This window comes from Clostridium sp. OF09-36, assembly GCF_003481985.1.
GTDB lineage: Bacteria > Bacillota > Clostridia > Lachnospirales > Lachnospiraceae > Brotaphodocola.
In genome coordinates, this window is the sequence record NZ_QUMD01000020.1 from 1 (window position 1) to 57,671 (window position 57,671).

Consider the following 57,671-nt stretch of genomic DNA (forward strand, 5'->3'; position numbering starts at 1 on the left):
ATCGGATGCTATTTTCTGAACCAGTTCTTTTAGATAAGTCTCAATCTCTGCCGATAAAATCTTCCTGCGATATTTCACAGACCACACCACATGGTAGTTGATATTGTATACACAAGTTCTTGAATATATTAATTTTTCTTTCATACACATAGTATACTATCATACAGAAGGAAACGCAAGCAAAATCGAACAAGCTTTCGATTTTGTTTGCGTTTCAGACGCTTTCATCTCGGCAATTGAATAACCGAGGATTCCCGCTTGTTATCCTAAAGTCAAATCCATCTCATCCATATCAACAGTTACATTCACATGATGCTTTGCTTCATGGAGTTTGGACAATAAGCACACCGTCTCAACATGCCCGCTCCACGGGAACATATCCACAGTCCGCACCCGCTCTACCTGGTATCCTCTCTCGCCCAGATATTTCACATCTCTTGCAAGGGTCGCGGAGTCGCAGCTGACATAAACCACTTTTTTCGGTGCCATTTTCACGATGGTATCCAGACACACGCTGTCACAGCCCTTGCGCGGCGGATCCACCACGATCGTATCGGCATAAACCTGGTTCTTTTCATACTGCTCCGGCAGCACCTCCTCTGCCTTTCCTACAAAGAATTCCACATTTTCGAAATGATTTAATTCTGCATTGGCTCTCGCATCATCGATGGCCTGGGGAACGATCTCGACTCCATACACCTTTTTCGCTTTCTGGGCAAGGAACAGGGAGATGGTTCCGATGCCGCAGTACAGATCCCATACGGTTTCTTCCCCGGTTAAACCGGCATATTCCAGTGCCGTTCCGTAAAGCTTCTGGGTCTGGACCGGATTGACCTGATAGAAGGATAATGGAGAAATCCGATAGCAGACATTGCCGATATAATCGGTAATATAACCAGGTCCATACAGATTTACGATTTCTTTTCCCATGATGACGTTGGTCTTTTCGCGGTTGATACTGCAGGAGATGCTGACCATATGCGGCGCCGGAATCTCTGTGTTTGCCCTGGTTCCTGCTGCCTGTGCTCCCATTCCTGCGTCATCTGTCTCTGCGCCCTCAGCTGTTTCCACATGTTTTTCCGGGAACAGCTTCACCAGACGCTCCACCAGCACCTCCGCCGCTTTCAGCTTCTTCACCCCTCCATTCAGTACCAGACATACCATCAGTTCACCCGTGGTAAAGCCTTTTCGGATCAGTACATGGCGCACCAGACCGCGGTGTGTTTCCTCCTCATACGGCGCAATATGGAATTCTTCCATAAAGGCGCGGATGCAGTCCAGGATCGGCTGGTTTTCTTCCACGCCAAGCAGACAGTCCTCCTGTTCAATGATGGCATGGGTGCGGCCTGCATAAAAGCCGGTGATGATACGGCCATCCTTGTCTTTTCCAAACGGGAACTGTGCCTTGTTGCGGTAACGCCACGGCTCTTCCATGCCGATGATCGGCTCCATGGGAATCTCCGTGAGTCCGCCGATGCGGCTTAAGTTGTTGCGCACCTTATTTTCTTTAAATTTCAGCTGCTCCTCGTAGCTCATGGCCTGAAGCTGGCATCCGCCGCACTGGCGGGCGGACGGGCAGCGTGGGGTGACACGGCAGTCCGATGGCTTTACCACCTGCATCAGACGGGCAAAGCCATATGATTTTTTTGTTTTCATAACCTTGGCTTCCACCACATCCCCAATTACGGCATCTTTCACAAACCAGGTGAAGCCGTCGGTTTTGCCGATTCCTTCCCCGGTATCGCTCATATCTTCTATCTGAACCTGAAATACATCATTCTTTTTCCAATCCATGTTTCGCTCTATCCTTTCATCCAGTTCCAACCTGATTCTTTCCTATCATTTTACGGGTTTTCTTACCACTGCGCAAGTCTTCCCTTTTTGTTTATCACGATTTCTGTCAAACCGGCCTTGCTGCCATCTTTTTTCCGTAAGGACTTTCCTTTTATTTCCATCCTTTTCCGTAAGATTTTGTTTAGAAACTTTCCGCTTTCTTCACAATCTCCTCAAACTTTAGACACATTTTTCCAGTATCATATAACCATGATGTGAGGGAGAGAAAACAAAACGAACCCATCATCATAATGAACAGCAACTAACAAACATGTTCGTTATGCACCTGTTATAAAAGAGCCCGGCGGCACCAAGCGCGCAACCGCTGCCGGGGTCGTCAATCAACAACCCGTTTTCCGGATGACACACCGGATGAACGGTTCCTATATATTGGTACACAATACATTACCTCTTTCCCCTTTTTAATCAGAAAACGCGCCGGTTTTGGCGCGTTTTCTGATTTTTCTATTCTTTTAACACTCTGTTGTCTTCCGGATATTCGTCTCCAGCAGCCGGTTATATCCAAGCCATCCCTGGTTGTCCCCCGCACCGCGCAGCACTTCGATCATCGTCTCCATCTTTGCGTCTGCGTTGTCCGCGAAGTTTAAAGCCATCGCTTCTAAGAGAGCCGGTTTTTTCGGGGAACCGTACTCCAGTTCTCCGTGATGCGCGAGAATGCAGTGCTTTAACTCGCTTGCCAGCTTTGGCGGAAAGCCTTCGATGGTGCGCATGCGCTCGCCAACCATCTCCGTTCCGATGATGATATGGCCTAACAGCTGACCGTCATCGGTATAGTCATTTGCCGGGAATGTTGACAGCTCTTTGGTCTTACCGATGTCGTGGAACATGGCTGCAGTTAAGAGCAGGTCGCGGTTTAACATCGGGTAGGCAGACGCAAAGTAATCGCACATCTTGGTAACGCTTAACGTATGCTCTAAAAGGCCGCCTACAAATCCGTGATGCACGCTCTTGGCTGCGCTGTGGAACTGGAATGCCTTCGCAAATTCCGGATCCTGGAAGTAGCTGTCCAAAAGCTGTTTCAGATATGGGTTTTTTACAGATGCAATAAACGCAAGCAGCTCGGAATACATCTGTTTTACATCTTTTAAGGAGACCGGAAGGTAATCTGCCGGAATGTATTCACCCTCATCGGCTTTACGGATCCGCTTTACGTTCAGCTGCTTTGCACCCATGAACATGGTCACGTCTGCATCGACGTAAACATAATCCAGCGTCTCAAAATTTCCAACGCCCGGTGATCCCAGATCCCATATTTTTGCGTCTACTGTGCCTGTTTTGTCCTGAAGGACCAGGTTTCCGTATTCCTTTCCGTTCTTGGTCAGCGCGATCTGCTTATTTTTGCACAGATACACGTCAGAAACATGCATGCCTTCTCTGAAACTGTCAATATACTTCATATCTCTTCCTTTTCTTTCTATCTTGCTTGTGATTCTTATTTCCAGTGCAGATCAAATCTGCACTGACCACTACCTGCTTCCCACCGTTACGTCAAACTCCAGCTGCGTGTAGCTGTCGCGCCCGTTCCGCTGCACAGTAATGTGCACCGTCTGGCCGCAGGTCATCTTTTCTACCGCTGCCTGGTATTCCTTCATCGATGTAATTGGCGTTTTATCGATCTGTGTGAGGATGTCTCCGTTCTGGATTCCCGCATTGTACGCCGGTTTCTCGGTAACAGCATTCATGACATAGATGCCCGCCGGCATTCCGCCATCCATCTGCACTTCGGTTACCTCCTGGCCGACAATGCCGACGCAGGGAACGCCCTGGCCATTGCTCAGCTTTTCCAGAATTCCCTTGTAATCGGAAATACCAAAGATCTCCGCCATATTGCTGCCTGCCGCCGAACTGTCAGAAGCGGAAACAGCCCAGCCGATCAGCTCTCCATCTGTATTCATCAAAAATGTGCCGCGGTCCGCATCCGTTAAAATATGGGAATACAGCATCCGGCAATGCTGGTCAACCATCGGATTGCTGCGCACCACATAGGAAACAAATCCGTAATCAAGCGAATGAACGACTCCGGCCGGACTGCCGATGGATGCGATCATATCGCCCTGACGCACCTGATAGGAGTTTCCGAGCGGAACCGGCTCTAAATCTTTTAACAAAGACGTGCTGATGTCGCCCGCGCTGACACTGACGATCGCCATGCCGGATGTGGTATCCTTCTGTTTCATATGACCGCTCACATCGTTTCCATTCTCAAAGGTTACCTTGATGGAATCCGCCTGCTCGACTGCATCCTCTGGTGTCAGGATCAGCAACTCCTGGCTGGTCTTCGCGATGATGACTCCGGCATATAACCCCGTTGTTTCCACCGGATTGTCAAACCAGTCCGTGTTCTGCTGGACAGAATGTACGACCACCACACTTTTATCCACAGCCAATGCTTTGGAACGCAGACTGTTTAACAGGGAATTCAGATCATCTACCGTATAGCGGTAATGCTCCAGTGCACTCTGGACCATCTCCTCCACCGGCTCAGTTTCTGTCTCAGACGCACTCTCCGTCTCCTGCGCTTCTACGGATGACTCCAGCTCATCCTTCGGGATAGATACCGCCGATGCCGTCGGCTTGTTTCCGTCGGATAACTGCTCCATGATCGGACGGGTCAAAACAAAACAGACTGCAGAGACGACACCAAAAATGATTCCGGCACAGGCAGCTGTTGCCATTCTGGTACCAACCTGCTTTTTGCTTGGAGCCGGTCTTACGATCTTTTCGCTGATGAAATCGCGGTCATTCTTTTTTTCATGTTCAGGTTTCTTTTCTGGATCCCGTACCTCAGACATTCACGTCCTCCTTACTTCATAATAAATCCTCCCCTGATGCATGCCTGCGCAGACTTTCCGTTCCTGTACACGCACATGTGTCCAGCAGCGCTTTTCCCATCTTGCAATTCTGCGCAGATGGTATGCATTATCTCCTATTATAAGGTTCTGACCCGATTTACGCAACTAAAAAAGTATGTGCCCCGCCCTTTCGCAGGAATTCATTTCATGTTATAATCGAATTGTTTATTTTCACTATATATAAAGTAAATCGAGGATTTTTATGAACCAGAAAGTATTAAAAACATTAGAATATAACAAGATCATTACCCAGCTGACCGGCTATGCTGCTTCCACCCCCGGAAAGCTGTTATGCCAGAACCTGCTCCCGATGAGCGATTACCACGAGATCGTACAGGCACAGACCGAGACAAGTGATGCGCTCACCCGTGTCCGCATGAAGGGAAGCCTTTCCTTAAGCGGTGTCCGCGATGTGCGGGATTCCTAAAACGCTTGGAGATTGGCAGCTCCCTCAGCATTTTAGAGCTGTTATCCATCAGTTCCCTGCTGACGGTTGCCGCGCGTGCCAAAACTTACGGTCACCACGAGGAATCCGAAGAGTTCCCGGATGACTCCTTAGACTCCATGTTCCGGAGTCTGGAGCCGTTAACCTCCGTCAACAACGAGATCAAGCGCTGCATCCTCTCCGAGGATGAGATCAGCGACAACGCAAGCCCGGGGCTTCACAAGGTCCGCCGCTCCATGCACGGCATCAACGACCGCATCCACACCCAGCTGAACAGCATCTTAAACAGCTGCCGTTCCTACCTGCAGGACGCTGTCATCACCATGCGTGACGGGCGCTACTGCCTTCCGGTCAAAGCGGAATACAAATCCCAGGTCAACGGTATGGTCCACGACCAGTCCTCCACCGGTTCCACCCTGTTCATCGAACCGATGGCTGTGATCCAGTTAAACAACGAACTGCGCACCCTGGAGATTCAAGAGCAGAAAGAGATCGAAGCAGTCCTCGCTGATCTAAGCGGCCAGCTGATGCCTTACACCGAGGAGCTTGCCATCGACCTGCAGATTCTGACCAGACTGGACTTCATTTTCGCCAAAGCAGCGCTGTCCCGCCATTTCAAGTGCAGCGAGCCGAAGTTCAACACCGAAGGCCGCATCCACATCAAGGATGGCCGTCATCCGCTCTTAGACCCGCAGAAGGTTGTTCCGATCACCGTCTGGCTGGGCACCGATTTTGATCTTCTTATGGTCACCGGTCCAAACACCGGCGGTAAGACGGTTTCCTTAAAGACCGTCGGACTCTTCACGCTGATGGGCCAGGCCGGTCTGCACATCCCGGCTTTTGAGGGCTCAGAACTGGCTGTATTTGAGGAAGTCTTTGCCGACATCGGAGATGAGCAGAGCATTGAGCAGAGCCTCAGTACCTTCTCTGCCCACATGACCAACATCGTGCACATTTTAAATCAGGCAGACAGCCATTCCCTCTGCCTGTTCGATGAGCTCTGCTCCGGAACCGACCCGACCGAGGGCGCGGCTCTGGCCATTGCCATCTTAAACTTCTTGCACAACATGAAGTGCCGCACCATGGCCACCACCCATTACAGTGAGTTAAAGATCTATGCGCTCAGTACCCCAGGCGTGGAAAATGCCTGCTGCGAGTTCGATGTGGCAACCCTGCGCCCAACCTACCGCCTGCTCATTGGCATTCCTGGAAAGAGTAATGCATTCGCCATTTCCAAAAAGCTGGGACTGCCGGACTACATCATTGACGATGCAAAGACCCATCTGGAATCCGAGGATGAGACGTTTGAGGATGTCATCAGCCGCCTGGAGGAAAACCGTGTCACCATCGAGAAAGAACGTGCTGAGATCGAATCCTACAAGGCTGAGATTTCACGGCTGAAATCTGGTCTGGAAAAGAAGGAAGAACGCTTCGACGAGCGCAAGGACCAGATGATCCGCAAAGCCAATGAAGAAGCGCAGCGCATCCTGCGCGAGGCAAAGGAGACCGCTGACCGCACGATCAAAAACATCAACAAGCTGGCGGCTTCCTCCGGCATCGATACCAGAGCCCTGGAGGCAGAGCGCACAAAGCTGCGCGAAAACTTAAAGAAAGTCGACGGCAATCTGTCCTTAAAACAGGAGACCAAGAAGCCGCACAAGGCCATCAATCCGAAATCCTTAAAGCTCGGAGACGGCGTGCGCGTTCTCTCCATGAACTTAAAGGGCACCGTCAGCAGCCTTCCGGATGCACAAGGCAACTTATTTGTCCAGATGGGCATCCTGCGCTCCAAGGTCAACCTAAACGACCTGGAACTTCTGCAGGAAAATTCCGTCAGCGGACCGGGCATGGAATCCCGCCGCAAAGGAAGCGGAAGCAGCAACATCAAGATGTCCAAGTCCTTCGGCATCTCCCCGGAGATCAACGTTCTGGGCATGACCGTGGACGAGGCCGTTGCACAGCTTGACAAATACCTCGACGATGCCTACATTGCCCATCTGCCGCAGGTACGCATCGTGCACGGCAAAGGCACCGGAGCCCTGCGCGCCGGTATCCACAAGCACTTAAAGCGCTTAAAATACATCAAAGAATTCCACCTGGGCGGCTTCGGCGAAGGCGACGCAGGCGTAACCATTGTAGTATTCAAATAAGAAAAATCCGGGCAGCCGGATTTTTGCACAAGACGCAGCAGCTGCTGCAGACAAACACAGCACAGGAAATATCAGGAGGAAACGACATGGCTGAGAAACAGCGGATTTTAATCGTAGACGATGACGAGAACATTGCAGAGCTGATTTCGCTCTATCTGATGAAAGAATGCTACGAAACTTATATTGTAAATGACGGCGAGGAAGCCTTAAAAATTTTCCCGGAGTTCAAGCCAAACCTGATCCTTCTGGACTTGATGCTTCCGGGCATCGACGGCTACCAGGTGTGCCGCGAGCTGCGTGCCACCTCCCAGGTGCCGATCATCATGCTGTCCGCCAAGGGCGAAATCTTCGATAAAGTCCTGGGACTGGAGCTTGGCGCCGATGACTATATGATCAAGCCGTTCGATTCCAAGGAACTGGTAGCCCGGGTCAAAGCTGTGCTGCGCCGCTACCAGGCTGCTCCGGCTCCAACGATACCGGAACCGGCCCAGCAGGGCGAGTACGTCGAATACCCGGACCTGACCGTAAACCTCACAAACTACGCGGTCACCTACTGCGGCCACTCCGTGGAGATGCCGCCGAAGGAACTGGAGCTTTTGTACTTCCTTGCCTCCTCACCAAACCAGGTATTCACCCGTGAGCAGCTTCTGGACCACATCTGGGGGTACGAATACATCGGAGACACCCGGACCGTCGACGTACATATCAAACGCCTGCGCGAGAAGATCAAGGATCACGCCAACTGGGCGCTGACCACGGTGTGGGGCATCGGATATAAATTTGAGGTGCGGAAGTAACTTTATAACAATATCACACAGTAACGAACGAGGGCCGAAAGGTTTCGTCCCCGCCATTCGGCGGGGACGGAACCTTCCGGCCCATTTGTGTTTACTGTGAGATATTGTTTACTGAATCCACGCTCCGTCTCCTCCGACGTAGCAGCCGTCCGGTGTCCGGGTGTTGACCAGCATGGCGCCGGTGCTGTCCGTGTAGTACCACTTTCCATTTTCATTGATCCAGCCGCAGCGCAGATATCCGTTCTGCCCGAAGCAATACCAGATTCCGTCAATCAGCACCCAGCGGCCTGCCGGGTAGCTTCCATCCTTAAACTGGAACCATTTACCGCCTTGGTCAATGCACCAGTGGTTGCCCTGTGCGGTGGAAACATTCTGCCCGTTTGCACCTGCTGCCCCCGGGCCGCCGGTGCTGGCACTGCTTCTGCCATTGTCCCCAGGACCGCCGGAAATGTATTTTCCATTTCCCGGCCCACCACTGGATGACGGAGAGCTATGGTAACCAGAGCTGATATCATCTGCCTCCGAGGATGTCAGATAGATCGTATCAGAGCTTTCCCAGTCACCCTTTTCTGAGCCGCTTCCCACTGCACGGACTACAAAATAATAATCCCCTTTCCGGGTCATGCGGCTTGCAAAATCGTAGGAGGTATCGTATACCGATGTGGTACTCATGACGGTAGAATCATCCCGGTACAGCTTCACCTGATAATACCGTGCCGCCGTATTTTCATTCCAGGACCCGGTTCCGGAGGAGCCATCCCAGCTGGCACCACTGACACTCAGATCACCGTTGTCCAGCTTATCCAGCTTCATGACCAGCACCAGTGTTTCTTTGTCATCTTCCCGTCTGCAGGTCACATAAGAAGCATCATCCCCATGGAAAGAAAAATCACTCTTGCTGGTACAGTTGAAATAATAACCACTGTCCGCATACAAGGTCACTTCTACTCTTGGGGTCATACCGCCTTTCCAGTCATCGTCCTCGTTCGTGATCTCTGTTCCGCCAACCCGGTAATTTCCACCATCCGCAGTCACTGAAACATTCCCGCTGCTGCTTCCTGCCTGAATGGTAGAATGCACGGTCAGGCTGACACTGTTAATCTTTGTGCGGGATTCGGCGGCAAAAGCAGCTCCGGCATTCGCCCAGACAAGAACTGCTGTTAGTATAACTGCTGCGATTCGACACATACCCGTTTTCCTGTTCTGGTAAGCTCTTTTTGCTTCCCCATGATTTTCTGCACTATAGTTCTTCATGCTGTTTTTTCCCATGTTTTTGCTCCCTTCTTACAACTATGCTCTGCAATCTTCACATTCTGCCAATGGTTCACTTATGACCTCAAGCTATATTACTGTTCCTGTATGCGTATCCTGCAGTCCCAATCTATTTTATATTATTACAGATTCGTAGCCAGCGGCAATGAAAAGATAAATTCCGATCCCACGCCTTCCGTACTGACGACATCGATATTTTCCCCATGTGCCTGAATGATTTCTTTTACAATGGCAAGTCCGAGACCGGTTCCTTTTTTATCTTTTCCGCGGGACAGGTCCGATTTATAGAAACGGTCGAATACCTTCTTCACACTGTCCTTCGGAATTCCGATGCCCGTATCCTTTACCGAAACAAAGATCTTTTCGTTTTTTATGCGGGTCTGGATGTAAATCGTGGAATCCTGATGGCTAAACTTAATGGCATTATCGATTAGGTTGTAAAGCACCTGCTGGATCTTTCCAAGGTCCGCATAGACCATCTGGATGTTATCGGAAAAGGTCAGCTCAAAGTTGATATTTTTCTTGCCGCAGGTTCCCTCAAAGGATGCCGCCGTGTCCTTGATCACGCGGTTGATATCAAAGCTGGAGCGGGAAAGATAGCCCTTGCTGTCTAAAGAGTTTAAGGTCAGCATTCCCTGGGTCAGTGTTGTTAAACGTTCCGTTTCAGAAATAACGCGCGTTAAATATTTTTCATACATTTCCGGCGGGATGGTTCCGTCGATAATGGCCTCCAGATACCCTTTGATGGAGGTCAGCGGCGAACGGAAATCGTGGGAAACATTGGCGATAAAGTTTCGCTGGTATTCCTCCAGCTTATTGAGTTCCCCAGACATATAGTTTAATGTACCAGCGAGATACCCCATCTCGTCACGGGTATTCAACTCGATCTGGTAGTCCAGATTTCCCTGGGCGTATTCGTTGGCCCCTTCCGTAATCTTCTTTAACGGAAAATATACGGTCTTGGTAAACACAAGAAGAATGATCAGCGACAAGATAAACAGGATTCCAGCCGTGATGTAAACCACATTCAGGTTCGAATTGCTCATTTCCCAGATCACACTCATGGGCAGATGCACCAGCACATAGCCGTATGTATTATAATTTCCGGTAATCGGTGCCGAAACACTCAGCACATCATACGGAAACAAATCATAATAAGATCCGGTCGAGTACGATTTGTTTCCCGTTGCAGTCGGATCAAACCCGTCTATGGTCGTCCCCGCCCGCTTGTTCTGCTCACTGTCCACCACAATGATTCCCTGCCGGTTGACCACCCAGATCTCCGCCCGCACAAACTTTGCCACCGCCTGAAGCTGCGGATAAACGGAATCCAGATCCTGCTTTTTCCCCTGGTATACACTGCTGTAGGCAGATGCGATCAGGTTTGCTTCATCGTACATGGCTTCTGCCTGATTCTTTATCTGGTTTTTGTTCATCAGCTGTGCGGAAAATGTCGCGATCGACGCAAACCCCAGCAGTCCAAAGACCAGATAACCCAATATAAATTTGTAATAGAGTGAATGTTTCATATCTGCACCTAAACCCCTTATGTTGTCATCGGCCTCTTGTAGCTGTGCGGATGCAAAAGCCGATGCGATGTCTGACTCCTTTTGCATTATATTTATTCTATCATAATCCCAGCCCGAAATAAATCCACAGACGACAAAAAGCACGCTCGCGCGTGCTTTCTGTTTAGGAGTTGAGTTTCTGATTTCACGGGTCAGATGAAACCAGACGAAATGTATAGAATATTCACATGTAGTTAGTTGCGGCTAACTGTCATTATATTAGCATAGGCTAACTTATTTTGCAACCCCTTTTTTCAATTTTTTTAAATTTTTTTACCGGCTCCGGTCCTGATACTCCGACGGGGAGATCCCCGTCACCTTTTTGAACTGGGCGCTGAAATATGCCGTATCGGAATATCCCACCTGCTCCGCCACCTCGTAAACCTTCACCCGGCAGTCTTTTAACAGGGTCATGGCTTTCTTCATCCGGTACCAGGTAAGATAGTTGGTGAACGTGTAGTCCGTCTCTTTTTTGAATACGCGGCTTAAATATCCTTCGCTGATTTCCAGCTTTCCTGCTACCGTGCTGATATTGATATCTTCCCGGTAATGCTCCCGGATCAGCTGCACAGCCTGCTCTACATATTTATTTTTTGTATTTTTGACCGGACTTAAGCGAAGGACCGGCGCATCGGCACTGGCATCTGTCTGGGTTTCCCGCGCATCCCGAAGTCCCTGGATATGGCGGACCGCTGCCTCAAGCTCTCCATCTTTTAGCGGCTTTAAAAGGTAATCACTGACACCAAGACGCAGTGCACTCTGGCATATTTAAAATCACTGTATGCCGTCAGGATAATGAAGCGCGCCTGACAGCCTTCCGCCCGCAGCTTTGTGATCATCTCCACACCGTCCATCCTGGGCATCTTGACATCGGTTACCACAAGATCCGGTGACAGCCGCTTCACAAGCTCTGCCCCTTCTTCCCCATTGGCAGCTTCCCCCACGATCACACAGTCTAACGCAGACCAGTCGATCGTCAGGATAATTCCCTTTCTTGCCATGGTTTCGTCTTCCACGACTACGACTCTATCCATTGTTTTCATCCTTTCGAAACGGCAGACGCAGCGTCACGGTAGTCCCGTCCTCCTCTACCTGCGCATGCATCCCGTATGTTTCCCCATAATAGATTTTCAAGATCTGAATGACATTGTAAAGTCCCAGATGTCCGTCCCGCTTTGCCGGTGCCGGGCTGTTGATCCAGTCCACCATATCCGCACTCATTCCACATCCGTCATCGGTCACGGAGATACTTAATACTCCGTCTTTCTGCGCTGCATAGATACAGATATAACCATTGTCACAGCCATCCAGCCCGTGAATGATGGCATTTTCCACCAGCGGCTGCAGGATCATCTTCGGAATCATACATTCTTCCAGCTGGTCCGGAATTTCTGTCTCATAAAGGAATCGTCCGCTGAACCGGATCTTCTGGATTCGGATGTAACTGTCTATGGTGTCCAGTTCTTCCTTTAATGGAATAAAGGGCTTGCTGGATATGCTCTTTCGCAAAATGACTGCCAGGTTTTCCGCCAGCACTGCAATTTCCGGAATCTGCCTGATCCTGGCATTCCATTTGATGGTATCCAGCGTATTGTACAGAAAATGCGGGTTCAGCTGTGTCTGGTAGAGACGCAGCGTTGTCTCATTTAAATCCTTCTGTTTCTGCACTCTTTCTTCCAGGTAACTGTTTAAATCGATTACCATTCTGTTGAAGCTTTCGGTCAGCCGCCCGAGTTCATCGTTTCGCGTGCTGCGGACCCGGATACTCAGATCTCCTGCTTTCACCTTTTCCATAGCTTTATCCAGCTGGCTGACTGGTTTTGCAATGCTCCGCGTCAGGATGCCGGAAATGCTTAAGCACAGGCACAGACTTAACAGGGACATGGCAAGGATCACCGTGCCCATGGTCTGCATGGCCGGTGCGCTGATCGGCGCCTGCCTGCATAGGATCACGGAAAAGCCGCGTTCCGGCTCGTTCACCCGCAGATACTGTGTATCATCCTCCGTGTTCGTCTGCTTCTCCATTCCGGCTGCGATCTCTTCCATTTTTTCAGCATCGTAATCTGGTCTGGAGCAGTAAATGGGACGCTGGTGCGCGTCCAGAAGTAAAATGGTATCGGTCAGGGAATAAAAACCGCTGAAAATGCTGTCGAAATTCTCCCTTGTGAAGTCCAGTACCAGGTATCCGGTTCTAGCTCCTCCTGAATTTTCGATTGGATAAGCGCCCTGCATCAGCACACGGCTGTCCGTCAGGTTCAGATACGGGTCTGTCCGGTACCAGGTCATCTGTTTTTTCCCGGAAGCTTTTTTCAAAAGTCCCCAGTAAACCGGAAGACGATCCCCGCGCGTCATCGTATCCGTCGTAAAGCGCAGCCTTCCTCCGACATCGTAAACGCTGATCTGCGCATGTCCGTATATTTCCTTGGATGCCTGATACAGCGACACATACATGCCGCGCTGCATTTCCACCGTAGTCGTATCGATCATATAGCGGGCCACGGAACCATCCTTTGTCTGTTCCCGGCAGACATTCTCGCAGTCCTCCAAAAGTGCTGTAAACCGGCTGCTGATCTCTGAGATCTGCCGCTGTGCTTCCTGTTCGCTCTGCCGGTTTAAGGATGCGGTAAACAGCCGGACCATCACAATACTGGAAAGAAAGAGCGGCACCAGGCGACCGCCAGGCACGCCAGGAACACCCGTCCCCGGAATGAAAGGTGGATTTTTTTCATGATGCACCTCCCATTCCTGCTTCCGCATCCGATATGGATTTCCACAATTCCAGGATTTTTCTTTTTTCCATAGAAATGGTTTCAAAATCAGCATCCGGAAGCGGCAGCCTTTCGAGAGCATCCATCCCCTTTGGTGTCTCCACATCCTGCCGTACCGACCTTCGGCTCTGACTGTCCATAAGAATTTTCTGCACATCTTTGCTGAGGGTAAACTCCAGAAACTGTTTTGCAGTTTCTTCATGCACAGTTCCCCGGCGGATGGCTGTTCCTTCCAGGACCAGAAGTGTGCCTTCTTCCGGGTAAATATAATCTACATCAGCTCCGCTGCTGCGAAGTGCCTGCGCAGTTTCCTCCGTCGTCACGCCTACACTGCAGCGGCCATCCAGAATTTCTTCCTTTACCTGGGCGATGTTTTCCAGCAGATTATGATCCAGCTTGCCGGCAAGTTCCTGCACGTACTGTTCTTTTTCCGGGCTGACCAGGGCTGCGGCTGCAGGGCAGTCAGAGAAATATCCGATTTTTCCGGGTCCGCAAATGCTACCCTGCCTTTCCACCTCGGCTCCAGCAGACTTGCCCACCCAACCGGAAGTTCCCGGTAAGTCACGACATTCGTGTTGTACATAATGACCAGCGGAAGGACTGAGAATGCGCTCCAGCTGTGGTCCACCGAACGGAATGTCTCTGCAACCGCTGCCTCCTGGGCGCTTTCGTAAGGCATCCAAAGCGCCGCATACTCATCCAGAAGTTCGGTACTCACCCCAAATGCAAGATCCCAGTCTTTCGCCTGTTCAAACATCTGCCGCACGTTTTCCGATGTTCCTGCCTTCACTTCCACGCTCAGACCGGTGCGCTCCTCAAACTCTTTTACCACCGGCTCGTAAACCAATGGCTCCTGGTCCGTACAGATCACCAGATCAGCTGGTACCTGTGTCTGCGCAAACATCGATCCTGCCGTTTTCTTCCCGCAGGCAGAAAGCAGCATCGGTATTGCCGCCAGAATCCATATCCTTCTCCTGATCTTCACTCGTGTTCTCCCCATTTCCGTTGCTTTAAAAAAATCCCCTTTTTCCCATGTTTCTGCTTTTCATTATAGCAGAAAACACTGGAAAACGGGGATTTTCTATTTTACATCTTCCTTAGCGAAACCGTCTCGTTCCGCTACCATTTTCGCATCTGGACAGTCCAGAAAGAGGCAGGACAATTCCGGTTTCCGTTACAGTCCCAGGAATTTTTCAAAGATCTCGCAGATCATCACGGCTTCATGCTCGGTCTCCATCTCACAAAAGATCCGAAGAAGCGGCTCTGTTCCCGAGAAACGCGTGCTGACCCAGCCACCATTTTTTAAGTAAACCTTGCAGCCGTCCATGTAGGAAATATGATCCACCTCAAACGGGATCTCCGGCAATGCCTGGTCGATCATCAGCGTCTTATGGATCCGCTCTTTCTCCTCTGCGGTAAAGCGGTATGCCCGCTCCTCCATATGGATCTCGCCGTATTCTTTGCGGATATCTTCCGCGATCTCCGACAGTTTTTTGCCGCTGACTGCCATCATTTCGACCAGCAAGGACGCCGCGTAGATGCCATCCTTTCCGTGAATGTGTCCCTTCACGGTCAAACCTCCGGAAGACTCGCCGCCGATGATCGCATCGGTCTCCTGCATCTTTGCGGAAATGTACTTAAAGCCGACCGGCACCTCATAACACTTCTGTCCGAAGCTTTCTGCCACCTTGTCCAGCACATGCGTGGTAGAAAGATTTCTCACCACCGGACCGCGCCAGCCGCGGTATTTCAGCAGATAGTAATACAGCATGACCAGAATGGTGTTTGCATGGAGATAATGTCCTTTATCGTCGATGACGCCAAGCCGGTCTGCATCTCCGTCCGTCGCAATGCCGATGTCGCAGTAACGGTCCAGCACGTAGTTCTGCAGATTGCGCAGGGTATTCTCGGTCGGAGCCGGCATCTTTCCGCCAAACAGGGTATCATGCTGGGCATTGATGGTCTCTACCGTACAGCGCGCAATGGAAAGGATGGTGCAGAGTGCCGTCAGGCTGACCCCGTACATCGGATCGATCGCAATGCGCAGATCGCGTTCCCGGATCGCATCCAGATTGATCAGGGAGATGATGTTGTCCAGATATTCGTTCATGGGGTTCATCTCCACCACCTGGCCGCTCTTCACCAGTTCCTGGTAAGCGTGCGGCGGCATCTGCCCGTATTCCTCCGGATCCGGGACATAAAGCTCATCTGCCTGTTTTAAATAGCGTTCAATATCTGCGGTCTGATGCTCATCCGCATCTCTTCCACCCTTCGTAAAGACCTTGATCCCATTGTAGATGGCCGGATTGTGGCTCGCTGTCACCATCATGCCATAATCCAGGTCATGTTTCATCACATAGAACATTACAAGCGGTGTCGGAGAACTCCGGTCCACAAACAGCACTTTGATTCCCTGCTGCCCAAAGATCTCGCAGGACCAGATGACTGCTTCCTTGGAAAGGAACCGGCGGTCATAGCCGATCACCACCGGCTTGTCCTCCACATGTTCTGCTTTCATTTTTAAAGCCATCGCAAGCGCGAGCTTCTGGATATTTTCTTTTGTAAATTCTTCCCCAATGATGGCTCTCCAGCCACCAGTGCCAAATTTTATCATAGCCACACCTCATTTTTTGCACTTGTTCCAGTATGCGTTCACCACTCAGACGACGGATACCCTGCCCTTGCTGACTTTCAAAAAGATAAGCAGGGAGATGACTGTGCTGACGGTCAGGATCGATGCCAGCGCTGCCGCGGTACCGAAACTGTTTCTTACAACCTCCGTATAAATAGCCACGGAGATGGTGCTGGTCTTGCCGCCGTACAGCATCACGCTGGAAGACAGCTCGTTGATACAGGTGATCCAGCTTAAGATCGCGCCGGAAAGAACACCCGGTGCCATCAGTCTTGCAGTCACATTTACAAAGGTTTTCATCGGGGAAACACCCAGGCTGATGGAAGCCTCCTCCACACTTACATCCATCTGCTGCAGGAATGCACTGCCGGAACGGACTGTGTAAGGCAGTTTCCGGACGATAAAAGCAATGATCATGATCATGGCCGTACCGGTTAAGATCATCGGCTGCTTGTTAAATGCAACGATCAAGCTGATACCAAGAACAGCACCCGGGATCACAAACGGGAACATGATCAGCAGATCCATCAGCTGTCCTGCCAGACCTTTCTGACGCACGACGATGTAAGAGATCAGCATGCCCAGAATGATGATGAACACGATCGCAATCGAAGAGAATACGAAGGTATTGCGGATGTTGGTCCACAGGCGGTTGAAGATCGTCACATAACTCTCCAGACTGAAGCCTTTCTGGAAGCCGGTGAAATCGCACTTGATAAAGCTGCTGACAATGACTACGATCTGCGGCATAATGCCGATGAGGGTCACCAGCATAACCGGCAGGGTCACCAGTGCACGTTTGCCTCCGTGAAGAACCTCTTCCTTCGGCGGACGCATGGCAGTCATGACATAGTTTTTCCGGCTCACAAAGTATTTCTGAACCAGAAGCACTGTGGTGGAGCAAAGTACAACAACCACGGACAAAGCGCTCGCCAGATGTGCATTTCCGCCGATCTCACTCATGTACTCATTGTATACAAGAACTGGCAGGACCATGTAGCCTCGCCGATCAGCATCGGGGTACCGAAATCTGCCAGGCTGGTCATAAATACCATAATGGCGCCTGCCGCAATGGACGGAGCCACAACCGGCAGAGTGACTGTCAGAAGGCGGCGCAGCTTATTGCTTCCCAGATTTTCCGCTGCCTCCTCAATACTGGAATCGATGCTTCCCATGGCACCCGACGTATACAGGTACACATAAGGGAACAGTTTAAACGTAAATACCAGGATGATCCCCAGTTTCCCATATATACTCGGAAGATGGATCCCGATCTTCGCAAACATACTGGTGATAAATCCCGCGCGGCCAAACAGCATGATCCAGCTGTAAGCACCGATGAACGGCGGGCTCATCAGACTCATGATAATGAAGATATGAATAAAGTTCTTACCGAATACATTGTAGCGGGACATGATGTAAGCGATCGGCACGCCCACAAGAAGTGTGGTACAGGTCGTCACGATCGACACAAACAGGCTTCGTCCCAGTGCCGAATAGTAATACTTTTTCGTAAAGAACCGGATGTAGTTCTCAAAAGTAAACCCGGCTGTCTTATTTGAGAAAAAGCTTCGGGTGATCAGGGTACAGAACGGGTAGATCAGAAAGATCAGCATAAAACCGATCACTACCACCTTAACCCAGAACCAGAAGTCCAGTTTTTTGCGGGATGTTACCATGAAATCACCTCCTGGGTTGCCGCATCGTAAACGCCTACCGCATTGATGTCAAAGTTTACTTTCACGTTTTCTCCATCCGGGCGGACGGTCTGCACATCCTTGGTGTATTCGTTGAGCTGCAGGGTCTGACCGTTATTTAACTCGATCTCGTACTCAATGAAATCGCCCAGGAAGGTCGACATCACGATCTTGCCCGGAAGTCCATTTGTCTCATCGAAGAACAGCTGCTCCGGTCTTGCAGAGATGATGCCCTTGCCCGCGTACGGTTTCTTTAATTTGCAGGTAATGCTGCATTCGTCCTTAATATTCAAAACGGCTGCCTCCGGATTTTTGCCGTCCACTTCGCATTCCACAAAATTGGAAACGCCGATAAAGCCTGCAACGAACGTATTCTCCGGTTTCTTATAGATTGCTTCCGGCGTTCCCACCTGCATGATGTTGCCCTCTTTCATGACCGCGATCCGGTCTGAGATTGCCAGGGCCTCCTCCTGATCGTGGGTAACGTAAATGGTGGTAATGCCCAGTCTCCGCTGCAGCTTCTTGATCGCAGTTCTCATCTGTACGCGAAGCTTTGCATCCAGGTTGGAAAGCGGCTCATCCATCAAAAGCACGCCAGGCTCAATGACAAACGCACGCGCCAGCGCCACACGCTGCTGCTGACCACCGGAAAGTTCATTTGGTTTTCTGTCTTTTAATTTTCCGATCTGAACCAGCTCCAGTGCCTCTTCCACCTTGCCCGGGATCTGCTCCTTCGGACACTTCTTGGCTTTCAGACCGTATGCCACGTTTTCCGCTACCGTCAGGTGCGGGAAGATCGCATAGTTCTGGAACACCATACCAATATCACGCTTGTGCGCTTCCAGGTTGTTGATCACCTTGTCATCAAAACAGATCTCACCGCCGTCCACGCTGTTGAATCCTGCGATCATACGAAGCAGTGTTGTCTTGCCGCAGCCGGACGGTCCCAGCAGCGTAAAAAATTCCCCCGGTTTAATTTCCAGATCCACTCCATTTAATGCGGTAAAATTTCCGTATTTCTTTACGGCCTTTTTTATGATCACTGCATGACTCATATTCATTCCTCCATTCCTGTCCACCTGTGGCCGTTTGAATCCGACCGGTGTTTTACAAGCCTCTCCGGCGCTCCGCCCTTGCAGGGCATTTTCATACGATAGAATGTTCCTGTGAAGCGGGTAGGAAAAGACTGCCCGCCCGCTTGGGGCAAGGCAGTCTTTTTGATGTTCACGTTCTATTGATTTCCATATTGCCTTTTAATCGTGCACAAAGCTGCGTTTTTCTGCTGCAGCTGACATATGGCTAACGCACGCCGGCAAAATTAATCGTTACTGTTCTCGCGTTGCGCAAACAGCAACGGATTTTGCCGATGCTTCGCATTCCAAATCGGCAAAATCTGCTACCACAACGGTATCGTACGGAATTTTCAGTTCAGAAAATTCCTACCCGTGTACAGTAACAATTAATCTACCATGATATCGTTGAACTTTTCGATATTGGCTTCCTTCTCATTTGCTGCCCAGTCAAAGTCGTAATCTACTAATACCAGATCATCCAGTTTTGCCATACCTTCGCCAACTTCCATATCGCTTCGTACCGGACGGCGTCCCCAGTTCTGGCTCTGCTCGGTCTGGCATTCTTTGGAAGTAACGAAATCGATGAAGAGTTTTGCATTTTCTTCGTTCGGGCATCCCTTAACCAGTGCTACACCATCCGGAACTGCGCTGGTACCATCTTTCGGATATACAAATCCTACAGAAGGATCGTCTGCGTATTTGATCGCAGATTTCTCAATGGTAATACCTACATAGAACTCACCGTCTGCAACCATCTTGTGGCACTTACCGGAAGAGTCAACGATCTTGCCATCCAGGTTATCGTACAGCTGTTTGATGAAATCCCAGCCTTTTTCCTTACCGCCGTGACCCAGGATCATGGTACATAACTGGGTGTATGCGGAACCGGATTTGGACGGCAGGCAGTATGCAATTTTGCCTTTCCATTCTGGCTTGGTTAAGTCTTCCCAGGACTCCGGAATGGTCAGTCCGTCTTTCTCGATCAGGTCCTTATTATAGAAGATAACCATCGGAAGCGGGCTCTCACCGATCCAGTAACCATCCGGATCCTTGTAAGCGTCGCCGATGAATTCGTCGTTTGCACATACATACGGCTCGAAATATTCCTTGAATGCTGCCAGAGAGTCAGCACCACCGCCCCAGAGTACATCTGCGATCGGGTTTGCAGACTCTGCTGCGATTCGGTTGCACAGCTCGCCAGTTCCGGCTGCTACTACCTCAACCTTGACATTCGGATATTTCTCCATGAACAGGTTTACGCCTGCATTCAGCGGATCTGCATCGTGCGGGGAGTAAACAACAACGCTTCCGGTATAATCTTCCGGCGCTTTCTCTGCCTTTTCTTCCTTGGAAGCATCCTTTTCCTCTGCTTTGCTTTCCTCTGCCTTTGTCTCCTCCGCTTTGGTCTCTGCCGGTGCTGCCGTTGTCTCTGCTGCCTTTCCTCCGCCACAGGCGGTTACGCTCAGTGCCATCAGTGCTGCCAATGATGCTGCTAACCAACGTTTTTTCATAATACCCTCTCCTTTTCTTTGTTTTTGTTCCTGGGTTATCACGTTCCATGGGAAAGGTCCGCTCCTGCTTACGCTGTGCGTCCGGTCATAATCGTCCGCACCGGTCAGCAGTGTGCATTTTCCTGTTCCAGATGTCTTTATTATATGCTGTCTTTGTGCGTTTTTCCATTTGTATTTCTGACTTTTCTTTTGTTATTCTGAACTTTGTATATTATTTTTGTTGTTTCTTTTTCTCTTTTGTGCATTTTTACACATGCTTTTCCATTCATTTTCTGTATCTCTGCCATACAAAATAAAACACTTCCAGGCACAACTTCCTATGAAAAAAAAGACCCGCCACCAGGCAGATCTCCTTTTTCTCTTTCGATATGCAGTTTTCTTATCATTTTCCGCTTCCGTCCACGCATGCGTATCCGGCAACGTTCTTACACTTCATCTTTCCAGTGCAGGCGGTGCAGATGTCCTTCCATGTTCATCTTCTCAAATCCATTCTGACGCAGTGCCTCATACAGCACGATCGCCACGGAATTGGAAAGATTTAAGGAGCGGATGTCTCCCCACATCGGGATCCGCACACAGTTTTCCTTGTGCTCTACCAGAATCTCTTCCGGTATCCCGGCGCTTTCCTTGCCAAACATGATATAGCAGTCCGGTTCGTACTCCACATCCGTGTAGGTTTTCGGTGCCTTGGTCGTTGCCATGTAGATTTTCGCGCCCGGATTGCGGTCCAGAAAATCCTGGAAATCGGAATACACGGTAACATCCAGCTTATCCCAGTAGTCCAGTCCGGCACGCTTTACTGCCTTTTCATTCAGCTTAAAACCCAGCGGCTCGATCAAATGTAAGCGGGTATTCGTTGCGACACAGGTACGCCCGATATTTCCGGTGTTCATCGGCATTTCCGGCTCAAATAATACAATGTTCATTTCGTTTTACTCCGTTTTTCCGTCCAGGCGGTCCACAAACCGTTTGATGCGGCTAAGGGCCTCCTTTAAACTCTTTAAGGAATACGCATAGGACACACGGAGGAAGCCTTCTCCGCAGTCTCCAAATGCAGTTCCCGGGACCACTGCTACTTTTTCTTCGCGCAAAAGCCGGGTCGCAAACTCTTCGGAAGTCATGCCGAAGCGTTTGATGCTCGGGAACATATAGAATGCACCCTGCGGCTCAAAGCAATCCAGCCCCATCTCCGCAAAGGCGTTCATCAGATAACGGCGTCTCTGGTCGTAGGATTCCCGCATGTGCTGTACGTCTTCATCGCCATTGCGCAGCGCTTCCACTGCCGCGTACTGACTCGTCGTCGGTGCACACATGATCGCATACTGGTGGATCTTTAACATCTGTTTTAAGATCAGCTCCGATGCGCAGGCATAGCCCAGACGCCATCCGGTCATGGCAAATGCCTTGGAAAAGCCGTTGATCAGAACGGTGCGCTCTTTCATGCCAGGCAGGGAAGCGATCGTCACATGGTCTTCCTTTGCGTAGGTCAGCTCCGAATAGATCTCATCGGAAATGACGTAAAGATCTTTCTCAATGACAATCTCTGCGATCTTCTCCAGATCCTCCCGCTCCATGATCGCACCGGTCGGGTTATTCGGGAACGGCAGTACCAGGATCTTGGTCTTCGGCGTAATCTTCTCTAACAGTTTTTCCGGAGTCAGACGGAAGTTGTCCTTTTCTTCCAGTTCAATGATGACCGGAACACCGTCTGCCAGAACACAGCACGGAGTATAGGAAACATAGCTTGGCTGCGGGATCAGTACTTCATCGCCCGGATCGATCATGGCACGCATAGCCGCATCGATCGCTTCACTGCCACCCACAGTTACCATGATCTCATGGTCCGGATCATAGCAGACATTGCAGCGGCGCTCCAGATAATTGTGGATCTCAATCTTTAAATCCTTTAAACCTGCATTGGAGGTATAAAAGGTACGGCCCTTTTCCAGGGAATAAATGCCTTCCTCGCGGATGTGCCACGGCGTGTCGAAGTCCGGCTCGCCCACACCAAGGGAGATAGCATCCTTCATCTCACTGACGATATCAAAAAATTTACGGATCCCGGACGGCGGGATGGAAACGATTTTTTCATTTAATGGGTTTCTCACGGTGTAATCAGCATCCTTTCATCCTGGACCTCGTCGCAGAGAATGGTTCCGTGGTCCTTATATTTTTTCAGTACAAAATGGGTTGCAGTGCTTAAGACCGAATCAAGCGGTGCCAGCTTGTCGGATACAAACTGTGCAACCTGGCGCATGGTCTTGCCCTCAATAAACACGGTAAAATCAAATGCTCCAGACATTAAGTATACGGCATTGACCTCGCTGTACTGGTAGATGCGCTCTGCAATCTTGTCGAATCCCATGCCGCGCTGGGGAGTTACTTTTACCTCGATCAGCGCAACGACCTTCTCCTCACTGGTGTTGTCCCAGTTGATCAGGGTGTGGTAACCACAGATAATATGTTCTTTCTCCATCTCGGCAATCTCATTGGCGACCGCGACTTCGCTCTCCCCTAAAAGAATCGCCAGGTCATGGATATCGATTCTGCTGTTTTTTTCGATTACCGCCAAAATTTTCTCTCTCATTTTTGATTGCCTCCTTGTATAATTGTGTAAATCCTGCAGTTGCAACATGATTCCTGTTCACATGGAAAATCCTGTGCAGCTGCGATATATAGGGAATCCCGATCTTTTCAGGCGAAAAAACCGGGAATCACTTTCGTTATTTCATCAGGCTGGGGACGCTCTAAAAATCCCCGTCCTTCCTGCACGACCATTTCCCGTGCAATGCCTTTGTTCACCCGGCCAATAACCTGTGCCGGAATGTTTTTTTCTGCCAGTGCACGCACCAGCTGACCGCCGTTTTCGGCAGTCAAAAGGATGCAGCCCTGGCTGTAAAGCCGGTACGGATTTAACTCCAGGCGCTCACAGACCTCCACCGTCTCCTGGCGGATGGGGATCTGGCGCAGATAAAACTCCACGCCGGTCTCATAGGCGCCGGTCAGATTCCAGATGGCAGTTAAGATGCCGCCTTCCCCGGCCGGTTCCCACTCTGTGGCACCAAGACTTTTCCAGAAAGTTCCATCATATGCGGTTTCTGGTTCCAGATCCTGTTTCTGCACCGCAGACGTGCCAGCCAACTGTGCTGCCACTTCAGCCAGACCTGCTGTTTCCTGCGCACTTTCTGCTGTCACTGGCACAAGGTACTGACTGCATTCCGCGATCTCATCCATATATTCACCGGAAAACCAATGGGAAAGCTCTTCTTTCTTTGTTTCCACCAGCTTCAAAGTTCCCGCGAGACCCGCATAACCTGCAACCACCAGATCCTGTCCGGGGTGCAAAAGTCCCGTGTTCTCGCGCTCAATTCTTCGCATCATAATATTTCAATCCTTTTTCTGTTCGGAAGCATGCCATTGTTGCTGTGCACGCACGCGTGCCTGGCAACGGGATTTTGCCGATGCTTCGCATTCCAATCCTCATTCCGGTTCACGCGTGCGTGCCCAGCAACAAAAGCCTTACAAGACTCCGGATTATTCCGGCTGCGATGCATTTTCAACTGGTGCTGCCGCCTCACCGGGTCCTCCGGCTGAAGCTTCGCCCGCAGACGCATTTGCTGTTCCCGGTCCCACCACCTGGCTTTGCTCAGGCTGGGTTGCCGGTGCTGCAGTTTCCGCCGATGCGGCGGTCTCAGGTGTATGTTCTGCCGAAGTTTCCGCCGACGTGTTTTCTGCAGGAGTTTCCACAGGCTGAGCCGGTGTCTCTGCCGGCGCTGCCGGTCCTACCAGAACAATGGCCTTAGACGGATTGTAGGTGTCGGTATGCAGGATGGTGCGCTCTTTCTCCACACCATCTACCGTTACCACCTTCCACAGTCTGGATTTGTAACCGATATGTGCTGACTGAACCTGCTTCGTCTGTCCCGGGCGAAGCGAATTGTCTACCTTTCGCTGCGGCTCACCAGGATCGGTCTTGCTTATCGTCTCGGAAATGTACTCTACCTTCCGATTTGTCGGACGTGTTTCCTTTCCGTAGATCGTAAAGGTCAGCGTTTTCCCCGCTGTCGTTCCCTCGATATAGATCGGGGTACTGTAGTTATTCGTGATCTTAATATCCTTATAGGTTCCGGCAATCGCCGCATCCATGGATGGTTTCACATAGGTGACGATCATGGAATGGTTCTGCCGCTGGGTGATTTCCAGTTCTGCTTCCAGTGATGCGTCATAAAGCGTGGTTGCGATCTGGCAGACACCGCCGCCAACGCTGTCCACAACCTGGCCATTCTCATACGCCGCTGCCGTAAAATAACCGTTTTCGATGGTAAACGGATGCATGCACTCGTAACCCGATAAGGTTTCCCCCGGCATCAGCACATGGCCGTTGATCTTGGAAACACCATTTGCAATGTTTCCGGAGCGTGATGCACCGCTGCTTGCATAAGCCGTCGTGCAGGTACCAAGCACATCGGAAATGGAAGCAAGGTCTTCTTTTTTGATTTTCGGTTCTCCTACAATGATCACCGCATCGGCTGTCACTTCTGCCAAATCTTCTGCCAGCGCCTCATTCAGCTTCTCGATGGTTGCTTTGGTGTCGACAGTCTTTCCTGTCTGTTCTTCTGTAATCTCAAATTTTCCGTTTTTCCGCGTAATGACTGCATCCTTCGGTTCATCGACCAGCCCTGCACACTTCGCATCGATCAGCATCTGGACTGACGCTTCGTCGACCTGTGCATCCAGCGGAATATGAACCGGCTCCTTTTCCAGATCCTTGCGCTCCATATACTGCCGGATCAGACAGCCACCGGCCGCATAATCTTCTGCTTCTTCCAGTGCATCTTCGTTTCCGCAGGCATACCCCAGCTCTTTTGCCGTTGTCTTAACCTCGGTTCCATCGACACGCAGTGTCACGGTGCGCGCCTCCAGCTCAGACAGATACTGGGAAAATCCTTTCTCCGCCTGTTCTTTTGTCAATCCACCAAGGGAAAAATCCCCTACATAAATACCATCCGGATATGCTGCTTCTTTTGCGTAAGCAGGGAATGCCACTGCACTCCCCAGGGCTGCCACCAACGTCAGTCCCCCAAGCAGATTCCATATTTTCATAAACTTCTCCCTTTGCTGCTCACATACTATAGCTTAAACTCACGGATCCCGCACTTCGTGCTCTACTACCTGCTGACGCAGGAATCCATTACATCATGACAGACAGTGCCATCGGCGCAACCATAGCCACGATCAGGATTACGATCACAATACCCATGATAATGCGGGCTTTCTTATTGTTATGCATATTCATCATAATGAATCACCTCTTCTAAAAAATAGGACCAGCCCTGTCTAAGGGGCCGGTTTTTTAAGTTTGCTTCATGGAGATCCGCCCATATTTCGATATGATCTTATCGGTGATACGGGAAATCTCATTCCTGCTCAGATAGTCAATCTGCACAGGTAAATCTATTTTATGATATTTTAGTAAATACCGCAAGTCCTCTTTTTGCTTTTTGGATGCGGGCTGTTCCCGCTTTACCTTGTAAATCAGAGGCTCAGCCGCAAATGCTTCCGGCGCCTGCCCTGCATGCTTCTCCACCAGCTTCTGATACAGCCTGTGGGCATCCAATGCATCGCCCAGTGCGCGGTGGGCGCTCTCCTGTGTAAGACCATAAAAGGCACAGGCTGCTCCCAGCCGTTTGCTCTCCTCTGCCGGCATAAAACGGCGGCACATCGTCAGCGTGTCGATCCCGTCCTTTTCAAAGGTAAGGCCCTGGTTGACCGCCGCCCGCTTTAAAAAGCTGTAATCGAAGATGATCCGATGGCCAAGAAGCGGAAGTTCTCCACAGAAATCCAGAAATCCCGGCAGGATGTCCACAAGATCCGGGGCGTTTTCCAACATATCCCCGGTGATACCTGTCAGTTCCGTGATCCGCGTCTCCAATTCCCGGTGCGGATCGAGCATCGTGTGAAAGCGCCCGGTCTCCTGACCAGCCTCAACCCGCACAGCCCCGATCTCAATGATCTTATCCTGTTTGGGATTCAGGCCGGTAGTTTCCAGATCCAGCGCGATGTAACTGTTCGGAATCTGAATCTGTCTCCCAACCGCCTGCCCCGACTGCAGCCGTATTCCTGCTCCCAGATCGTGCTTCATCTGATCTACTGCGGCATCCTTCTTATTTTCTGCATCCAGCGTCACATTTTCTCCGCTCATACTCAGATCCTCCCCAACACCGTCAGCTTCGCATTATGGTTTAACCGGTCCTTCTCCCGGTAATCAAACAGCAAAATTTCGCCCGAACGCAGCACCTCCACATGAATCTGTGTTCCAAGCGTCCTGAGTTCCGGAACTAACCGTCGGATTTCTTCCTTATAAGGTGCCTGCGCCAGTGCAAACGCCGGACGGCTCTTGGCATTTTCTCGAAGATACAGATCACACATGAGCGCATCCTCGAATGCACCAGGCTTTTCCTCCCCCACCCTCTGACGGATCAGATCATGGAAGATTTCATAGCGGGCCAGACGGCTGTGGTTTAACCCGGTCAGATGATTTTCATCATAATACTGCGCCATGTATTCGTACATGGAAAATGCGTTTCCAAACTCCTGCTCGAACAGCTTTAATGTCTTCAGGAACTGGCGGCTGTTATAGTAAACCTCCACCATATCCTCTACACCTTTTAAGCGCAGCACATCGCTGTAAGGCAGCCATTTGGTAGAAAGCACCTCATACGGTGCCTTTCCCCGGTATTTCAGATCGTACTCCTCTACCTTTTCGTGCATATAAGAGCCTTTTAACACCTTCAAAAAACCAAGCTGGAACTGCTCCGGTTCCATGGCGTACACATCGTTGAACGAACGCCCGAAGGAATCGTAATCCTCAAAAGGAAGTCCGGCGATCAGATCCAGATGCTGGTGTACATTTTTCCCTGCATTGATCCGTTCCACCACATAGCGCAGGCGGTCCAGATCCATCTTGCGGCGGATTGCCCGGATCGTATCCGGTTGGTGCTCTGCACGCCGATCTCCAACTGGATCAGCCCCGGGCGCATCCGGCTGATAAGTTCCAGTTCTTCTTCATCCAGAAGGTCTGCCGTAATCTCAAAGTGGAAGTTTGTCACACCATTATCATGCTCCAGAATATGCTTCCAGATTGCCATGGCATGACTCTTTTTTGCATTAAAGGTCCGGTCCACAAACTTTACCTGCGGTACCTTCCGCTCCAAAAAGAAATCCAGCTCCTGAAGCACCAGCTTCACATTGCGGAAGCGGACGGACTTGTCGATGGAGGACAGGCAATAACTGCAGGAAAACGGGCAGCCACGGCTGCTCTCGTAATAAACGATCCGGTTTTCAAAGCCATCCAGACTCGGATATAAAAATGGGATCCGGCTCATATCCATGACTGGACGGATCGGCTGGTCGCAGACGGTTCCGTCTTCGCGTCGATAGGTAAGGCCTGCAACCTTTTGCATCTGTTGCCAGAAATCACCCGCTTTGTTTTCCCGTTCCATAGCCGGTATCCCATAAGCCTGTATATCAGAGTCTTTATTCTGCCACAGACTCCGCACCGTGCACCCCAGTGTCCGGTAACAGTTTAAGAGCCCGGCAAACATCTCTTCGCCTTCGCCCTTCATGACACCAAACACCTCCGGCTCCCTGGTAAGAAGCTCCGGCGCGTCATAGGAAACCTCCGGACCGCCAAGCCAGATATCGGCATCGGGAAGCACCTTATGAATATCCCGCACCAGATCCAGCGCATAGGAAATATTCCAGATATAGCAGGAAATCCCGATCAGATCCGGTTTTCTCCGGTAAATATCCTCCAGGATCAGTTCCATCTGGTTGTTGATGGTGTACTCCGCAATTTCCACCTGCATACTGCATCCGGCTCCCTGTTTTTCTTTTGCAACCTCCGTCAGACCTGCTACAGCAGGAGCAGTCAGCGCTGCCTTCTCAGGCACACAAGGGAGACCATCATCAAACAGATTCTGGTCTCCCTGTGCTGCTGCCGCGCCCTGGGACTCGGCAAATATTTTTAAGCTGTACACTCCGGGATTGGAGTGGATATATTTGGCATTGATCGCCGTCAATAAAAACTTCATACTTTATACGTCAATCTCAATCTTTCTTCCGGTCTGGTCGTACTGGTAATACCGCACGCCTGCCGCATTCAGCATGCGTTTGGATGCCCGTACCGACGGAGAATCCGGATATTTGTCTTCCTTATAGATAATGGTTTTGATTCCTGCCTGGATGATTGCTTTTGCGCACTCATTGCAAGGGAAAAGGGTTACATAAATCTTGCTGCCTTCCAGGCTGCCTCCGCGATAATTCAAAATCGCATTCAGTTCACTGTGTGTCACATACAGATATTTGGTACTGTACGGATCATCGCCCTCCTGCTCACGTCCCCACGGGAACTCATCGTCTGAGCAGCCCTTCGGGAAACCATTGTAGCCCATGGACATGATCTTATTATCTTCGCTGACAATGCAGGCACCAACCTGCGTGTTCGGGTCCTTCGAACGGCGGCCGGATAGATCCGCCACACCCATAAAATATTCATCCCAGGAAATGTAATCTGCACGTTTCTTTGAATTGCTCATCTTATGCCGCCTCCTGTCTTCTATCCTGCTGCATCACAATGCGTCTGCGTCATCCTGACATCAGCAGATCCTACTCTGTTTTTGTTCTGGCTTCTGTTTTTTCACACCTTCAGCACATGATACCCTGCGGCCTTTGTAAGCCGGTTCATGATTGCCTGCCCCAGATGATCCTTCGAAAAGCTCTCCGAATAAATGCAATCCACATCCAGATCATCAAATTCACGCAATACCGCAAACAGGTTGTGGGCGATCGTCTCTTCCTTCGCACGAAGTCCTACACTTCGAACCTCTCCCTGCGGATAACGCGCCTTTGTCTCATCGGTACAGATCACACCGACTTTTTTGCCTCCACAAGCTTCTCTTTCACCAGTTCGTTGATGGTTTCCACCACCTTACCAGTCTCACCCTCTACCAGCTGCAAATCTGCATGCGGTGCATAATGCCGGTATTTCATTCCCGGTGCCTTCGGCCGCAGATCCGCACTTGGCGGTGCCTGGATCGCCGGATCAATCTCTACCTGTCCTACGGTCTCGCGCAGCATCTCCATGGTAATTGCACCCGGACGAAGCAATGTCGGCACATCCCCGGATACATCCACAATGGTAGACTCCACACCGATTCCCACCGGGCCGCCGTCTAAGATCATCTCAATCTTGCCTTCCATGTCCTGCCATACATGCTGTGCCGTAGTCGGGCTTGGCCTGCCGGATGTATTCGCACTCGGTGCTGCCACCGGAACACCAGCCAGCTTGATCAGGCGGTTTGCCACCGGGTCACTCGGCATACGGACTGCCACCGTATCCAGCCCGCCGGTCGTTCCGTAAGGCACAATGTCACTTTTCGGAAATACCATGGTCAGCGGTCCCGGCCAGAATGCCTCCGCCAGCTTTCTTCCCGCCTCCGGAATGTATGCCACAAGCGGCTCCAGCTCTTCCAGACAGGAAATATGCGCAATCAGCGGGTTGTCGGACGGGCGACCCTTGGCTGCGTAAATCTTCTTTGCCGCAGTCTCATCCAGTGCATTCGCACCAAGACCATAAACCGTCTCGGTCGGAAATGCCACCAGCCCGCCGTCACGCAAAATCTGCGCCGCCTCAGCCAGTTCCTCATCTTTGATCTGTTTTGTATCTTCTATTTTTACCAGTTTTGTATTCATAGCTTTACCTTCTTTGCAATCCTGCACGCAACATGAGGCCAGCGTGCTGTCAACGCTGTGTCCACATCATTATTCCCGGCACAAAACCTTATCTTTTTACCGGTCTGTTTCTGCCTTATCATAACACAAGACACCCTGCGGTGCAAGACAGACCGCAGGGTGTCAGAATATAAGTTTTCTATATTATTTATGCATTCACACGTTTCTCGTTTTTCACGGTCTTGTGCGTTCCGATACTGTGGATCAGCACACTGACACGTTTATAAACCAGAGCAGTCACAACCGATACTACAATGCCTTTGACCACATTGAACGGTCCAACACAGAACAACGCAAAGGTCCATACACTTCCGACTGCCGGGTTGATGGCTGCACCTGCTGCCAGGATCGTCTCAAGCGGCATAAAGTTGGAGTAGAACGGGAGCATAACCAGGGCGTTGGCTACCACGCCAACCACTGCCATGCAGATGGTTCCCACCACAAGTCCTGTCATGGCACCTTTTCTGGTATGGGAAATTTTATAGATCAGACCTGCCGGAATGACCAGGGCACAGGAGATCACAAGGTTTGCAAACTCTCCTACAAAGCCGGTGCTGGTCGGCTTTAATACCAGCTTTACCAGAATTTTTACAACTTCCATAACTGCGCCTGCCGCCGGTCCCATGGCAAAGGTTCCGATCAGTACCGGCACCTCGCTGACATCCAATCCGTAAAAACTCGGTGCAAGAAACGGAAGCGGGAACTCAAACAGCATCAGCACACCTGCAAGGGCACCAAACATTCCCATTAATACAACATTTTTGGTCGTAAGTAATTTTTCTTTCATGTTTTTTCCTCCTGAAATAGATTGTGTAAGTTCATTATTCAGAGGAATCGTGTGAAGCAAGAAAGAATGTGTCTTAGTACATTCTCACGGAGCATTTTATTTCATATGGTGCAATTTCCTATGAGACCGAAAAAACCCCCGGATATCGCTACCCGGGGGATTCAAGTCATTCATGCTGCCATTACAAGTCTCGCTGTAAAAGCCTTCACACAATTTCTTCTCTCATCCAGACTATACTGTCGGTTTTGGAATTTCACCAAATCAACTGCTTTACACAGGTCGCGGACTGTAACCGCCGGTGGGGAATTACACCCCGCCCCGAAGAACTTATCGTTGCCTTAACTATAGTACATCTCTGTTTAAAAATCAAGAGGCTTTTCTCTCTCGCTTTTCGTTACTGGCCATTCAAGTACTCCATCACCCCCATATGGATCGTCCATGCCAGCCGATCCTGGTATTCTGCAGAATTCAGCGCTGCCGCCTCCTTCCAGTTTGACAAAAAACCGCATTCCACGATCACGATCGGCTGCTTTACATGCAGGAGAAGATAATAATTTCCATTCGGCTTTGCCTGCCTGGTATTCTTTTTTCCCAATACAAAGTCAAAGCGCCTCTGCATAATCTCTGCAAGGCGCTTTCCTCTTTCGGATGTTTTATAATAAAATACCTGGCCGCCGGATACCGGTTCCTGGTGATAGCTGTTCTGATGGATGCTCACCACCAGATCCGGATTCGCTTCTTCAATTTTTTTACAACGGTTTTTCATGTCCGCCATCTTTTTGCTGTCGTCTGACTCTTCGTACAGTCCCCGGTCATCCTCCCTGGTCATGATCACATCTACATCGGATGCCTCCAGATACATTTTCAACCGTTCCGCGATCTGCAGGTTAATGTCTTTTTCCAGACTTCCGTCTATACCGATCTTACCAGGGTCCATGCCGCCGTGTCCACTATCCAGGACTACAACCGGCCGGTGAGTCTTTGCTGTCACACTCTGGCTGGATACCATAAGTCCTGCATGGCGGGACAGCAAAAAAACGGATGTCAGAAGCATGACTGTCATAAGCTGCTCTAATCTTTCCAAACCTTTCCACATACGATCTCTCCGGGTCCGACCTTTTCTTATAGATATATGACTCCCGGACTGCGAAAAGACTTGGGTCTTTCACTCTCATTTGGGCAGAAACCCGTACCGCTTCACAGCGCTACTCTACCTCAAGCCGGTTATAGTCCCGCACACCATCTTTCAGGATATACTGGAAATATTCTCCCTGCTGCGTTGCCATACCGTCCTCCTGCCACAATGCATAGGCCGGATCACTGCGTACCATATCCTGCACCTGGTATGCCGTTCCCTGGTAATAATGGTATTTTAGCAGGGAATATAACTGGGCCATCTGCTCTCGTTCGCTGTCTGTAATCTCCGGTACCTCTTTTAACGCCGCCACTGCCTGATTATAGAATACCCGGCGCAAAAATGGTGTCTGGAACTTGCTGAAATTCAGAAGATCCTCTTCTGTCTGCCCATTCTTCTTCGCCCAGCCTTCTACATCCAGTGACCGGGTCCGGTACAGAAAGCTCCGGTCATCCCGGTATGTAAGGATCGCATATTTACATGATGGTGTTGCCAGCGATGCTGTTACCATCTCCCAGATTCCCCTGTTTTCATCGGAACGTTTGCAATGCTGTACATGAAGGTGCCCACTCAGAAACAGCGGTACATCCCAGTTTTCCAAAAGGTCCACAAATTGTTCACTGTGTTCAATCGTGCATTCGTCTACATAAATCTCACTTTCATCCAGCAGGTTATGATGGGCAATGGGGATGATCTCTACACCAGCATCCCAGGCTGCCTCCAGCTGCTGCCCGATCCATTCATACGTATCTTCTGAAATCGCACCGCCAACCTTGTTGACCGGGCTGTATTGGCAGCTGTCGATCATGAGCAGCCAGGTATTCTCATCCAGCTCATACAGATAACTCAGACTGTTCGGATCTTCACTGGACGCCTCGTCGTAGCCAAACGCGCGATATATCTGGCGGAACTCCTCCGGTGTTATATATTCAGCCGGAAGGCGCTCTTCGCCTTCATACCGCGCTGCCTGCCGGTTATTGATGTCATGGTTTCCCGGAATCACAAGAACCGGAATTCCATTATTTTCTACCCGGTGCAGCTTTTCCGCAAGATCCTTATGGCTTGCTTTTTCGCCGTTTAAGGTGAGATCGCCACTTAAAACCAGCACGTTTGGACGCAGCTTTACCACTTCATCCAGAAACGCATCCGTGATCTGGTCAATATAAGTGACCACCTTACCGTCTCCATATTCCACCATTTCCTGAAAACGTGGTCCTCCATCAGTGAGGGAATCGGAAAAATAATGGATATCGGTTCCCAGCATGATATTTTCTACCCAGCCGCCATCTTCTGCTTTCGGAAGCGGCCCAGAGTCTTCCTTCACCTCATCTGACCGGATTTCTTTTTTCGTTTTTTCAGTTCCGGTTTTATCTGCGCCGGATTCCCTGTCCGCTTCTGTTTTCCCCGAAGCTGTTTCGTCTGCTGCTTGCGATGTTTCGCTCCCTGCTGTTTTTTCCGTATCCTTTTCTTGCTCAGCTCCTGCCTGTTCTGTCTGCTGCTCTCCTGACACTGCCGTGGCATCTGCCGGACGGTTGTTTGCACATCCACTCACAATAGCCACTGCCGCAAGAACAGGCAGAAAGGCAGAAAGCACCTGCCTTCTGCCATCTGTTTTCTTTCTCATATTCCCATCATCCTTTCCAAACCATCTGCCGTTCACCCACAGAACCCTATGGCAGCTTTACCGTGTCCCAGATATCCGCAGGTTCCAGGCCAAGCCGCCAGCAGGCTACACCCGCCAGACCATTGTCCCGGATCAGCTGCATTTTCAATGCCAGAGAGCGTTCTTCTTCCATCCAGATCTCGTAATTTACGCCATCCTTCTGCGTCTCTCCATAATACTGTCCCAGGTCATCCTGCCAGTAAAGTTCAACCTGATTGTCCTCGACCCACGCTTTTGCATCTGCGATTCCCAGTGACTGGGATGTTGTTCCAGATGCATCCTCTTTCCATATTCTAGTATAAAACGGGATCGCACTGATGAGCTTTTCCTTCGGTACCTGCTTTAACAGATCCTCAATGCCCTGTCTCTCATATCCGATCGATGCAACCGAACCGGCTTCCCCGCCTGCGTAGTGCTCATCATATCCCATCATGACTACATAATCGGCTACACGGCCCTGCTCCGCCCAGTTATAAAAGGCAGAATAGGATGCCGGCACATAAGAATCGATCGATAAAACAAGACCTTCTTTTCTGCAGTCAATAGAAAGCTCCCGGATAAACTGGACATAATGCGGTCCGGCAGAAGCCTTGATTCCTTCCACATCCAGATTGATTCCATCGAAGCCATAGGTTTTTGCGTCCTGCATCAGGGATGCGATCAGTTTTTTTCTGGCTGCCGTGCTGGCAAACAAAATTTCTGACTGGACATTTTCCCCTTTGTTAAAATTATCCAGAACCGCCCATACCTGCAGTCCCATGCTATGGGCGCGGTCCACATAATTTTTATCTGCAAGGGATTCATAATTCCCCTGATTATCTGTCAGCATAAACCAGGTCGGTGCAATGACATTTACGCCCTTCGTATTCGATACCAGATTCTCCATTGCCTGATTGGCCTGGCGGTTTGTCACCTGGTGCCAGACTAGCACCACCGGCCCATCCATGGAAATGCTGGTATATTCCGGCTCTGTAAAGGTGCTGACCAGCGTCCTGCTTTCTGTTTCCTTTAAGCGCCGGTTCGCAAGATAGCCCACCTGTCCATCCTCCGTACGTACCCGGCTCCAGTTATCCAGCTGTTCCAGCACGATCACTTCAGAATCAGATGGAACCTCTGTGATCATGGCACTCTTTACACCACCGCGGATCCGCAGCGCACTTTTCTTCTTCACGGCCGCAAGCTGCTGCGGTTCCCACGACGTATCTACAAATACCCGGCGCACATTGTCCGTATCGTATGTATCGATACGCACATTAGTGTAAGCAGTCACCAGGCTTGACAGCAGCCATACCTGACCATCCTGCTGCACCACCAGCGGCTTTCCGCTGCTTCCCATGGTTTCCTCATTTGCATACACGATCTGATCTGGCAAGGTATAGATCAGCTGTCTGTTCTCTTCATCCCAGTAAAACTTCTCATTCACCGCTTCATCGATCCAGTCTAACTGCAGATAGGTCTGTCCATCGATATAACGTCCCTTTACTCCTTCCACCAGCACACTGTCTAAAAACAGCGCCATCTCATCGCCGCTGGCCTGATACCATTCATTCTGGTCTACCTGTTCTTTTGATGGTTTGTACTTCCGGTATAAAATAAACCCTGCTGCCGCTCCCGCAAGCAGCACGATCGTCAGTATCACAGTCAGTACTGTTGTAAGAAACCGTTTCATCTGCCGTATCTCCTTCGTGGTATTCTTTTTCTGTTCAAAAGATTCCTATCTATGAACAATAACTTTTTTATCAGTATACCATAAATCAGACACGGCTTCTCTTAAATTTTCCTGATCTTTTTCCCGGGCTGAATCGGGGATTCTCTTTTTTGATCAGAATGTGTTTCTTTTTTTACCGGTGATACACGATGTCAAAATGGATTTCTTTTAACCGTCTGGATTTCATATAATCTTCCGCTTCCTCCTGCACCCCCTCTTCTTCCTCTTCTTCAGATTCTTCCTGCGGGAGGTCTTCCAAGATGTAGTCACCCATGTAGAAGCTTCCGTCCTCATGAATCTCAAATAATTTTCCCCACGTTGCGTCACTGGCATCCTCTCCGTCGATTAAAACACGGATTCCTCTTTCCTGATACCGCTTTAACCCCTCTACATAAAGCTGGTTTTCTTCTCTTCGCTTTTTCTCTGCTGCTGTCATTGCCCCTCTTTTCTGCCAGACGGCACCTGCTCTTTGAAGCTTTGCCGTGACACATTCCATCCACACTGTTTTTGTACCGTCTGCATGCTTTTGTATTACTTCTACTATTCACGCACTACGTAAATCGTAACCCTTCTCCTGCTACTGTTCACATGTGCGTGCCCAGCAACAGCTTTTCAAAATACCTGATTTTTTCCGGTGTAATGCAAAATGCATCTACTGAAGCTGGAATTTTCTGAAGCCTGCACCGAAACAGCCTCTCAACTTCTCTTCTGGTTTCCTCCCCGCCCGACATTACGGCCAGCTTCCAGCTTTTATCCATGTTTCCTGCCTGCTCCAGAATTTCCAGAAATGCTTCTGCTTTCCACTCATTTAAGGACCCCACCAGGATTTTTAGATCGCAGCGCACACACTCGCACAAGCTGCTTTGGGATGCTTCCCCATGATCCAGAATAACATAACGGTAATCCTGCCCCAGACAAAAAGCCAGCACCGACGGATCCGCCATTTTGTAATAATCCACATCCATCAGACAAAACACATTCCTGCCTGGATCCGTCTCCTGCTGCATCGCTTTCCGCCTGCCGCTATGTTTCCCGGCAAACCGTTCTATCCTGGAAAAATCCCCATGACCGTTCCATTCCAGTATTGCTGTTTTTTTCCGTTTCACTCCCGTCAGATAATTGGCCAGAGAAATCGCCAGATGACTGGTTCCCACTCCCCGTCCGCAGCCCACCAGGCCAATCGTCCGGAACCGGAGGTCTGGCAAGCTTACCGGAGTCTCTTTTTTATTCCCGAAAATACCCTTCGTACCGTATCTCCTCCCTGTCCAAACCATTGGTTCCAGATTGTCCGGTATACACGGTCTGACGGATTGCTCCCATAAAATGGATCTGCAAAATATGGCATCCTGAATCCACCTGCAACACAATACTTCTGCCGGAAAGGCAACCGGTCACAAAACATATTGTAAAGCACCTTCAGGCCATGAACAGAGTCGCAGTATGCTGCAGCGTCTCCGGAATTCTCCCATTCCCAGGGTTTTCCACCGCATATCAGCAAATATCCGTCCGCATTTTCCTGTGTCAGGATAGCCGGATCTGCACCGCAGTCCAGAATGCGGATCCGGTATCCGGACGGCTTCCACTCCACCACTTCCCCATAACGGGGCAGCATCGGTGTTTTCCAGATGCGGAAGATTCCACAGGAATCTGCCCTGACTCCCCGGCACTGCGCAAGCTGGCGCACCGCTCCGGATTCATTGTGTTCCTCATAAACCGCTGGCATTCCGCATCGCTGCAGATATGCCGTAAAGCCCATAGCAATGTGGGTCGTTCCCACTCCGTGACGGCTTCCCGCCACGGCGATCACCAGAGACTTTTCCATACGCTTTGTCCCATATCGGAACACACCATATTCCGACTGGCTCCAAAGTTCTTTCAGTGACTGTTCCAGCTCTGCTACCGTCTGGAACCGTTTATCCTTTTCCTTCTGCAGACATTTGCGGATAACACACATCAGATGACGCTCCGTAATTCCTGATAACTCTGCCTGCCCCGTCCGGATACGTTCTCCCGGGAAATGTCCTGTCAGCATGTAATGGAGGACAGCACCAATGGCATAAATATCTGTTCTTCCATCTAAAACATCTCCCGAATACTGTTCCGGTGCCGCGCAGCCGATTGTTCCATAACGTTCTTCCATATGTTCCGCTTCATCTGCATAAACTGCATGATCAAAATCGATCAACTTGATTGTGTTTTCGCATAGTAATAAATTTCTGGGTTGTAAATCAAGATATAAAATAGGGGTAGGCATTGTGGAATGCATGATATGTACCAGATGGCAAATCTGGATCCCGTAACAGATCGTCATTGCCGATGAACAATGTCCTGATTCTGTAACCAGGGCATATAAAGAATCTCCTTCGAGATACTCCTCAATCAGGTAGCTGTACTGATCATCTTCCGCCAGATCATACACAATGGGTATAGCCTGGTCACGAATCCCCTTCAGTATCAGCGCTTCTCTTCTAAACAGTTCGTAATTGACAAAGGTCTTCGGAACCCTTTTGATGGCGCGGTATTCGTCCAGCTCCATGTGCCTTGCCAGAAATACTGTACCGCTTCTGCCGCAGCCCAGTACACGGCACAACCGGTACTTTCCGAATAAAATGGTGTCCGCCGTTTTTGCACCTCCTTCTTTGTACTTGTCTCTGTGATTTTATTCTAGACTGAGTAACGCTATCTGGCAACTTAATCTATCCTCAAGGTTCGACAGAATTCGACATTCGTTGTTTTCTTATTGCTGTTCACACATTGTGCAAACAGCAACGTGTGAACAATAACACGTTTTCTTAACATTTCCTAAAATTTTTACATAGGAATTGATATTTTCCCTTATCATGTACTATAATTAAAGTAGGAAAGCAGATTCTTTTTTCCGCCTTTCCCATTTCAGATTGAAAGGAGTGATCTTATGAAGATTGAACGGATCAATGAAAACCAGATTCGCTGCACGCTGACCAGTCTTGACCTCAGCTCCCGCAATTTAAATCTGGGTGAGCTTGCTTATGGAAGTGAAAAAGCCCGCAGTCTGTTTCGTGAAATGATTCAAAAGGCCTCCAATGAAGTTGGCTTTGACGCTGAAGATATCCCCCTGATGGTGGAAGCGATTCCGCTGTCCGGTGAAAGCGTGATGCTTGTCATCACCAAGATAGAGGATCCTGAGGAGCTGGATACCCGCTTTTCCAAATTCTCCCCTCTCTCCGAAGACGGGGCAGAAAATTTCCTAAGCGGTCTGGCAAACGAGCTGTTGGAAGGTTCAGACGGACTCATGGAGCTGTTTAAGCAAAATATGCTTGCCATGAATAATCCGGCAGTTTCAGGAGATGCAGACACTGCTTCCCTGCAGACCCCGAATGAATCAGCAAATGACGGTTCGGCCGATGGTGCACCCGTCATTCAGACCCGCACCTACCGTTTCAGCAGTCTGGATCAGATTTCCGATGCGGCAAGGGCTGCAGCAGCACTCGGCTCCATCCCGAATAAGCTTTACAAAAAACCGGGAAGCAGCCAGTATTATCTGGTTCTTTCCAGCGCTGGTGCAGACCAGATCACATTCAGCCGTATCTGTAATCTGCTTGCAGAATACGGTGAAAAAGTAAAATCCGACGTTGCAGGCGAAGCCTACTATCAGGAACACTATGAAATTATCATTGGAGCAGATGCATTACAGAAACTTGCCCTGATCTAAAAAAGGGAAACAAAAAAGCGAAGTACCGTCTTTCGATGGTCTTCGCTTTTTTGTTTGCTGCTGTTCACACATATGTGCCCAGCAGCTGTTGTTCCCATATTGCAAACGTGCCTTATTTATCAGCCAGGATCTCGTTGATACCAGATACCAGTGAATCACAGTCGATACCGTGAACCATGCATGCCTCTTCCAGAGACTCTCCCTGAGAAGACGGGCAGCCCAGGCAATGCATACCTGCACGCATTAAAATCGGGGCAATCAGATCGCTCTTCTGAAGCAGCTCGCCGATTAACATATCTTTACTGATCTGCATGTTGAATTCCTCCTTTTGGATATACTACATTACACTATAATACTTTTCACCAAAATGCGCAAGTAGTATTCACAAAACTGAAAATCCGTTACTGTTCACGCATGCGTGCCCAGCAACGGGATTTTGCCGATGCTTCGCATTCCAAATCGGCAAAATCTGCTGCCAGAACTGTATCATACGGGATTTTCAGTTCAGAAAATCCCTACCTGTGAACAGTAACAAGATCTTTGCAACATCGAAGGATCTTTGTGATCCTCCTTTAGTCATTTATGCATTTCTCACAAATTGAATATAATAATTTTATTCAATACGCCCAATTCATAGTGCTTTTCTAGGATTTAAGTTGCAATAGTTACCTAAAGCTAACCGCATATTGTACCTCATTTTATTCAAAAGTGCAATATTTTCCTCTTGAATATTTTTTCAAGATAGTATACAATGATGCTATCGAAATGATTATAGAATATTTAAGGAGGATAATTATCATGGCATATGTAATTTCTGATTCTTGTGTTAGTTGCGGTACCTGCGAGAGCGAGTGCCCGGTAAGCGCTATTTCCCAGGGAGACAGCCAGTACGTAATCGATGCTGATGCTTGCATCTCTTGCGGTACCTGTGCAGGTGTTTGCCCGACCGGCGCTATCAGCGAGGGTTAATTGAAACACAATTAATCGAAAAGCCTCTTCTGTATTTGCGGTACAGAAGAGGCTTTTTTTGTAAAGGAGTTTTCCCATGGCAAATCAAAAACCATTAATCGCTCTCACCCCTTATTTTAATATCGAGCGCGACGAGCCTTACATGCGCCCTGCCTACTTAAAGGCTATACGCGCTGCCGGCGGTACACCGCTGATTCTTCCCCTGGATCTGGAAGAAGATGATCTGTTGCAGATTGTGAACACGTTTGACGGATTTTTATTTACCGGTGGCCCGGATATCCATCCCTTCTATTTCGGGGAAGAAACTCAGGCCCACTGCGGCAATGTCTGCCTGCGCCGGGACCGTATGGAACTGACCCTGCTAAAGCTGGTTATGAAGGCCAGAAAACCGATTCTCGGCATCTGCCGCGGGATCCAGCTTTTAAATGTTGCACTTGGCGGCGATATCTATCAGGATATCCCCAGCCAGTTTCCGCAGGAGTTCCCGGTCGCACATACACAGCCGTTTGATTATGTCATCCCATCCCACAAGGTTGACGTGGTCCCTGGCACTCTGCTGGCCCGTCTGACCGGCTGTGAGACCTTACAGGTCAATAGTATGCACCATCAGGCCTGCCGCCGGCTTGCGCCGGGACTGACTGCCTGTGGCTATGCTTCTGGAGGTCTGATCGAGGCAGTTGAAAAACCAGATTACCCGTTCTTCCTCGGAGTCCAGTGGCACCCGGAATATCTGTGGGAGCAGGATTCCTGTATGAGAGCAATTTTTGAAGCATTTGTAAAGGCGGCCCGCTGAGCGCGGACCGCCTTTTCCCTACAACTTTTTCCCGCTTCTCCCGAATTTCTTTTCCGGAAAAACGGCATTTTGGCTGCTGCAGCCTCTGCCTTTCCCTTATTCTCCTTCTGGTACGCACGCAGTGCTTCATCCAGCGCCTTGAAGCGTTCTTCTTCCTTTTCATCGCTGATCCGCATCATGTACTCCAGCTCCTGGACCATGCGGTCATTCACCTGACGGCTGATCTCCTCGCTGAGCACTTCATTATTCTGGCGCATGGCCTGTCCAATCGCATTGCCAATAATATGGTTCATCAAAAGCTGGAACTGCTCCAGTTTTTCCTGCTGCGACATCATGGCCACATCTTCTTCCCGGCTTGCTATTGCTCCTGTCTTTACATCCCCATCCATTCCCATATCCTTCTCCACACTTTCTTCATTGATCCCGCCATTCCCCGCAATGAATTCTGCGTCCCCAGAATTTTTTTCTTCTACGTTATTTTTTCCTGAATCTGCTTTCCCAAAACTTTCTTCTCCCGCATACCGGTACACCGTTTCTGCCTGCATCTGTACCCCAGCCCTCCCAGCATGTGCCTGGCGCAGGATTTCCGTTGCATTTTCCATCAGGATCCGGCTTAGATTCAGGTCTTTTTCTCCAGCCAGCATCCGCTTCAGAACCGGCTCTATAGCCTTTAACTGGTATCCCTTTTCCTTTAATTCATTGATCTTCTGGAACATTTCGATATGAAGCTTCGTGTAATACCGTTGATTTTTCCTGTCCCGCGGTATCTCCAGGTGCAGCTCGTCCTCCCAGTAACGGAGCACATGATTCTCCACTCCCACAAGCCTGCTTGCCTGGGATATGGAGTAACGTCTTTCAGCCATCCTTTTCTCTCCTTATGGTTCTTTCCTATTTCATACAGCACAGCCGTGCTCTGGCCCCACAACTGCACTACAGCTTACTTAAATCATATGAGTGCACCTTCAGAAATATTCGTAACACTTCAACACCTTCACAAATGTGATCAAAAAAAGATAGAAAAGCCCCACAAAACTTCCATGGTCTTCTTCTATCTTTCTTTTATCATCACATGTATTTATGAAATCTATTTTGCCAGGTTCACAAACTTTGTGAACTCTGGCTGCCATAACAGATTCACCGTACCGATCGGGCCATTACGCTGTTTGGCTATGATTACCTCCGCAATGTTCGGAGTGTCTGTATCTTTGTTGTAGTAATCGTCACGGTAAAGGAACATCACCACATCGGCATCCTGCTCGATCGCACCGGACTCACGCAGGTCCGAAAGCATCGGACGGTGGTCGGTACGGGTCTCACACGCACGGCTCAGCTGTGACAGGGCGATGACCGGTGCATTGATCTCACGCGCCAGGGCCTTTAAGGAACGGGAAATCTCGGAAATCTCCTGCTGGCGGCTCTCACTGCTCTTTCCTCCGCTGCCCGTCATGAGCTGAAGGTAGTCGATGATGACCATGCTCAACCCATACTCCAGCTTCATCTTTCTGCACTTAGAGCGCAGCTCCGTGATAGAAATACCCGGCGTATCATCAATGATCATCCTGGAATTTCCAATGACACCGATTCCCTCAACGATCGCATCCCAGTCTGAATCAGTCAGGTTACCATTACGAAGCTTCTGGGCGTCAACGTTGGACTCCATGGCCAGCATACGGTTGACCAGCTGCTCTTTCGACATCTCCAGGCTGAAGATCATGCAGGGAAGTCCTTTGCGGACCGCCACATGGTCCACCAGGTTTAAGACGAATGCCGTCTTACCCATAGAAGGACGCGCCGCGATCAGCACCAGGTCAGAAGGCTGCATACCAGAAGTCTTATAATCCAGATCGATGAATCCGGTCGGGATACCGGTTACCGTCCCCTGGCTCTTGGACGCCGTTTCGATCTTTTCCAGGACATTTAATGCCACCTGCCGGATCGGCACAAAGTCGCCGGAGTTCCGGTTCTGAAGGAGGTCGAAGATGGTTTTCTCCGTACCTGCCAGAATCTGCTCCAGCGGTTCCTTTCCTGCATAACAGGTGTTGGCAATCTCTTCATTCACCTTGATGAGCTTTCTTAAAACCGACTTTTCGTACACGATATTCGCGTAGGAACGGACATTGGCCGAAGTCGGAACCGTGGTGATGATGTCGCGCACAAATTCCAGGCTGCTGACCTCCGGCGGCACATCCTTCTCCTTCAGACGGTTCTGAAGCGTGATCAGATCGACCGGAGCGCCTTCATTGAACAATTCCACCATGCTTCAAACATGATGCCATACGACTGCTGGTAAAAGTCCGCTGCCGTGATGATCTCCGATGCGGCAATGATGGCATCCTTGTCCATCAACATCGAGCCGATTACCGACTGCTCTGCTTCCACACTGTGGGGAAGCACACGCTTCATCAATGCCTCATCCATAAAAACTTACGCCTCCGTTACTTTGACAGTCAGCTTCGCGGTTACATCCTTGTGAAGCTTTACCGGAACCTCATGGTTTCCGAAGGTCTTGATCGGCTCCGGAAGAACCAGTTTCTTTTTGTCGATATCCAGATTCAGCTGCTCTGCTGCTGCAGCTGCGATCTCCTTGCTGGATACGGAACCAAATGCCTTTCCGCCCTCTCCGGCTTTCATTTTCAGGGTTACGGAAACAGCCTCGATCTTCTCTGCCAGCTCTTTTGCTGCTGCCAGCTGCTCTGCTGCCACCTTTGCTGCGTTTGCCTTCTGAAGCTTTAAGTCGTTTAAGTTCTTGGAAGTTGCCTCAACCCCCAGCTTTTTCGGCAGGATAAAGTTTCTTGCGTATCCGTCATTAACCTTTACGATCTGGCCTTTCTTTCCTAATGCCTTAACATCCTCTAATAATACGATTTCCATTATGATATATCTCCCTTCTGTAACATCTCATCAATCACCGCTTTCACGCGGTCCTTTGCCTCATCCATGCTGATGCCGGAAAGCTGCGCCCCGGCAATGGTCCGGTGACCGCCGCCGCCCAGTTTTTCCATCATAACCTGAACATTGACCTCATCAATGGAACGGGCACTTAAATAGATCAGACCATGATATTCCGTCATAACCACAGACGCCTTAATGCCCTTGATCTCCAGCAGCTCATTTGCCGCCTGGGCACAGACAATGGTCGGACTCGGAAGCCCTTCCGACGGACAGACGCCGATGGAAAAGGCATCCCGGTAAATCTCTGCAGAGGCAATGGCTGCCGCCTTCGCCTTGTAATCCTGCATATCATCCCGGAACAGCTTGCGCACACGAGTCACATCGGCTCCGTTCCGGCGCAGGAACGCTGCTGCCTCAAAGGTACGCACACCGGTCTGGTTGGTAAAGTTGTTGGTATCGATCACGATACCGGCATACATGGCATCTGCTCGGCAGATTTCATGCGGATTCCGTCCGCGATGTACTGCAGCACCTCAGCAACCATCTCACAGGCTGAGGAAGCATACGGCTCCACATAGGAAAGCACTGCGTTGCTGATGACCTCGCTGCTCTGGCGGTGGTGATCCATCACCACGATCGTCTTCACCAGCTTCAACAGTTCCGGCGCATCGGTGATGCTTGGCCGGTTTACATCGACCACGACCAGCATAGTGCTGGCATCTACCAGTTCTGCCGCCTGGGCACCGGTCAGAAACAGATCCTCCGGATAATCCGGATTGTCCAAAAACCGATTCATCATCGGCTGGACGGATGTTGTCACCTCGTTGATGATGACATGCGCCTTTTTGTTTAATGCCGTTGCGATCCTGTAAATTCCAATCGCAGAGCCAAAGGCATCGCTGTCGCTCAGCTTATGACCCATAATCAGGATGCGGTCCTTCGTCTCCATAAGCTCACGCATCGCATGTGCCTTAACGCGGGCCTTAACGCGGGTGGATTTCTCCTGCTGCTGGGACTTGCCGCCGTAATACTGGATACGGCTGCCATCCTTTACAACCGCCTGGTCACCGCCGCGGCCCAGGGCCATATCGATGGCAACACGCGCAGACTCGTAATTCTGGGCGTAGCCATCTCCATTCATACCGATACCGATACTTAAGGTCACTGCCATCTCGTTGCCGATATTGACGGTCTTAACATCCTCCAGGATAGAGAAACGCTCCTCCTGCATCTGCTCCATGTATTTCTGCTTTACTGCAAAGAAATACTTGTCTTTCTCAATCTTTTTCAGAATTCCATCCACCGCGCCGATGTACTTATTGATCTTACGGTCGATCAGCGCAGTCAGCAGGGAACGGCGCACCTCTTCCACGCTCTCCAGTGCCTCATCGTAGTTGTCCAGATAAATAATACCTGCCACCATCTTCTCATCGGTGATCTGCTGACGGTAACGCAAAATCTCCGTCTCATCAAACAGATATACCGCCAACAGCTTCTGCTGGCTGACAACTGCCTGAATCTCCTCTTCCTCCGAACTGCTCACATAGATCGGCTGGATCTCCATGCGGAAGCGATGCTCACCAAAAACAGTGTGCACCTTGACCGGATCCTCATCCGTCGCCAGATCCTCTTTTGTTACCTCCGGAAACATGGAAAGCAGATTTTTCCAGTTTCCTTTTTCCAGGGCGGTTACTGCCCGAAACTCCTCGTTTGCCCAGACGATCCTGCCGTCTTCATCGGCTAACGCGTAAGGCAGAGCCAGCCCCGTGAGCAGCTGCTTCTGAATCCATGCATATTCCGCTGAAAAGTCTACCAGCCCGCCAAGGATGCGCTTTCTGCTGTAAAGAAAGATCCACATGGCAACCGCCAGATAGCCGATCGTGAACGGAAGCATGACCAGTCCGCCAATATGGCTGACACACCCGGCCGCAATGTTGGCGCAGACTAAAAACAGGGAAAGAAGCAGGGGCCAGCTCAAATAACCCTTCAGCTGCCCATGAACCTTTATGTTCTCTTTCATACGTTTTCTCCTTATTCGATTCGCAACTGTTCCTGCAATCGTTCCTGTTCATGCATTACGCAGACAGAAACCTGCAACATCACAGTTACCCAGACCCCAGGGGATCTGCCGCTTGCAGTCAGCATTTTGCCGCCGCTTATCTTTCGATTATACCATAGCCGACTTATTTCGTCTACTATCGTTCCGCTTCCGGGCACAACGCATACCCGTAAGCCTTATCGTTTACAGCCTTCGACACTTTGCAATGATATAGTTCCGCACGACACCGTTGTCGTTGCAGATTTTTTGACTTTATCTTTCCAGAACAGTCGTTCCGTGATAGAATAATAATCCGAAGCAACTGCAAATTTCTAAAGCAGTTACGCGCGAAATAACACGTTTTCCATTAATATATCACTGTACATACGTGCGTGTGCAGTAAGATCGATACCGCTGTAAAGGAGACTCACTTTATGATAAAAAAAGAAATCGCTGAAATCAAGCGCCAGTTCACCCCTGCAAACTGCTCCATTTCCCGCATTTGCGGCTGCTACGTGGATGGTGAAAAAAACAAAAAAGCCGAATTCAAGGAAGCCTTTTTATCTCTTCCGGAAGAGGATATGTTCAAGTATTTTGAACTGCTCCGTAAAAATTTGTCCGGCACACTGGGAAAAAATCTCATCAACCTGGAGTTCCCGCTGGCTGCCGAAGAAGAAGGCGGACCGCATGAATTCCTGTTAAAGCTGCGCAACAGCCGTCTCCAGGACGATGCCCTCTTAGACGCTTTCTACGACCGGATCATTGAAAACTACGACTACATCGGCAACTACCTCATCCTGCTGATCCACGACGCCTACGACATTCCGGGCAAGACCTCCGACGGCATCGAAATGGAAGATGCCTCCGATGAAGTTTACAGCTACATCCTGTGTTCCATCTGCCCGGTCGATCTGTCCAAACCAGGGCTCAGCTACAACGAACTGGAAGGCAGCTTCCAGAACCGCATCCGCGACTGGGTAGTCCAGATGCCGGAGCTCGGCTTTTTATTCCCAGCCTTCAACGACCGCTCCACCGACCTGCACAGCACCCTTTACTACTCCAAAGACAGCAATGACCTGCACGATGCCTTTATCGAGCAGCTCCTGGGCTGCCCGCTCCCGCTGCCAGCCGGATACCAGAAGGAATCCTTCCAGACCATCATCGAAGAAACCCTGGGAGATGCCTGCAACTATGAAACAGTAAAAACAATCCATGAGAGTTTAAGCGAACTGATCGAAGAGCACAAAGACGAGCCTGAGCCGCTGGTACTTGACAAATACCAGGTACGCAGCCTGTTAGAGAAAAGCGGCGTCGAAGAAGAACATCTGGAAACCTTTGACCAGAACTTCGATGAGACTGCAGGAGAAAGGGCTTCCATTTACGCAAGCAATATCGCCAACACCCGCGCCTTCGAGGTCAAAACCCCGGATGTCATCATCAAGGTCAACCCGGACCGCACAGACCTCATTGAAACCCGCGAGATCGATGGCCGCCAGTGCCTCGTCATCGCGATCGACGGCGGCGTCGAAGTCAATGGAATTGCGGTGAGTCCGGCTGCGGCTGCTCCAGAAGAATAACAATATTGTTAACGTAATAGGACCGTGAAAGTTGCCTTCGCACTTTCACGGTCCATCGTTTTTTCCATGAAATTGTTATATTTAGTGGTGGCTGCTACAATGACTGCAGTCCCCATTACAGGTCAGATGCCCTGCACCAGCGTTTTCTTTTTCCGGGCAATCTGCACGGTTTCCGTTCTGTGCTTCTTCCTTATCCTTTTTCTTAGAGTAAAGAAGCAGTCCGGCCAGACATACCACACCAACCAGCACGGCTACGCAGGCCTTCAAAAATATTCCCATTAATACTTCCATGATCACGCGATCTCCTCTATATACAGTCTGACGATTCCAGAAATAAGTCCCTATCTTTTCTCTATAGTTCAGAAAATCCTGCCCGTGGACAGTAATCCAAACTGTTCTTATGCAAAAAGAGGCCTTACACGATTTCTCGCATAAAACCTCTCCTGAATTCTTAAGTCCGTATCTTAGGATTACTCCATGGTGTACGGCATCAGAGCGATGTGACGTGCTCTCTTGATAGCAACGGTCAGAGCTCTCTGGTGCTTTGCACAGTTACCGGTAATTCTTCTCGGAAGAATTTTACCTCTCTCAGATACGTATCTTTTCAGCTTGTTGGTATCCTTGTAATCGATTACGCCGTTCTTATCGCCGCAGAATACACAAACTTTTTTTCTTCTACGCATGCCGCCTCTTCTTACCTTAGCGCCATCTGCTTTATCAGTCTTATTGAATGCCATTGGTACTGCCTCCTTCTTCAAATGATTCGTGCCGTCTTAAGCTAAATCCGATTTAGTTAAACGGCAGTCCTTCGTCTTCCACACCATCCGGAATGTTCATGAAGCCATCGCCAATCGCGCTGGTCGGCGCCGGTCTGGAGGTTGGCTGATAGCCGTAACCGCCATTGTCGTTATTGCCGCTTCCAGAGTTCTTGCTGTCTGCGAACTCCTGATCATCCACGATGATGTCTGTGGTATAAACACGCTGACCTTCTTTGTTGGTGTAACTGCCAGTCTGGATACGTCCGGACACCAGTACGCGCATCCCCTGACGGAAATACTTCTCTGCAAACTCGCCTGCTCTGTCAAATGCCACGATGTTAATAAAATCGGCAGTCTGCTCGTTTCCGTCCTGGTTACGGCGTCCTCTGCGGTCCACTGCAAGGGTATATCTCGCAACAGCCATGGAACGCTCTCCCTGGGTGTAACGAACTTCCGGGTCTCTGGTCAATCTTCCCATAAGGATTACTCTATTCATACCATCACTCTTCCTTTTTTAAGCTGGTCGTTATCTATTACTTACTGCTCGTCCTGCTTTACGCAAAGATATCTGACAACCGGCTCCATGATGCGGATGTGTGCTTCCACTTCGTTAGAGCAGTCAGAGTTCTCAGACTCGAACTTGATGAAGTAGTAGAAAGCCTCTTTTGCTTTCTGAATCTCGTAAGCAAGTCTCTTCTTGCCCCAATCATCAACGCCTGTTACAGTGCCACCGAAGCGGGTGATATAACCCTGTACCTTCTCCAGTGCTGCAGCTCTCTCTTCGTCTTCGAGTTTTGCGCTCAGAACAACTGCTAATTCGTATTTGTTCATTGCTTTACCTCCTTGTGGTCTCTGGCCCTTGACTTCAGTCTCAAGAGCAAGGATTTTAATGTGTCACGGATAAATATTTTAGCAGAAGCGACGCATAAATGCAAGCACTTTTTTGCAGATTTTGCAAGTTTTTTTGCAGGTTTTTTGCAGGTTTTTTGCGTCTTCACGCCTTTTCCACGTTTCCTGCCTTCGTCAGTCCACGGGCATTTTTTTCTACCATTTTCCGCTCTGTCATCACCTGATGGCCGCAGCCCATACATTTCAGGCGGAAATCTGCCCCGACACGCAAGATTTCCCACTCATGGCTTCCGCAGGGATGCGGTTTCTTTAATTTTACGATATCTCCAACTTCAAAATTCCATCGCTGGTCCATGCATCGCTCTCCTTTCGTTTTCAGCTTCTCTGTTGTTTTCAAACTTCCTGGCCTATATTTGTTTCCTTCCCAGGAAACCCGCAGATAAATGCTTCTGTTTTCTATTTCATTCTTTTATTTCATTTTTCCGGCTCTGTTTCTGCATTTCCAGATTTAGCGAATCATATGTCCCGGGTCTTTTCCCAGGATCGCATCGATCTTTGCAAGCTCCTCTTCTGAGAAGTCCAGATGCTCAAGTGCCTCCACGTTATCTTCGAGCTGGCTGACACGGCTTGCCCCGATCAGCACACTACTTACCTCCGGCCGTCTCAGCACCCACGCCAGCGCCATCTGCGCCAGGCTCTGTCCGCGCTCCACGGCAATCTCATGCAGCTTTGCTACCTTCGCAAGCTGTTCCTCATTCATATAGCGCTTGCCGATCGTAGTTCCTTTGCGGGAGGCACGGGAGTCTGCCGGAATGCCCTTTAAATACCGGTCCGTCAATGCGCCCTGCGCCAGCGGACTGTATGCGATGCAGCCGGTCCCGGTCTCTGTCAGCACATCAAACAGGCCCTGCTCCGGCCAGCGCTCAAACATATTGTATCTCGCCTGATGAAGCAGACACGGCGTTTTATTCTCTTTCAGAATGGTAATGGCACGCGCAGCTTCATCTGCCTGATAATTGGAAATGCCGACATACAATGCCTTACCCTGGCGAACCATATCGGAAAGGGCACCCATCGTCTCCTCCAGAGGTGTCTCCGGATCCGGGCGGTGATGATAGAAGATATCGACATAATCCAGATTCATGCGCTTCAGGCTTGCATCCAGACTGGACATCAGATATTTTCTGGAGCCCCAGTTTCCGTAAGGACCTGGCCAGAAGTCATAGCCCGCCTTGGTAGATACCAGGATCTGTTCCCGGTAAGGCTTCAGATCCTCCAGAAAGATCTTTCCAAAATTTTCCTCTGCCATTCCGATATTCGGCGCACCGTAATTGTTTGCCAGATCGAAATGCGTGATTCCCAGATCAAATGCCTTAAAAATGATCTCCTTCTGCTCGGATAACGGCTTTTCCGCACCGAAATTCTGCCACATGCCCAGAGATACCCTCGGAAGCAGAATGCCGCTGTTCCCGCAGCGTTTGTAGCTCATTTTGTCGTATCTCGCCTCGTCTGCTCTATACATTTATTTTCCCTCCGTCAAAAAGCGCTCAAACACCTCACCGATCGGCGCACTGATCACCAGATCTGCCCGTTCATCCATCGGCGTTGCTGTTTTATTGATCAGCACCAGTTTCTTTCCCCGGTAATAATCGATCAGGCCCGCTGCCGGATAAACGGTCAGGGAAGTACCGCCAATGATCAGGATCTCCGCATTTTGTATGTAGCGCACCGCCTTCTGCAGCGTTTCCTGGTCCAGTCCTTCTTCATATAAAACCACGTCCGGCTTGATGATGCCGCCGCACTCGCACCGCGGCACACCGTTCATCCCCAAAATATCGGAAAGTCCGAAGAATTTCCCACAGCGGGTGCAGTAATTTCTGTGGACAGATCCATGCAGTTCCAAAACCTCTTTACTTCCGGCTGCCTGATGCAGACCGTCGATGTTCTGGGTGATCACTGCACGCACCTTGCCCTGCTGCTCCAGTTTAGCCAGTGCCTTGTGTGCTGCATTCGGCTGCGCATCCGGGAACAGCATTTTGTTTTTGTAAAACCGGTAAAACTCTTCCGGGTTCTTCCGGTAAAAACTGTGGCTGATGATGGTTTCCGGCGGATAATCGTACTGCTGGTTATAAAGTCCGTCCACACTTCGGAAATCCGGGATTCCGCTCTCGGTTGAAACACCCGCACCGCCAAAGAACACCACATTGTCGCTTTCTTTGATCCACTGTTCCAAAAGATCCACTCGCTCTGACATTTTCTGATCCATCCTGCATGCTCCTTTCCAGTTTCATTCCATGTAGTTCTTTTCTATATTTTCTTCTATTTATCAACGGGCAGCCTGGCACTTTTCTTTATACAACCTCATCCAGAAAAACACGGCTCAGCACATCGATCTGCTCCGCTCCCGGATAGGCCCGGACTGCCTCCGGAATCCGGTAACCAAACAGCCATGCCGTAAACGCTTCAATCCGCAGATACAGCACCCGACGCTCATCCCACTGGGGCCGTGCCAATGCTTCCTCCATCGTATCGATCGGACCGTCCAGTTTTTCCAGTTCGGATTCCGTATGATTTAGTGTCCACACCCAGCGTCCCGCATTTTGCGGGATCAGCGGATCTTCCAGTTCCAGGCAGATCCGAAGCTGTTCCGTCTGGGCATCCTGTTTTAAGCGGATCACTGGTACAAACGCTTCCGGTGTTACGATCCGGGTCATGATCGCCGGTTTCTTGGTCTCCAGTTCCGAGTAACCAGTTTCTGTATACAAAAGGCGCTGTTCTTTCTTTTCGCGTCCCCAGATGCCCTGGATTCCAACCAGCTGCTCCCCGTCATACAACAGTTCCAGCTTGCCAAGCTCACTCTGAACCTCACGCACCAGACTTTTTACATACGCTGCATCCCGCTTGGCAAATACCTCATAGCGCGATTCCAGCCAATGCTGCATCCAGTCCGCTGCCAGCTCTACGGTGTCTTCTTCCACACAGACACGTTTCAAATCTTTATTTCCACTCAGTTTCCAGACTGGCTGGTCATAAATAAACGTAAACTGAAACGGCGTATAGATTGCCTCTGCCGCCGGCATCAAAAAACAGAATGGCATTTGGCGTTCCCGCATATCCTGCATCATCCGAAGAAGCAGACTGCGCATATATCCCCGGTGACGCATCGTACTCTTCGTCGCTACGGCCACGATATAGTCCACATTCCAACAGGCATCCCGCACCAAAAGCCGGTATGGATTGAGGTGGAGCATCGCCTGAATTCCATCCTCCTCACGGACCAAAACCTGGTTTGTTGTCATTTTTTCCTGATCATAATAAGTAAGGAACTCCTCAGAATCCTCCGGGAAAGCTTCTCTCCATAAATTCTTTGTCAGGACTTTTTCCTGATTATCCAGATATCTTATCATAGCTGCCTCTCTTTTCCGCCACAACCCCTATCTGCTGAAGTTCTTCTGCTGCACCAGATATTTTCTTGCAAAGCCACACGGATTATACGACATTTTTGCGTGCCGCAAGCCTTCCTGTCCCAGGTCGTCCTCCCGGTTTACCAGCGCCACATCCGGGAATTCCTGCACCAGAAACTGCTGGTTAATAAACTGATATAAACCCCGGATTTCTGGATTTGCCTTTTCAATGTGAATGACTGCCATATTTTCCGCCGGATTATAGCTTCCAATGGTAAATGCTTCCAGTGTTCCATCAATGTATACACCAGACATCCGGATATCCAGATCCAGACACTGCTTTAAAATCTCGTGGATTCCCTCTACTTCATAATCCAGATGCTCTTCTACCTCATCGCCCTTGCCTTCTCTCCAGCGGTCCAGGAAACGCCAGACATCATCCCGGTCAGAACAGCAAAGGCGCCGGAACTCATAGCGGCCCTCATACTCCTTCAAAAATGCATTCAGATGATTTTTCTTCTTATGCAGCTTCTTGCCGGACAGTTTGCGCATGGCTTCGCCGTCGTACAGATAATCCTTTAAATCCTCTTGTTCCGTCACCACAAAATCATCCGACTCCTTTAAATGAAGAAACTCTACCGCCTCCTCATCGGCCAGATAAATTTTAAGCGGAATATGCAAGACATTATTAAAATATTCCACCGTCATATCAAAATACTTTTTTAAGTTCTCTTCTTTGCAAAGAGGCATGGCACTATGCATCACCCCTTCTTCCTTCATCAGCCACAAGAGTGCCTTGTTCTCATGAATGGCATACTGCACATGATAATATTTCCGCCAGATGAAACTGTCTAACGGCACACTGTCACAAGTCTTATTGGGACGCAGCCCAAAATACGGTGCCAGAATCTTCATATCTGCTGCTTCTACTGGTTTAAAATTCAAATCTGTCATTTCTATTCCTTTATTCCTTCCATATAAGATAAGACAGTATGTTTCTTATCTTAAGCTTTCTTTCACGTCTTTCGCGTTTTATTATTATAGCGTGAGTCCGTTCCAGAATCAATATAGCGAAATTCCCATTTCCAACCATTTATTCTCGTTACTGCTCAGAAAAGGTCCAGCAGCCAGCAGCTACCGGACCTTTTCTGTAACCTGATGAACCTTCCATGCCCGCATTCCGGATATTTCCAGTGCAGAACCACAATAACGGCACTGTTTTACCCCAAGCTGTTCCACCGGCGCTCCACAATTCGGGCATACCACCGATGCTGCTGCCCCCGCCTTTCCAGAGTCATAAATGTAAACCAGCTCGGTCTCGCAGACCGTCTGCTTTTTGTGAGGTGCCGGTCTATCTGTCTGATGGTTTTCCTTGGTCCGGCTTCTGGAAAGTTTCTGTGCCTTCATCCCATTTTCCGGCAGTCTCTGCCTCTCTCCAATATTCTGCCGCAGTTTCACAGAAAATACTCGCACTGCCGCCATAACGCTGATACCGGTTGATCACGGTTTTATGGATTCTGACTGCCCCGGCCGTCTGGAGATTTTCTTTTTCCAGAAACTCCTTCACCGCCTGTTCCACTTCTGTTTGCATCTCCTCCCAGTTCCATTCCGGGAAATCCCGCAGGATCTGCGGCAAGTAGATGCTTGTCATCCCACCAAGCGATTTTGGCTGTTCTTCCTGCTCTTCTCCTGCGCTCTGCGCACTCCGCAAAAATTCCCGGAGGAAACGAATCTCCGCGGAATTTAGAAATCTGCGGAAACTCCGCCGGATCCGAAAGAACAAGATCACTGCCAGAAGAAATAAAATTCCACCTATCATCAGCGCGATCTGCTTTTCACTCATATGTATCTTTCCTTTTTCCTGTCTTTTGCATATTTTTATGCGAAAACTACGCCTGCAGTATCAACTATTATATCATACTTATCAGGAAAACTTATGGAATTTTTTATTTTGTTTCACAGGACGCACTTCCTATGAACAAGAAAAAGAGTCCACCTTTCGATGAACTCTTCCACAGCTTTCTTCTATTTCATTCTCCGGATGATCGCATCCCGGTATTCCTCTGTTGTCGCAGTTCCATGAAGATCCGGAGTCAGACAGGTTCCCGCTTCCAGTACCTCATCCACTGCCCCTCGGATCTTTGCTGCGCAATCACGCTGCCCTAAGTATTCCAGCATCATGCAGGCTGACCATAAAAATGCGGTCGGATTCGCAACGTGCTGTCCGGCAATATCCGGCGCACTGCCATGAACCGCCTCAAACATGGCATAATCTGTTCCGAGATTGCTGGATGGCAAAAGTCCAAGTCCTCCAATCAGTCCACTTGCCAGATCAGACAACAGATCTCCATACAGATTCGGCGTTACAATGATATCAAACTGATTCGGATTCATAACCATCTGCATACAGGTATTGTCGATGATCTTGTCATCGTGCTGGATTTCCGGATACTCCTTTGCGATCTCATGGAAAATGCTCAAAAACAGGCCATCTGACATTTTCAGGATATTTGCCTTATGTACGCAGGTCACTTTTTTTCTGCCATGTGCCCGTGCATACTCAAATGCATCACGGATAATCCGGGTACTGGCCTTTCTGGTGATAATTTTCGTTGCATGAACCGTATTTTCATCGATCTGCTCTTCCACACCCACATACAGGTCGTCCGTGTTTTCCCGGAAAATCACCATATCTACATCGTGAAATGGCGTTTTCACCGCAATATTCGATTTTGCAGGACGGATATTCGCATACAGGTCATATTTACTTCTCAGGGTTACATTCAGAGAACGGAATCCGTGACCGATCGGAGTTGTGATCGGAGACTTCAATAAAACATGGTTCTGGTCAAACGAAGCATATGCTTCCGCCGGAATTAACGCACTAGTTTTCTTCCATTCAGCCTCACCGACATTGTAAACCTCATACTCCAGTTCTGCACCTGCGTATTCCGGCATGATCTCTGCCTGTTCAATCTCATCAATCTTTTTCTTCAATCTAGTTAGTGGTCAGTCAACTGTTGGGACGCGCTTCGGTAAAGATTACCTATGACACGTATGTACATACAGATTCACACCGTGCTTTTTCTGCTGTACAATCGTTAGAATAGCTGAATAATAATTTGGTTCCTTATTGGTGCCTTATTTTTCACCAAAAATCGTTCTGAAATGATTTCTGGCAGAAATTTATGATGAAATTTTCATTGTAAATTTCACAGCCCCCCAAAAACAGAAAAAGTCTGGGAAGCCGCATAAATACTGGCTTTTCCAGACAAAAAAAGGAACCATCTTTCGATGATTCCTTAGAGGCGACAACCAGATTTGAACTGGTGATCAGGGTGTTGCAGACCCACGCCTTACCACTTGGCTATGTCGCCATATAAAATTGTTTACCAGATGAACTCTGATAAATGACCCCAACGAGATTCGAACTCGTGTTACCGCCGTGAAAGGGCGATGTCTTAACCGCTTGACCATGGGGCCTCTCATATATTCTATTTACACATATAAAAAATATGTGAGCTCCCCGAGTAGGACTTGAACCTACGACAGCGCGGTTAACAGCCGCGTGCTCTACCGACTGAGCTATCGAGGAATACGCTGCTCGTTGACAGGCAACACAGGTATTATATGATATGGGTGCCTTTTTGTCAAGCAATTTATTTCAAAATTTTTGAAAAATTTTATTTGCTTCATTAACGTGTTCATTTTCACTTCAAAAGACACATTTTTTAATTTACCTGATATAAAAAGAATATACCTTGGCATACTTCTTCACTGAGGCGCGGTTTCCTGCGAAATAAGAAAGCACCAGGTTCCTATCCTTTCAGGAGGAACTCCGGTGCTTTCTTAGTTTGCCACGATTCTGTTCGTTTATTCATTGTGTTTTTGCTTACAGCAAAATCCTCGCTCGTATGAAAATCTACTTTTCAAGACTCTTCCAACGGAAGTTCGGAACCACATCACTCCATTTGCTGATTCCGATCAGGTCTTTATATTTCTCTGTAGTCTCCAGGGTAGATGCCTTATTGTCGATATTTTTATATACCAGCCAGGACGGCTTCTGCATCGTTGCTACGATATCGTTTGTCTTACTGGTATCGCAATGCCACAGACCAAACGCCTGGGATGCTGCCATCTCAGAAGGCGCATCAACCTGACGGCTCATGATAAATGCATCGATATACGGATTGCTATCGGCAATGTAATATGCATAAGCAATGGCTGCTGCCTGCAGATCTTCTGTCGTGCCACGCGTTGCACTGGTGGATGTAAAGCCCTGTTCAGAAAGGATCACATGGCGTACTTCACCAGAACGGGTACGGAACTGGGCCTGCTGCAGATAATCTGTCAGAACGCTTAAATTCAGCATATTTACAACCGGTGAAGACGCATCATCCTTGATCAGTCCGGTTTCGCGGTCATTCCAGAATTCCGGTTCCGTTAACGGAATCGAGTACGGATGATATGCTAATCCCCAGTCCATGGAACCGCCCGGGATCATCTGGTTATTAAATGCATCCAGCAGATCTTTGGCATTATATGTCAACGAGCCATCCGCTTCGTGCATCCAGTTATAATCCGTTGAGAAGAAGACACGGCTGCTCTGGCTGGTACTGCGGATTGCTGTGTAGAACACACGGAATGCCCGCTGATATTCATTGATATAGCTTTCCAGACTCATAGGTCCCATATAGTTCCAAAGCTGATTATTAATCTCATTGCCGATGACCCAGTTGGACACTCTCCCATATGGAGAAGATTTTCTTCCGTAACGGTCTGCCAAAAATGCAGCAATCGCACGCAAGGACTCATATCCTTCCTCCGTCGCAACATGAAAACCATAATAGTTTGCAACGGAAGCCGGCTGCTTTGTAACCCCCGGATAATACAACTGCGGCGTGCTGTCGTTCCAGCCATTTAAGATAACCGCAGTAACAGTCATATCTTTTTCCGACATTCTCTTAATGGTGTCATCGTATACGGCAAGCACATC

56 protein-coding genes, 3 tRNA genes, 3 pseudogenes and 1 riboswitch (1 of these 63 running past the window's edge) are annotated in these 57,671 nt (G+C 49.5%); of the genes and pseudogenes, 6 read left to right on the top strand and 56 right to left on the bottom strand.

Annotated elements, in window-relative coordinates; translation table 11 throughout:
- The 4 genes from DXA97_RS13940 to DXA97_RS13955 all read right to left on the bottom strand — a co-directional run.
- A partial coding sequence (locus DXA97_RS13940) for a transposase (RefSeq protein ID WP_347561633.1) occupies positions 1-150 on the bottom strand: 150 nt, incomplete at its 3' end.
- Positions 151-261: 111 nt separating this feature from the next.
- Complete coding sequence (rlmD, locus tag DXA97_RS13945) at positions 262-1,794, bottom strand: 23S rRNA (uracil(1939)-C(5))-methyltransferase RlmD (protein ID WP_118720874.1); 1,533 nt, start codon at positions 1,792-1,794, stop codon at positions 262-264.
- A 512-nt stretch (positions 1,795-2,306) separates the two neighbouring features.
- Positions 2,307-3,251 carry an HD domain-containing protein gene (locus DXA97_RS13950; protein ID WP_118707639.1) on the bottom strand — a complete coding sequence of 315 codons (945 nt, stop codon included), beginning with the start codon at positions 3,249-3,251 and terminating at the stop codon, positions 2,307-2,309.
- Between the two features lie 69 nt (positions 3,252-3,320).
- Entirely contained in the window at positions 3,321-4,646 is a 1,326-nt protein-coding gene (locus tag DXA97_RS13955; protein WP_118720845.1) for a PDZ domain-containing protein, read from the bottom strand.
- A gap of 262 nt (positions 4,647-4,908) precedes the next feature.
- Here DXA97_RS13955 and DXA97_RS13960 point away from each other — a divergent pair.
- Together DXA97_RS13960 and DXA97_RS13965 are read left to right on the top strand one after the other, a co-directional pair.
- Positions 4,909-7,301 (top strand): annotated as a pseudogene (locus DXA97_RS13960) (endonuclease MutS2).
- 86 nt (positions 7,302-7,387) lie between these two features.
- Complete coding sequence (locus DXA97_RS13965) at positions 7,388-8,098, top strand: response regulator transcription factor (protein ID WP_118707633.1); 711 nt, start codon at positions 7,388-7,390, stop codon at positions 8,096-8,098.
- A 108-nt stretch (positions 8,099-8,206) separates the two neighbouring features.
- Here DXA97_RS13965 and DXA97_RS13970 read toward each other — a convergent pair whose 3' ends face one another.
- The 30 genes and pseudogenes from DXA97_RS13970 to DXA97_RS14090 all read right to left on the bottom strand — a co-directional run bounded on the left by DXA97_RS13970 (position 8,207) and on the right by DXA97_RS14090 (position 38,294).
- A complete protein-coding gene (locus DXA97_RS13970; protein WP_118720847.1) occupies positions 8,207-9,367 on the bottom strand; it encodes a hypothetical protein in 1,161 nt (386 codons plus the stop codon).
- A gap of 125 nt (positions 9,368-9,492) precedes the next feature.
- The gene (locus tag DXA97_RS13975) at positions 9,493-10,899 is read right to left on the bottom strand and encodes a HAMP domain-containing sensor histidine kinase (RefSeq protein WP_118720849.1); all 1,407 of its coding nucleotides are present in this window, start codon (positions 10,897-10,899) and stop codon (positions 9,493-9,495) included.
- 312 nt (positions 10,900-11,211) lie between these two features.
- Positions 11,212-11,508, bottom strand: a complete 297-nt coding sequence (locus tag DXA97_RS22300) for an AraC family transcriptional regulator (RefSeq protein ID WP_347561626.1) — start codon at positions 11,506-11,508, stop codon at positions 11,212-11,214.
- 152 nt (positions 11,509-11,660) lie between these two features.
- Entirely contained in the window at positions 11,661-11,972 is a 312-nt protein-coding gene (locus DXA97_RS22305) for a response regulator (protein ID WP_347561627.1), read from the bottom strand.
- Entirely contained in the window at positions 11,965-13,674 is a 1,710-nt protein-coding gene (locus DXA97_RS13985; protein WP_243107677.1) for a histidine kinase, read from the bottom strand. Before DXA97_RS13985 ends, DXA97_RS22305 begins: the two co-directional genes overlap by 8 nt.
- Positions 13,664-14,122, bottom strand: coding sequence for an extracellular solute-binding protein (locus tag DXA97_RS21630; RefSeq protein ID WP_182436914.1), 459 nt, complete (start codon positions 14,120-14,122; stop codon positions 13,664-13,666). Before DXA97_RS21630 ends, DXA97_RS13985 begins: the two co-directional genes overlap by 11 nt.
- Positions 14,065-14,691 carry an ABC transporter substrate-binding protein gene (locus DXA97_RS21635; protein WP_182436915.1) on the bottom strand — a complete coding sequence of 209 codons (627 nt, stop codon included), beginning with the start codon at positions 14,689-14,691 and terminating at the stop codon, positions 14,065-14,067. Before DXA97_RS21635 ends, DXA97_RS21630 begins: the two co-directional genes overlap by 58 nt.
- 189 nt (positions 14,692-14,880) lie before the next feature.
- Positions 14,881-16,320 carry a phosphoglucomutase/phosphomannomutase family protein gene (locus tag DXA97_RS13995; RefSeq protein WP_118543871.1) on the bottom strand — a complete coding sequence of 480 codons (1,440 nt, stop codon included), beginning with the start codon at positions 16,318-16,320 and terminating at the stop codon, positions 14,881-14,883.
- A gap of 45 nt (positions 16,321-16,365) precedes the next feature.
- A complete protein-coding gene (locus DXA97_RS21030; protein ID WP_243107678.1) occupies positions 16,366-17,334 on the bottom strand; it encodes an ABC transporter permease subunit in 969 nt (322 codons plus the stop codon).
- Complete coding sequence (locus tag DXA97_RS21035) at positions 17,298-18,017, bottom strand: ABC transporter permease subunit (protein WP_243107679.1); 720 nt, start codon at positions 18,015-18,017, stop codon at positions 17,298-17,300. The genes DXA97_RS21030 and DXA97_RS21035 overlap by 37 nt, the downstream gene beginning before the upstream one ends.
- On the bottom strand, positions 18,011-19,090 hold the full coding sequence (locus tag DXA97_RS14005) for an ABC transporter ATP-binding protein (RefSeq protein WP_118720853.1): 1,080 nt from the start codon (positions 19,088-19,090) through the stop codon (positions 18,011-18,013). Before DXA97_RS14005 ends, DXA97_RS21035 begins: the two co-directional genes overlap by 7 nt.
- Before the next feature lie 404 nt (positions 19,091-19,494).
- The gene (locus DXA97_RS14010; protein WP_118543874.1) at positions 19,495-20,619 is read right to left on the bottom strand and encodes an ABC transporter substrate-binding protein; all 1,125 of its coding nucleotides are present in this window, start codon (positions 20,617-20,619) and stop codon (positions 19,495-19,497) included.
- 140 nt (positions 20,620-20,759) lie between these two features.
- Positions 20,760-20,906: a hypothetical protein gene (locus DXA97_RS20285; protein ID WP_154106751.1), complete on the bottom strand. Its 147-nt coding sequence runs from the start codon at positions 20,904-20,906 to the stop codon at positions 20,760-20,762.
- Positions 20,907-21,044: 138 nt separating this feature from the next.
- Positions 21,045-21,545, bottom strand: coding sequence for a tRNA (cytidine(34)-2'-O)-methyltransferase (locus tag DXA97_RS14015; protein WP_118543875.1), 501 nt, complete (start codon positions 21,543-21,545; stop codon positions 21,045-21,047).
- 6 nt (positions 21,546-21,551) lie between these two features.
- Entirely contained in the window at positions 21,552-22,727 is a 1,176-nt protein-coding gene (locus DXA97_RS14020; protein ID WP_118720855.1) for an aminotransferase class I/II-fold pyridoxal phosphate-dependent enzyme, read from the bottom strand.
- Positions 22,724-23,206: an Lrp/AsnC family transcriptional regulator gene (locus tag DXA97_RS14025; RefSeq protein WP_118543877.1), complete on the bottom strand. Its 483-nt coding sequence runs from the start codon at positions 23,204-23,206 to the stop codon at positions 22,724-22,726. The genes DXA97_RS14020 and DXA97_RS14025 overlap by 4 nt, the downstream gene beginning before the upstream one ends.
- A 107-nt stretch (positions 23,207-23,313) precedes the next feature.
- On the bottom strand, positions 23,314-24,000 hold the full coding sequence (locus DXA97_RS14030) for an AIR synthase-related protein (RefSeq protein WP_347560321.1): 687 nt from the start codon (positions 23,998-24,000) through the stop codon (positions 23,314-23,316).
- Between the two features lie 153 nt (positions 24,001-24,153).
- Positions 24,154-25,722: a VanW family protein gene (locus DXA97_RS14035; protein ID WP_118720856.1), complete on the bottom strand. Its 1,569-nt coding sequence runs from the start codon at positions 25,720-25,722 to the stop codon at positions 24,154-24,156.
- Between the two features lie 250 nt (positions 25,723-25,972).
- Positions 25,973-26,821 carry a 3'-5' exonuclease gene (locus tag DXA97_RS14040; RefSeq protein WP_347560320.1) on the bottom strand — a complete coding sequence of 283 codons (849 nt, stop codon included), beginning with the start codon at positions 26,819-26,821 and terminating at the stop codon, positions 25,973-25,975.
- Positions 26,822-26,823: 2 nt separating this feature from the next.
- Entirely contained in the window at positions 26,824-27,582 is a 759-nt protein-coding gene (locus DXA97_RS22310) for a DUF4080 domain-containing protein (protein WP_347561628.1), read from the bottom strand.
- The gene (locus tag DXA97_RS22315) at positions 27,507-28,712 is read right to left on the bottom strand and encodes a cobalamin-dependent protein (protein WP_347561629.1); all 1,206 of its coding nucleotides are present in this window, start codon (positions 28,710-28,712) and stop codon (positions 27,507-27,509) included. Before DXA97_RS22315 ends, DXA97_RS22310 begins: the two co-directional genes overlap by 76 nt.
- Positions 28,713-28,715: 3 nt before the next feature.
- Positions 28,716-29,216, bottom strand: a complete 501-nt coding sequence (locus tag DXA97_RS14050) for a dCMP deaminase family protein (RefSeq protein WP_118720857.1) — start codon at positions 29,214-29,216, stop codon at positions 28,716-28,718.
- Positions 29,217-29,317: 101 nt separating this feature from the next.
- A pseudogene (locus tag DXA97_RS14055) lies at positions 29,318-30,372 on the bottom strand (L-threonylcarbamoyladenylate synthase).
- Positions 30,373-30,559: 187 nt separating this feature from the next.
- Positions 30,560-31,198, bottom strand: coding sequence for an ECF transporter S component (locus DXA97_RS14060; RefSeq protein ID WP_118720858.1), 639 nt, complete (start codon positions 31,196-31,198; stop codon positions 30,560-30,562).
- Between the two features lie 210 nt (positions 31,199-31,408).
- Positions 31,409-31,528: riboswitch (FMN riboswitch) on the bottom strand.
- Between the two features lie 64 nt (positions 31,529-31,592).
- Positions 31,593-32,294 carry an N-acetylmuramoyl-L-alanine amidase gene (locus tag DXA97_RS14065; protein ID WP_243107680.1) on the bottom strand — a complete coding sequence of 234 codons (702 nt, stop codon included), beginning with the start codon at positions 32,292-32,294 and terminating at the stop codon, positions 31,593-31,595.
- Positions 32,295-32,403: 109 nt separating this feature from the next.
- On the bottom strand, positions 32,404-33,957 hold the full coding sequence (locus tag DXA97_RS14070; protein ID WP_118720859.1) for a metallophosphoesterase: 1,554 nt from the start codon (positions 33,955-33,957) through the stop codon (positions 32,404-32,406).
- A 46-nt stretch (positions 33,958-34,003) separates the two neighbouring features.
- A complete protein-coding gene (locus tag DXA97_RS14075) occupies positions 34,004-35,665 on the bottom strand; it encodes a glycosyl hydrolase family 18 protein (protein WP_118720860.1) in 1,662 nt (553 codons plus the stop codon).
- Positions 35,666-35,837: 172 nt separating this feature from the next.
- Positions 35,838-36,140 carry a hypothetical protein gene (locus DXA97_RS14080; RefSeq protein ID WP_118720861.1) on the bottom strand — a complete coding sequence of 101 codons (303 nt, stop codon included), beginning with the start codon at positions 36,138-36,140 and terminating at the stop codon, positions 35,838-35,840.
- A gap of 148 nt (positions 36,141-36,288) precedes the next feature.
- Positions 36,289-36,909 (bottom strand): hypothetical protein, encoded by a 621-nt coding sequence (locus DXA97_RS14085; RefSeq protein WP_118720862.1) that lies wholly within the window; start codon positions 36,907-36,909, stop codon positions 36,289-36,291.
- A 2-nt stretch (positions 36,910-36,911) separates the two neighbouring features.
- Positions 36,912-38,294, bottom strand: a complete 1,383-nt coding sequence (locus tag DXA97_RS14090) for a serine/threonine-protein kinase (protein ID WP_182436916.1) — start codon at positions 38,292-38,294, stop codon at positions 36,912-36,914.
- Between the two features lie 324 nt (positions 38,295-38,618).
- Between DXA97_RS14090 and DXA97_RS14095 the strand changes: the two genes are divergently transcribed.
- A complete protein-coding gene (locus tag DXA97_RS14095) occupies positions 38,619-39,395 on the top strand; it encodes an adaptor protein MecA (RefSeq protein WP_118720864.1) in 777 nt (258 codons plus the stop codon).
- 112 nt (positions 39,396-39,507) lie between these two features.
- Here DXA97_RS14095 and DXA97_RS14100 read toward each other — a convergent pair whose 3' ends face one another.
- Positions 39,508-39,708 carry a DUF1858 domain-containing protein gene (locus tag DXA97_RS14100; RefSeq protein WP_118543892.1) on the bottom strand — a complete coding sequence of 67 codons (201 nt, stop codon included), beginning with the start codon at positions 39,706-39,708 and terminating at the stop codon, positions 39,508-39,510.
- Between the two features lie 485 nt (positions 39,709-40,193).
- Between DXA97_RS14100 and DXA97_RS14105 the strand changes: the two genes are divergently transcribed.
- Together DXA97_RS14105 and DXA97_RS14110 are read left to right on the top strand one after the other, a co-directional pair.
- Positions 40,194-40,364, top strand: coding sequence for a 4Fe-4S binding protein (locus DXA97_RS14105; protein WP_118720865.1), 171 nt, complete (start codon positions 40,194-40,196; stop codon positions 40,362-40,364).
- A gap of 76 nt (positions 40,365-40,440) precedes the next feature.
- Positions 40,441-41,157 (top strand): gamma-glutamyl-gamma-aminobutyrate hydrolase family protein, encoded by a 717-nt coding sequence (locus DXA97_RS14110; protein ID WP_118720866.1) that lies wholly within the window; start codon positions 40,441-40,443, stop codon positions 41,155-41,157.
- On the opposite strand, the gene DXA97_RS21040 is transcribed toward DXA97_RS14110, so the two are convergent.
- From DXA97_RS21040 to DXA97_RS14130, 5 genes and pseudogenes are all read right to left on the bottom strand, one after another.
- Positions 41,055-42,020, bottom strand: a complete 966-nt coding sequence (locus DXA97_RS21040; RefSeq protein ID WP_243107681.1) for a helix-turn-helix domain-containing protein — start codon at positions 42,018-42,020, stop codon at positions 41,055-41,057. The two genes, DXA97_RS14110 and DXA97_RS21040, sit on opposite strands and share 103 nt — an antisense overlap.
- Before the next feature lie 221 nt (positions 42,021-42,241).
- A pseudogene (gene dnaB, locus DXA97_RS14120) lies at positions 42,242-43,575 on the bottom strand (replicative DNA helicase).
- 6 nt (positions 43,576-43,581) lie between these two features.
- Complete coding sequence (gene rplI / locus DXA97_RS14125) at positions 43,582-44,028, bottom strand: 50S ribosomal protein L9 (RefSeq protein WP_118543895.1); 447 nt, start codon at positions 44,026-44,028, stop codon at positions 43,582-43,584.
- Positions 44,028-44,528, bottom strand: coding sequence for a DHHA1 domain-containing protein (locus tag DXA97_RS22320; RefSeq protein ID WP_347561630.1), 501 nt, complete (start codon positions 44,526-44,528; stop codon positions 44,028-44,030). The genes rplI and DXA97_RS22320 overlap by 1 nt, the downstream gene beginning before the upstream one ends.
- The gene (locus DXA97_RS14130) at positions 44,510-46,069 is read right to left on the bottom strand and encodes a DHH family phosphoesterase (RefSeq protein WP_347561632.1); all 1,560 of its coding nucleotides are present in this window, start codon (positions 46,067-46,069) and stop codon (positions 44,510-44,512) included. Before DXA97_RS14130 ends, DXA97_RS22320 begins: the two co-directional genes overlap by 19 nt.
- 452 nt (positions 46,070-46,521) lie before the next feature.
- On the opposite strand from DXA97_RS14130, the gene DXA97_RS14135 reads away from it, so the two are divergent.
- Positions 46,522-47,664, top strand: coding sequence for a DUF4317 domain-containing protein (locus tag DXA97_RS14135; protein WP_118720867.1), 1,143 nt, complete (start codon positions 46,522-46,524; stop codon positions 47,662-47,664).
- Positions 47,665-47,745: 81 nt separating this feature from the next.
- Here the strand turns inward: DXA97_RS14135 and DXA97_RS14140 are convergent, their stop codons facing one another.
- The 16 genes from DXA97_RS14140 to DXA97_RS14210 all read right to left on the bottom strand — a co-directional run.
- Positions 47,746-47,955: a hypothetical protein gene (locus DXA97_RS14140; RefSeq protein ID WP_118720868.1), complete on the bottom strand. Its 210-nt coding sequence runs from the start codon at positions 47,953-47,955 to the stop codon at positions 47,746-47,748.
- A gap of 179 nt (positions 47,956-48,134) precedes the next feature.
- Positions 48,135-48,401: a 30S ribosomal protein S18 gene (rpsR, locus tag DXA97_RS14145; RefSeq protein WP_118534146.1), complete on the bottom strand. Its 267-nt coding sequence runs from the start codon at positions 48,399-48,401 to the stop codon at positions 48,135-48,137.
- Between the two features lie 52 nt (positions 48,402-48,453).
- Complete coding sequence (locus tag DXA97_RS14150) at positions 48,454-48,918, bottom strand: single-stranded DNA-binding protein (RefSeq protein WP_118543899.1); 465 nt, start codon at positions 48,916-48,918, stop codon at positions 48,454-48,456.
- A gap of 41 nt (positions 48,919-48,959) precedes the next feature.
- A complete protein-coding gene (gene rpsF, locus DXA97_RS14155) occupies positions 48,960-49,253 on the bottom strand; it encodes a 30S ribosomal protein S6 (protein WP_118534144.1) in 294 nt (97 codons plus the stop codon).
- 163 nt (positions 49,254-49,416) lie between these two features.
- Positions 49,417-49,626, bottom strand: a complete 210-nt coding sequence (locus tag DXA97_RS14160; protein ID WP_118720869.1) for a DUF951 domain-containing protein — start codon at positions 49,624-49,626, stop codon at positions 49,417-49,419.
- Positions 49,627-49,779: 153 nt separating this feature from the next.
- Positions 49,780-50,793, bottom strand: a complete 1,014-nt coding sequence (locus DXA97_RS14165) for an aldo/keto reductase (protein WP_118657093.1) — start codon at positions 50,791-50,793, stop codon at positions 49,780-49,782.
- On the bottom strand, positions 50,794-51,537 hold the full coding sequence (locus DXA97_RS14170) for an NAD-dependent protein deacylase (protein ID WP_347560318.1): 744 nt from the start codon (positions 51,535-51,537) through the stop codon (positions 50,794-50,796).
- 85 nt (positions 51,538-51,622) lie between these two features.
- Complete coding sequence (locus tag DXA97_RS14175; RefSeq protein WP_118720870.1) at positions 51,623-52,678, bottom strand: GNAT family N-acetyltransferase; 1,056 nt, start codon at positions 52,676-52,678, stop codon at positions 51,623-51,625.
- A gap of 27 nt (positions 52,679-52,705) precedes the next feature.
- Entirely contained in the window at positions 52,706-53,629 is a 924-nt protein-coding gene (locus DXA97_RS14180; RefSeq protein WP_118543903.1) for a phosphatidylglycerol lysyltransferase domain-containing protein, read from the bottom strand.
- A 180-nt stretch (positions 53,630-53,809) separates the two neighbouring features.
- Positions 53,810-54,082 carry a zinc-ribbon domain-containing protein gene (locus DXA97_RS14185; protein ID WP_182436917.1) on the bottom strand — a complete coding sequence of 91 codons (273 nt, stop codon included), beginning with the start codon at positions 54,080-54,082 and terminating at the stop codon, positions 53,810-53,812.
- Positions 54,027-54,518, bottom strand: coding sequence for a hypothetical protein (locus tag DXA97_RS20290; RefSeq protein ID WP_182436918.1), 492 nt, complete (start codon positions 54,516-54,518; stop codon positions 54,027-54,029). Before DXA97_RS20290 ends, DXA97_RS14185 begins: the two co-directional genes overlap by 56 nt.
- Positions 54,519-54,700: 182 nt before the next feature.
- A complete protein-coding gene (locus DXA97_RS14190; protein WP_243107682.1) occupies positions 54,701-55,672 on the bottom strand; it encodes an isocitrate/isopropylmalate dehydrogenase family protein in 972 nt (323 codons plus the stop codon).
- Positions 55,673-55,981: 309 nt separating this feature from the next.
- Positions 55,982-56,052 (bottom strand) — tRNA-Cys (locus DXA97_RS14195).
- 34 nt (positions 56,053-56,086) lie between these two features.
- Positions 56,087-56,158: transfer RNA gene (locus tag DXA97_RS14200), tRNA-Glu, on the bottom strand.
- Positions 56,159-56,197: 39 nt separating this feature from the next.
- Positions 56,198-56,270: transfer RNA gene (locus DXA97_RS14205), tRNA-Asn, on the bottom strand.
- 327 nt (positions 56,271-56,597) lie between these two features.
- A protein-coding gene (locus tag DXA97_RS14210; protein ID WP_243107683.1) for a DUF5722 domain-containing protein crosses the window boundary here: on the bottom strand, positions 56,598-57,671 show its 3' portion. Its footprint extends 663 nt past the window's final position; 1,074 of the gene's 1,737 nt are visible here — the last part of the coding sequence; its start codon lies off the right edge, out of view — the gene reads right to left on this strand; the stop codon is at positions 56,598-56,600.

Bases quoted from the DNA above. Each gene is read 5' to 3' on its own strand.
- rlmD (WP_118720874.1), bottom strand. From the start codon at position 1,794: ATGGATTGGAAAAAGAATGATGTATTTCAGGTTCAGATAGAAGATATG.
- DXA97_RS13950 (WP_118707639.1), bottom strand. From the start codon at position 3,251: ATGAAGTATATTGACAGTTTCAGAGAAGGCATGCATGTTTCTGACGTG.
- DXA97_RS13955 (WP_118720845.1), bottom strand. From the start codon at position 4,646: ATGTCTGAGGTACGGGATCCAGAAAAGAAACCTGAACATGAAAAAAAG.
- DXA97_RS13965 (WP_118707633.1), top strand. From the start codon at position 7,388: ATGGCTGAGAAACAGCGGATTTTAATCGTAGACGATGACGAGAACATT.
- DXA97_RS13970 (WP_118720847.1), bottom strand. From the start codon at position 9,367: ATGGGAAAAAACAGCATGAAGAACTATAGTGCAGAAAATCATGGGGAA.
- DXA97_RS13975 (WP_118720849.1), bottom strand. From the start codon at position 10,899: ATGAAACATTCACTCTATTACAAATTTATATTGGGTTATCTGGTCTTT.
- DXA97_RS22305 (WP_347561627.1), bottom strand. From the start codon at position 11,972: ATGGATAGAGTCGTAGTCGTGGAAGACGAAACCATGGCAAGAAAGGGA.
- DXA97_RS13995 (WP_118543871.1), bottom strand. From the start codon at position 16,320: ATGATAAAATTTGGCACTGGTGGCTGGAGAGCCATCATTGGGGAAGAA.
- DXA97_RS21030 (WP_243107678.1), bottom strand. From the start codon at position 17,334: ATGGTCCTGCCAGTTCTTGTATACAATGAGTACATGAGTGAGATCGGC.
- DXA97_RS21035 (WP_243107679.1), bottom strand. From the start codon at position 18,017: ATGGTAACATCCCGCAAAAAACTGGACTTCTGGTTCTGGGTTAAGGTG.
- DXA97_RS14005 (WP_118720853.1), bottom strand. From the start codon at position 19,090: ATGAGTCATGCAGTGATCATAAAAAAGGCCGTAAAGAAATACGGAAAT.
- DXA97_RS14010 (WP_118543874.1), bottom strand. From the start codon at position 20,619: ATGAAAAAACGTTGGTTAGCAGCATCATTGGCAGCACTGATGGCACTG.
- DXA97_RS20285 (WP_154106751.1), bottom strand. From the start codon at position 20,906: ATGGCAGAGATACAGAAAATGAATGGAAAAGCATGTGTAAAAATGCAC.
- DXA97_RS14015 (WP_118543875.1), bottom strand. From the start codon at position 21,545: ATGAACATTGTATTATTTGAGCCGGAAATGCCGATGAACACCGGAAAT.
- DXA97_RS14025 (WP_118543877.1), bottom strand. From the start codon at position 23,206: ATGAGAGAGAAAATTTTGGCGGTAATCGAAAAAAACAGCAGAATCGAT.
- DXA97_RS14030 (WP_347560321.1), bottom strand. From the start codon at position 24,000: ATGATGCGAAGAATTGAGCGCGAGAACACGGGACTTTTGCACCCCGGA.
- DXA97_RS14035 (WP_118720856.1), bottom strand. From the start codon at position 25,722: ATGAAAATATGGAATCTGCTTGGGGGACTGACGTTGGTGGCAGCCCTG.
- DXA97_RS14040 (WP_347560320.1), bottom strand. From the start codon at position 26,821: ATGAGCGGAGAAAATGTGACGCTGGATGCAGAAAATAAGAAGGATGCC.
- DXA97_RS22310 (WP_347561628.1), bottom strand. From the start codon at position 27,582: ATGGATCTGGACCGCCTGCGCTATGTGGTGGAACGGATCAATGCAGGG.
- DXA97_RS22315 (WP_347561629.1), bottom strand. From the start codon at position 28,712: ATGAAGTTTTTATTGACGGCGATCAATGCCAAATATATCCACTCCAAT.
- DXA97_RS14050 (WP_118720857.1), bottom strand. From the start codon at position 29,216: ATGAGCAATTCAAAGAAACGTGCAGATTACATTTCCTGGGATGAATAT.
- DXA97_RS14060 (WP_118720858.1), bottom strand. From the start codon at position 31,198: ATGAAAGAAAAATTACTTACGACCAAAAATGTTGTATTAATGGGAATG.
- DXA97_RS14065 (WP_243107680.1), bottom strand. From the start codon at position 32,294: ATGTGGAAAGGTTTGGAAAGATTAGAGCAGCTTATGACAGTCATGCTT.
- DXA97_RS14070 (WP_118720859.1), bottom strand. From the start codon at position 33,957: ATGAGAAAGAAAACAGATGGCAGAAGGCAGGTGCTTTCTGCCTTTCTG.
- DXA97_RS14075 (WP_118720860.1), bottom strand. From the start codon at position 35,665: ATGAAACGGTTTCTTACAACAGTACTGACTGTGATACTGACGATCGTG.
- DXA97_RS14080 (WP_118720861.1), bottom strand. From the start codon at position 36,140: ATGACAGCAGCAGAGAAAAAGCGAAGAGAAGAAAACCAGCTTTATGTA.
- DXA97_RS14095 (WP_118720864.1), top strand. From the start codon at position 38,619: ATGAAGATTGAACGGATCAATGAAAACCAGATTCGCTGCACGCTGACC.
- DXA97_RS14100 (WP_118543892.1), bottom strand. From the start codon at position 39,708: ATGCAGATCAGTAAAGATATGTTAATCGGCGAGCTGCTTCAGAAGAGC.
- DXA97_RS14105 (WP_118720865.1), top strand. From the start codon at position 40,194: ATGGCATATGTAATTTCTGATTCTTGTGTTAGTTGCGGTACCTGCGAG.
- DXA97_RS14110 (WP_118720866.1), top strand. From the start codon at position 40,441: ATGGCAAATCAAAAACCATTAATCGCTCTCACCCCTTATTTTAATATC.
- DXA97_RS21040 (WP_243107681.1), bottom strand. From the start codon at position 42,020: ATGGCTGAAAGACGTTACTCCATATCCCAGGCAAGCAGGCTTGTGGGA.
- rplI (WP_118543895.1), bottom strand. From the start codon at position 44,028: ATGGAAATCGTATTATTAGAGGATGTTAAGGCATTAGGAAAGAAAGGC.
- DXA97_RS22320 (WP_347561630.1), bottom strand. From the start codon at position 44,528: ATGTATGCCGGTATCGTGATCGATACCAACAACTTTACCAACCAGACC.
- DXA97_RS14130 (WP_347561632.1), bottom strand. From the start codon at position 46,069: ATGAAAGAGAACATAAAGGTTCATGGGCAGCTGAAGGGTTATTTGAGC.
- DXA97_RS14135 (WP_118720867.1), top strand. From the start codon at position 46,522: ATGATAAAAAAAGAAATCGCTGAAATCAAGCGCCAGTTCACCCCTGCA.
- DXA97_RS14140 (WP_118720868.1), bottom strand. From the start codon at position 47,955: ATGGAAGTATTAATGGGAATATTTTTGAAGGCCTGCGTAGCCGTGCTG.
- rpsR (WP_118534146.1), bottom strand. From the start codon at position 48,401: ATGGCATTCAATAAGACTGATAAAGCAGATGGCGCTAAGGTAAGAAGA.
- DXA97_RS14150 (WP_118543899.1), bottom strand. From the start codon at position 48,918: ATGAATAGAGTAATCCTTATGGGAAGATTGACCAGAGACCCGGAAGTT.
- rpsF (WP_118534144.1), bottom strand. From the start codon at position 49,253: ATGAACAAATACGAATTAGCAGTTGTTCTGAGCGCAAAACTCGAAGAC.
- DXA97_RS14160 (WP_118720869.1), bottom strand. From the start codon at position 49,626: ATGGACCAGCGATGGAATTTTGAAGTTGGAGATATCGTAAAATTAAAG.
- DXA97_RS14165 (WP_118657093.1), bottom strand. From the start codon at position 50,793: ATGTATAGAGCAGACGAGGCGAGATACGACAAAATGAGCTACAAACGC.
- DXA97_RS14170 (WP_347560318.1), bottom strand. From the start codon at position 51,537: ATGGATCAGAAAATGTCAGAGCGAGTGGATCTTTTGGAACAGTGGATC.
- DXA97_RS14175 (WP_118720870.1), bottom strand. From the start codon at position 52,678: ATGATAAGATATCTGGATAATCAGGAAAAAGTCCTGACAAAGAATTTA.
- DXA97_RS14180 (WP_118543903.1), bottom strand. From the start codon at position 53,629: ATGACAGATTTGAATTTTAAACCAGTAGAAGCAGCAGATATGAAGATT.
- DXA97_RS14185 (WP_182436917.1), bottom strand. From the start codon at position 54,082: ATGAAGGCACAGAAACTTTCCAGAAGCCGGACCAAGGAAAACCATCAG.
- DXA97_RS20290 (WP_182436918.1), bottom strand. From the start codon at position 54,518: ATGAGTGAAAAGCAGATCGCGCTGATGATAGGTGGAATTTTATTTCTT.